Consider the following 57671-nt stretch of genomic DNA (forward strand, 5'->3'; position numbering starts at 1 on the left):
CGAGCCGCCGAAGCGCGCAGCCGGCGTGAAGGTGCCGGACGTGAAGACGCTGGTCGAGAAGCTGAAGACCGAAGCCAAGGTGCTGTAAGAGGGAGCGGAAAGAAATGACGATTCTGGTGATTGCAGAACACGACAACGCGTCGATCAAGGCCGCGACGCTGAACACGGTGGCGGCGGCGGCGAAGATCGGCGGCGACATCCACGTGCTGGTCGCGGGCCACAATGCGCAAGGCGCAGCCGATGCGGCAGCGAAGATCGCAGGTGTGTCGAAGGTACTTCTAGCCGACGCGCCGCAACTCGAAGCGGGCCTCGCGGAAAACGTCGAAGCGACCGCGCTGAACATCGCGAAGGACTACTCGCACATCCTCGCGCCGGCGACGGCCTACGGCAAGAACATCGCGCCGCGCATTGCCGCGAAGCTGGACGTCGCGCAGATCTCGGACATCACGGCGGTCGATTCGGCCGACACGTTCGAGCGCCCGATCTACGCAGGCAACGCGATTGCGACGGTGCAGTCGAGCGATCCGATCAAGGTCATCACCGTGCGTGCGACGGGTTTCGATCCGGTGGCAGAGGAAGGCGGCAGCGCATCGGTCGAGAAGATCGAAGCGGCGGCCGACGCAGGCAAGTCGCAGTTCGTGAGCCGTGAAGTGATGAAGCTGGACCGTCCGGAGCTCACCAGCGCGAAGATCATCGTGTCGGGCGGCCGCGGTCTGGGCAGCGGCGAAAACTACACGAAGGTGCTGGAGCCGCTGGCGGACAAGCTGAGCGCGGCACTGGGCGCATCGCGCGCGGCAGTCGACGCCGGCTACGTGCCGAACGACTACCAGGTCGGCCAGACCGGCAAGATCGTCGCGCCGCAGCTGTACATCGCGGTCGGTATCTCGGGTGCCATTCAGCATCTGGCCGGCATGAAGGATTCGAAGGTGATCGTTGCGATCAACAAGGATGAGGAAGCACCGATCTTCGGCGTGGCCGACTACGGTCTCGTCGGCGATCTGTTCACGCTCGTGCCGGAACTGAACGCCGCGTTGCTGGATGGCTGAGTTCCGCGCGTCAATGTCGACTGGAGGACGGAGCATGAGTCTTCTCGACGACTTGCAGAAGGTCAGGGCGGAGGCGGCGCGCGCCGCCAACGTCGAAGACGCCACGATCTGGCGATGGTTCTCGCCATTGCTGGAGGAACGTCGCATTCGCTGGTGTCTCGCCGGAGAGAATTGGCTCGTCAGCGTCGACAACCGCCACGTTGCGACCCATCGAAGTTTCGACTGTGCGATTCGAATGGCGAAGGAAAACACCGAGCAATTCGTGATGCGTCGGGAATTGCGGGCGGCGGAAAAGCACCGAGTCGCGTGACGGCCGTGTTGCCGGCCATCCCGCGACCCGACGATTCACCCGACGCGCGATGCGTCGCGACGATCAGTGTCCGGCGTCCCGCACCGACCGATAGCTTCCTCCCGTATCGCGAGCGACCTGCGTGAGCAGTAGTGCGAGGCCAATGGCCGACGCGATCGCACCGGTTGCACCGGTCGAAGCGATACCGACATGGTCGATTGTCACGCCGCCGAGCAGCGAGCCCAACGCAATGCCCGAATTGAAGCCAGCGATGTTCAGGCCCGCAGCTACGCCATGGGCATTCGGGATGTGTGCCTCGGCAACGCTGATCAGGCGCGCCTGTAGTGCCGGCACCGCCGCGAACGTGAACAGGCCGAGCAATGCGACGAGTACCGCCATGCTGACCGGCGACGAGACGAACAACCACATGCCAAGCACGGCAAGAGCGATGCCGGCGATCAACAATGTGCTCGCGCGATTGACTCCGAGCCTGTCGGTCATCTTACCGCCCATGACGTTGCCGACAGCCGCGAGCACACCGTAGATCATCATGAAAATGCTGACGGTATTTGCGCTGAGTTTGGTCACCTGGGTCAGCATCGGCGCGATGTAGGTATATGCAGCGAACGATCCCGCGTAGCCGAACACCGTGACGAGTGCGCCGGCCAGCAGCTTGCCGTTAAACAGCGCCTTGAGTGCGGTCATCGTCGATTGCTTCGTACCGTGGTCGGGGTTGATCGGGTCACGCATGCCGATCAGCAGGCCAACGAAGCCGAGCGCGCCAAATGCACCGATGGCGGCAAGTACCGGGCGCCACGAGATCGTCGCGCCGAGATAGGTACTGACCGGCACGCCGATCGCCATGGCGAGCGTGAAGCCCCCGAACACAACGGCAACAGCGCTGCCCGACTTCTTCGAACCGGCAAGCCGTGCGGCTGTGCTCGATGCAACGGCGAGGAACAGCCCATGCCCGATGCCCGCGACGAAGCGGGCAACGAGCAGCATGTGCAGATTGGTAGCGGTGGCAGCGAAGAGGCTTCCCGCGGCGAATACGAGCGTAGTCACGAGCATGACGCGCTTGCGAGACCAGTTCGCGGTCATTGCGGTCAGAATCGGGGCCGAGAAGGTAGCGCCGAGCGCGTATGCGGTAATGGCCGTGCCGGTTTGGGCGATATCGACGCCGAGCGTTCCGGCCATCGCGTCCGTCAACCCGATCGGGACGAATTCGGCCAATCCGAGCGCAAACGCACTCAGTGCAAAGATGTAAATGACGAATGGCATGACGGGACCTACACAAGTTGAGGGAGAAACCGAGCGGCACTCGGGATTACCCTAGTGTAGGGATGCATCAGCCATAAATGAAATAACGCTTTTTGGGCGCTGGGATAATTTCCCTTATGGCAGAGCGACTGAGATCACGATGCGTTGAACGTCTGCAACAGATAGTCCCGCGCGTGGACGATACGCGGGGTTCGCATTGCGCTCTGGCTCCAAACGAGATACAGGTTGTTGGTCGGTGCGGTCTCCAATGCGGTTAGCGCTACCAAGCGGCCAGACTCCAATGACTCGGCGCAGAGATAGTCCGGCAGGACTGTCCAGCCGTGCCCGCCGGCCACGAGGCGTTCGATGATCCGCAAGTCAGGAATCGTCAACGATGCTTGAATCGTCGGTGCCATCTGGAACAGGGAAGTCCAGACCGGGCGGATCAGCGCAAGGTCCTCGTCGTAGGCGATGATCGGCAGCGCGGACAGCATTTCTACCGTCGGATGTTTTCCGATCCGCTCCGCGAGTTCCGGAGCAAGAACGAGCAGAAAGCGCTCAGTCAGAAGACGCGCAAAGCCGTGCGACGCCGTATCCGGCATGGACGCCGTAATTGCGAGATCCGCCGTGCCATCATTGAGCAACTGGTAGATGCGATCACGGTTGCCGATATGAAATCGAATCAGGAAGCCTTGCTGCATCAGTGGGGCAAGCGTCGACGCCACATGCGCGCAGATGAAATCGGACGGGCCGACGAGATGTAACGTACCGCCGGGTGATGCGCTCGACCGGTAGGACGCGAGCTTCGTTTCGAGTCCGTCGAGATACGGCGCAACGGATCTTGCCAGCTCGTCGGCGGCTTCCGTCGGCAGCACGCCACGGGCGCGCCTGACGAACAGCGGCTTTCCGACCAGTGCCTCCAGCGCCTGGATATGCATCGACGCTGCTGGCTGGGTAATGCCTAACTGGTCGGCAGCCTTGGAGAACGATTTCAATCGGTATGCGTCGAGAAACGTTCTCAGATGGGTAAGGTGGCTCATGTCTGTTCGAATGATGTGCCCAACGTTGCACCGGGCATGCACCTGCGATACACGTATCGGCAAGCCGTGTCATGCGAAAACTCGCTGTACCCGGACCGACTAAGCAGACAACGATTCTACGGTTTTTGTGCGGAGCAAAGACGAAGGGGGCCGGAAAACGACCCCGCACCCTTCGCCAGTCTGCCTGCTTGGTCCAGCGAAGGGCCGGTGTGTGCGCCGACGACACTTTGTCGTCGATCCGCACAACCCTTGCTCGGTACCGAGCCTGCCAGCTCATCGCTCGCCGATCGCGATGAACGCATTTGCCGCGCCGTTTTCGCCGCACGATACATCCGCTCATTCCGGGAAGCGCATATCGCCACGTCGCTCGTCTGCGCGAGTCGAGATGATTCTTCTGCAGATTCCCGAAGCAAGCCATTCCTCTCATTCGTCATCGGTCGATCGCGCAGTTTGCGGCACGATCCGATTCCTTTCACCCGTCGAATCCACAAAGTGACGCGTGGTCACGCGGAAACCGAACACGCCGATATGTCGGCTGCAACGACAGGCGATCGACGGTGTGTCTTTTCCACGGCCACTGATCGGTGAAATGCGACATGAATGCAATCGCGCGACTTCCGCTCGAGCCGACCAGACCCACACCCAGCTCACGCTTGATGCGCAGTGAAACGGCCTTTGGCACGGATATCGCTTAGATCGATTTGCATGGCCCGCGACGGCATGCCCCGGCCTGCCGATTCAGCGCTGAGGCCACGTGAGAGAAAACGAAACTGGAGACGAGAATGGAAGTTGTGCGCGCTAGCCACACGAGACATGTGGCCATGGACGAGTCGATCGACGAGAAACGGAAGAGCGCCATCAAAGGCGCGGTGTTTTCCGAGTTCATCGACATGTTCGACATCTATCTACCGGTGATCATCCTCGCACCGATACAGTCGTATTTTCTGCCGAAGAATGTGTCCGGCGGTCACCAGGCAATTCTGGAGTCTCTGGTCTTCATCACGACGCTGCTGGGTCGCCCGCTCGGCGCGATCCTGTTCGGCCGGATCGCGGATCGTGTCGGTCGACGCACCGCGTCGATCCTGTCGGTGACCGGGTTCGGCGTCGCTACCTTGCTGATTGCCCTCATTCCCGGTTACGCGTCGATCGGCATTGCGTCGTACTGGCTGCTGGTCCTCCTGCGGTTTGTCGATGGCATATTCCTCGGCGGTGGATATACCGGTGCTCTACCGCTCGCGATCGAATATTCGCGGAAGGAACAGCGCGGCCTGGTTGGCGGCCTGATCCTGGCGGGATTCCCGGCAGCGTATGTCGCGATCAACGTCATGGCGATGGTCATGTTCGAATTGTTCCCGCTCGGGGGCCCCGATTCGCCGTACGCCATGTGGGGCTGGCGCATTCCATTCATCGTCGGCGCGGCGATGGCCGGGTTCCTGGCCGTGTACTACGTCCGCAAGGTATCGGAGTCCGAAGTGTGGGCCGGAAAATCGGCGCACAAGCCTCAGGCGACGTCCGCGGCTCGACTCGTCAGCGGCCAGCAGTGTCGAAACCTGATGCAGGTCCTGCTGATGATGACTGGCTTCTGGCTCACGCAAAACGTGGTGGGATTGTTCTTGCCGACAGGCATCCTGCTGAAGACTCTGCACCTCTCGGCCTTCGAGATGACGGCCACGCTGATGATCTCCTACGCCGTGCTCTGTCTTGCCTATGTCGGCGCCGGGATGTTGGGGCAATGGGTCGGTAGACGGACGATGCTGGCCGCGATCGGCACACTTTCGTCGACGGTCGGTGCCGTTCTGCTTTACGCACTGATCGAAGCGAAGGGCGCGAGCCTCGTTCACATAGGCTTGCTCGTCTGCGGCCTCGCCATCACGGTCAGTTCAGCGTGGGCGGTCATCGTCACCTATATTAACGAACGCTTCGCCACCGGTGTTCGTGCTACGGGGTTCGGCGTCGGCTACAGCCTGTCGGTGATCATTCCGTCTTTCTACGCGTTCTACATGAACTGGCTCGGTGCCCTGATTCCATCTCGATATGCACCGATCGCGCTGCTCGTGATCGGTGGGATCGTCGCTTGCGTCGGTGCGCTCATGGGGCCGGAGACGAAGAACGCGGATCTTTGAGTGTCCAGACGCTGACGAACATCGGGATACCCAGATCGAGTACCGTCGACGAGACAGGCATGGATCTTTACTACGACATGAGACAAACAAGGATCAATGCGGCACGCGCTGCCAACGACGAAGACGCAGCTGTCTGGCGCTGGTTCTCGTCGCTACTCGAGGAGCGGCGTATTCGCTGGTGCGTCTCCGGAGAAAGCTGGTTCGTCAGCGTCGATAACCGACATGTCGCAACGGAATACAGCTTCGACAGCGCAATCCGTGCCGCGAAGGACAACTCGGATCAGCCGAGTGTGCAAAGAAATGTGCGCCGGATGGCGTGACAACAACCCGTGCGTCACCAGTCGCGCTGGCGGTCGTCACGCGCCGCCTTCGTCAATGCACGTCGAGATACCCGTGAATCTGTGCGATCGCGGCCGCACCTTCTCCGACTGCCGCGGCGACGCGCTTGATCGAACCGGCGCGGACGTCGCCAATCGCGAACACGCCCGGCGCACTGGTCTGCAGTGGAAAGGCGCGATCGCGACTGCCTGGCACGTCGGTGCCGGTTAGGACGAATCCCTTGCTGTCGACCGTGACGCCGCAACCGCTCAACCATCCGGTATTCGGCTCTGCACCCGTGAACAGGAACAGATGATGGACCTCAAGTCGCATTTCGCTGCCGTCGTCACGCGAGCGATAACGCACTTCCTCGAGCCGATCCGCGCCGTCGAGGGCCGTGACGTCGACACGCGAATGAATTGTCACGTTCGGCAGCGACGTGACGCGCTCGATCAAATAGCGTGACATGCTCTGATCGAGATTCGGTGCCCGAATCAGCACATGAACGTGGGCAGCGTGAGACGCGAGGAACACGGCCGCCTGTCCGGCCGAGTTGCCTCCGCCAATGATGATCACCGGTTCGTTCCGACAGAGGCGGGCTTCGATGGGTGTGGCCCAGTAGTAGATTCCTCGACCCTCAAAGCGCTCACTGCCTTCGAATGCCGGTCTTCGATAGCGCGCGCCGCTTGCGATGACCACCGCACGTGCTCCGATGCGTCGGCCATCCTCCAGTTCGATCGAGAGCGGAGCCGCATCGCAATGCAGCGACTTGGCCGCACACGGTATGCCGATATGAACGCCGAATTTCTGTGCCTGATTGAAAGCCCGCCCGGCAAGCGCCTGCCCGGAAATGCCGGTCGGAAACCCGAGGTAATTTTCGATACGTGCGCTCGTGCCGGCCTGCCCGCCGGGGGCGCGGGCGTCGAATACGGCGACCGACAGGCCCTCGGATGCGGCATAGACGGATGCCGCCAGCCCCGCCGGTCCGGCGCCGACGATGATCACGTCGTAGACATGCGTCGGATCGAATTCGGGCATCAGCCCCAGACACGACGCCAGTTGGCCTTCGTCCGGGCAGCGGAGCATTTGGCCATTCGGGCAGATCACCAGCGGGAAGTCGTCCGGCTTCGGGCATAGATGCTCAAGAAATGCGACGGCGTCGGCATCGCGGTCGCTGTCCAGCGTCAGGTGGGGATGACTGTTGCGTCGCAGGAAATTCTCGAGCGCGACGAGCCGCGCGTTTCCGCATGTGCCGACGAGGACGGGACCATCCCGGCGCTCGATGGCGGCGACGCGCCTCAGAATGAGCGCACGCGTGATCTTCTCGCCGAGGTCCGCTTCGGCAATGATCAGCGCGCGCAGACGTTCGGTGGGCAGCAGCAGCGCCTCCACGTCATCGATCGCCCGCACGTCGACCAGTGCGGGCTTGCCGGACAGTTGACCGATATCCGAACTGAACTCGCCGGGTTGCATTCGCGCCCGCACCACATGTTCGCGGCCCAGGCCATCACGCCCCGTCACGCGGACACTACCTGACAGCAACACGAACATGCCCGGACTGACGCTTCCTGCGCGATAGAGCTCTTCGCCGGCACGGCGGCGCGACGGACTCGCAAAGCGCCGCATCCGGTCGACTTCGGCGCTGGTCAGTATCGGGTACTGCTGATAGTGGCGAGGATTGTGGCGTGCGCCGTCGTCATCTGCGTCCGCGCGCGTGCCGGTCCCATCCGACGCCTGATTCGTCGCCGTCCCCATCGGGTCAGTGATATCGCCGTTCATCCCAGTTCTCCTGATTGGCGTCATGCGTGAGCAGAAGCAAGCAGCGATGCAGCACCCGTTTCCAACCGCGATGATTCGGCCGGCCGGACGCCGAAATTGTACCGCCGGCACACGATGCCTCGATACGCAATTTCCTGCGCATGCGTTGCTCGGAAACTTCACCGCAAGCACCGTCTGCTGGGGGCTCGCCCGGCCAAGCGAAACGTTCGTTTCGCCTTTCCCGATCCGCCGAAACATGCGTTCTGATTGCGCCGTGCACGTCACGTCAAGTCGACAGCAAATGCCCTAATTGGCTGGCTATATTGCTTCACCATCCTGATCAATTCAATCGGATGGCTCGCGAACAAAGGTGGTCAACTCAACATCTGGGACGTCGATATGAAGAACTCCGCAACACGCAGTACGGCGTTGTTAGTGTCGTTCATGGTCTTGAATGTTTCATCGCTCGCCACCGCCGCCACGACGCAGGTGGTCAAGCTAGGTCTGGCGGGTCCGCTCACCGGTGTTGTCGCGCACGTCGGCAGGGACGTCCGGAATGGGGCAAAGCTCGCCGTCGACGAAGCCAATGCAAAGGGCTTGGTCATCGATGGCAAGAAGATCGACCTGCAGCTCGAAGTCGAAGACGACGCCGGGGATCCGCGACTTGCCACCCAAGTCGCGCAGAAGCTCGTCGACGACAAGGTCGTCGCCGTGATCGGTCACGTGCAGTCCGGCACGACGATTCCCGCGTCGCGGATCTATCGTGATGCCGGCATCACGGAGATCTCGCCGTCGGCCACGAATCCCCTCTATACGCAGCAGGGGTTCAAGACAACCTTCCGCGTGATGGCCACCGATGCGCAACAAGGCCCTGCGCTTGCGGCCTATGCGTCCAAGCAAATGAATGCGAAGACTGTCGCGATCGTGGACGACGCCACGGCTTACGGGCAAGGGCTAGCCGACGAATTTTCCCGAAGCGCAAAGGCGCTCGGGATCAAGATTCTGTCGCGTGATGCCAGCACCGACAAGACCGTCGATTTCAAGGGCATCCTGACGAAGATCAAGAACGAGAACCCCGATCTGATCATGTATGGCGGATCCGACGGAGCGGGGCCGCAGCTCGTGAAGCAGGCCTATCAGCTCGGCCTGCGCGCTCGGGTTCTCTCTGGCGACGGCATGTGCACGGAACGCTTCGCCACGATGGCCGGCGACGCCGCATCGAAACTGACGTGTTCAGAAGCCGGCCTTCCGATCGAGAAAATGCCCGGCGGTGTCGAGTTCAAGAAAAAATACATGAACGCCTTCAATCAAAAAATCGAAGGATTCGCGCCGTTCTCGTACGACGCGGTCAATGTCGTTATCGACGCGATGAAACGCGCGAACTCGACGGATCCGGCGAAGATCCTCGACGCGATGTCGACAACGCAATACGACGGCGTCATCGGCCCCATCTCGTTCGACGAAAAAGGCGATCTGAAACAGAAGGGGATTTCGATCTACGAATACCGCGGTGGAACGAAGACGCTGCTGAACGTGATGAAGCTGTAACCGCGCGACAGATACCGCCTACCCGAGTACGGACAATTTGCCTGGAGCATCAACATGACTGAGCCTGTCGTACGCTATTCGAAAAGAATGCGGTTGGTCAAACCTTCCGCGATCCGGGAACTGCACCTGCTTGAACACGATCCCGAAATCATCTCGTTCTGCGGCGGATATCCGGATGCTTCGTTGTTCCCGGTCAGCCATCTCCGCGAAGCCTACGGCGCCGTCATCGAGCGGGACCCGCTGGCATTCCAGTACACGCATTCCCAGGGCGACCTGTCGCTTCGGCAAAAGATCGTCGCAAAAATGCGCCGGGACGGCGTGTCGTGTGACGAGGACGACGTCCTGGTGCTTCATGGCGCACAGCAGGGGCTCGATCTCCTCGGCAAGCTGTTCATCGACGAAGGCGACACCATTCTCGTCGAGGCCCCAACATTTCTCGGCGCACTGATCTCGTTCAACGCCTACGCGCCGCGGTACGTCGGGATTCCAATGGACGAGCGCGGCATCGATACCGATCGTCTGGACGAGATTCTCTGGCGCACCACCGGCGTGAAGTTCATGTATGTCATACCGGACTTCCAGAACCCAGCCGGCGTCACGCTGAGCCTCGAACGCCGCAAGCGACTCGTCGAACTGGCCGAGCAGCACGACTTCTACATCGTCGAGGATTCACCGTACCGGGACATCCGTTTTTCCGGGCAATCCGTGCCGCCGATCAAGCATTTCGACGTCAGTGGACGCGTGATCTTCGTCGGCAGCTTCTCGAAGAGCCTTGTTCCCGGCATGCGACTCGGGTGGGTGGTCGGCAACCCTGACCTTGTCCGCAACCTTGCGCAGTTGAAGCAAGCCGCCGATACGCAATGCAGCACGGTCAACATGAAAGTGGCGAACGCCTATCTCGAGTCGTTCGATCACGACACCCACGTGGAGCGGCTGATCGGCGGCTATAGGAAGAAGAAGCAGCTGATGCTCGACGTCATCCGTGCGTCCTTTCCGGATTGTGTCGCTTACACGAATCCGGAGGGCGGGATGTTCACGTGGCTGACCTTCCCCGAGACTTTCGACGCGGACGCATTCCTGAAGAACGTCCTGCTACCGAAATCGAAAGTCGCGTACGTGCCGGGCATGCATTTCTTTGCGGGCGAGGGTCCAGTGCCCGTCAATCACGCGAGGCTGAGCTACTCGGCAACGGCCGAGTCCGCGATCATCGACGGCATCGCAAGAATGGGCAAGCAACTCCACGTGCATTTGCGTTGAGGCCCGTGGCTCCATCCGTTGACCACGTCGCACATGGAAAACTTTTCCCAAGAATATGCAATCCGTCAGCAAGGACGGGCAAGACGGCCACACCAGCGCAACGATAAAGTGATTTCCACCGTTCCGGTTGCTGCACCCATGCGAGGTTTTTCCTGTGATGACCCAGCTGTACGCTCAACAGTCCGACTGTGTTGCTTCAAGCCCGCGCTTTGCCTCCCGGCTGGCGACGACGAACGATCTGACGAGCCGTTTTGTCGCTGCCGCGAATGCGCCTGACCTGATCAACCTCGCCGGCGGGTTGCCGGCCGCCGAGGCGGACGGCGGCATGTTCGTGTGGGCAACGGCACGTCACGCATCGATCGACACCGATCGCCTCGTTCCGGTTGCGATGAACACAGGCGTCATGGTGGGGCCGAGCAGCGTATTCGACCCGTGGGGGCAAAACCGCCACGCGCTGCGGCTCAACTTCACGCTCAACGCGCCGGAGCGCCTGGTCGACGGCGTCCGTCGACTGGCACAGGCGGTACGCATCCTGCAGCGCCAACGGTGATCGCGCCGCTTCGGCCAGCGCGGAAATACGGCCGCATGCGCCGGCACCGTCACGGCTGGCCGGATGCATCCTCCCATTCGACAGACACGCTTTTGAAGAGTTGAACTCGCGATGATCAAACTATCCGAATCCATCGAGATTGCCGCGCCGGTCACCGACGTCTGGCCGATTCTGGCCGATCCCGCACAGGTGGTCGGCTGCGTACCGGGCATGACTTTGACGTCCGACAAGGGCAACGGCGTCTACGACGGAACGATATCGGTCAAGTTCGGGCCGACGGTCGCGAACTTCCGCGGGCAGTCGCGGCTCGTGTATGACCACGTGGCCAAATCCTGCGATATCGAGGCCGGTGGGGTCGACCAGAAGGGATCGACGCGCGCGATGGCCTCCGCGCATATCGTCGCGTCGGGCACGAACGTCACCACCGTGGTCATCGATGGCGGCTTCAACGTGACCGGGCCTCTGGCGCAATTCGCGCGCTCGGGCGGGGTGTTCGTCGCCAGGGCGCTGCTCGAGGAGTTCGTTGCCAACCTGACCCAGCGCCTCGAACTCAATCACGCGCCGGCTGGCATGCCGATTCCCGATGCCGTCCACGCGCCGCAGGCAACCGCGACCGCCCCGTCACAAATCAGTGGTTTCCGTCTTCTGCGGGCAGCCCTGCGCGGCTGGCTGAAGAATCTTTTCCGTCGAAAATAAAGCAAGGATACCGTCATGCTTTCGCAACCCGAAGAACTCAACTACCAGCTTCTGGCCAAGGCTTTCGCAGCAGAGGGCGTCGACACCGCCTTCCATCTGATGGGCGACGGCAACATGTACTGGGCGACATCGCTGACGCGCGATTGCGGGGTGCGGGCGATTCACGCTCGCCACGAGAATTGCGCCGTTGCGATGGCGGACGCGTACAGCCGCGCGACGGGGAAACTCGGCATCGCTTCCGTGACGTGCGGACCGGGCTTCACGCCGACGGTCACCTCGCTGACGGTCGCCGCGCGCGGCAACGTGCCGCTGATCCTGTTCGCGGGCGATACCCCGATCACCGACCTGTTCCACAACCAGGCATTCGATCTCGGGCCCGTCGTCGAAAAGACGGGGGCACGCTACATTCCTTTGCGGCATCCGGATCGCATGCTGAACGACGTGCGAGAAGCCTTCTACATCGCACGCTATGAGCGAACGCCCGTCGTGCTGGGTGTCCCGCTCGACCTGCAGATGTCCGCGGCCGCATGGGGCGTCGAATACATCCCATCCGCCGACCTGATGCCACGCCCGCAACGCATCCAGCCCGATCCGGAACTGGTCGGCGAAGCCGCGGCCATGCTGGCCCAGGCCGAACGTCCGATCGTGGTCGCCGGCTATGGCGCCTACCGCTCGGGGGCCATTCCGGAGCTCACCGCGCTGGCGCAGCATGCCGGCGCGCTCGTGGCGACTTCGCTGCGTGCGAAAGGCGCCTTTCACGACAATCCGTTCAATCTCGATGTGGCGGGGTCGTTCGCCAGTCCGTACGCACATGAACTCTTTGCGGACGCCGACATGATCCTGTCCGCCGGTGCGGGCCTCGGAAGCTTCACGACGGAGGCAGGCTATCTCTTTCCGAACGCAAAGGTCGTGCAGATCGACACGCGCCCGCGCGGCCTCTGGCAAGGCAGTCGGACCGCGGATCTCCACATCGCCGCGGACGCGAAGGCCGGCGTGCAGGCTATCACGACCGAGTTTCGTCAACTGACGCCGGCACGCACCGGCTATCGGCGGCCCGACATCGCCGAGCGCCTCGCCAGTGACGTACAGGACGACAAGCCGTTCGATCTGGAGCCCAATACGCTCGATCCGCGCGAAGCCGTCAACGAGCTCGACCGAGTGATTCCGAAGGACTGGGACATCGTGATGGGATGCGCGCATTTCTTCACGATCGCCGGTCCCACGCTCAAGGGGCGGGCTGCCGATCGTTACCACTTCTTCACCGAGTTCGGCGCGATCGGGCAGGCTCTTCCTGCGGCCGTCGCCGTGGCCGCGGCCCGCGGCAACGGCAAGGTTTGCCTGATCGAAGGCGAGGGCAGCCTGCTCATGCAGATCCAGGAACTCGAAACGCTCGCTCGCCACGGGATCAAGCTCCTGATCCTGACGTTCAACGACGGTGCGTATGGCGCCGAGATCCACAAGCTCGTACCAAAGGGCATTACGCCGGAGGAAGCAACGTTCGGCCGGCCGAATCTGGCTGCTGTCGCTCAGGCGTTTGGCCTGCGGGGAGCCACTGTCGACCAGCCCGGCAAGCTCTCCCAATTGTTCACCGACCACGAGCGCGGCAGCACGGCGAGCCTGCTGGACCTCCACATTTCCAGGACGGTTCCGTCGATCTCTTATCGTCGCGTCTATTTTGGCGAAGTCTGACATCAGTCACCCAGCGAGATCGAGCGACACATTTTTGGAGGAAGTTGCATGGCACACGTTGTCCGCTTTCACACCCACGGTGGTCCCGACGTTCTTTCATTCGAGGAAGCCGAGGTCGACGAACCTCTGCCTCACGAATTGCGCGTGACTCAGACCCGATGCGGCGTGAACTTTATCGATACCTATGTTCGCTCCGGCCTGTATCCGGTCGAACTGCCGTACATCCCCGGTCAGGAAGGCGTCGGGACGGTCACGGCCATCGGGTCGGATGTCACCGGCTTTGCTGTAGGTGATCGCGTCACCTATTCAACGATGGGCGGCGGCGGTTACGCCTCCGAACGGCTCATCGAAGCCGATCTGGCCTTTAAGGTGCCTGCGTGGATTAGCGATGAAGTCGCTGCCGCGCTCACCATGAAAGGCATGACGGTTCAAATGCTGATCCGACAAACGTATCCGGTGGAAGCCGGCAAGGTGATGCTCGTGCATGCAGCGGCGGGCGGCGTCGGCACATTGCTTTGCCAGTGGGCATCACGCCTCGGCGCAACGATCATCGGCACCGTCGGATCAGACGACAAAGTGGACATCGCTCGGAAGAATGGGTGCCACGACGTCATCGTCTACACGCGCGAGAACTTTGCCGAACGCGTCAAGGCAATCACAAAGGGCGACTTGTGCGACGTCGTGTATGACGGCGTGGGAAAGACGACTGCGATGGGTTCGCTCGATTGCCTGAAACCGTTGGGCATGTTTGTCAGCTACGGGAACGCGTCGGGGCCCGTCGACGGCTTCAGCTTGCTGGAACTGGCCAAGCGCGGCTCGCTGTTCGTCACTCGTCCGATGCTGCCTGACTATGCATCGACGCGGGCAAAGCGCGTTGCGATGGCCGACGAGTTTTTCGAGACGTTGAAAGACGGCACCGTGACAGGACCTTCGATCAAGCCATTCGAGTTGAGCAAAGCCGCCGCCGCGCACCGTGAGCTGGAAAGCCGCCACACCGCCGGCAGTCTCGTTCTCGTCCCGTAGTCGGGGGGAGCGCAGCCTGGCATCCGACCCGATGCCAGGCGTGTTTCGCGATTCGTCGAGAGGTGAGGAATGGCCAAGGGATACTGGATTGCGCTCGTCGATGTTGACGATCCTGAAGCGTACCGGGCCTATGTCAGCGCGAATGCTGCTGCATTCGAGAAGTATGGCGGACGCTTCATCGTACGCGGCGGCACGGCCAGCAACGTCGAAGGCACGGTGAGATCCCGTGCGGTGGTGATCGAGTTCGCCAGCTACAGGCGTGCGCTCGATTGCTACGAGTCGGTGGAATATGCCCCGGCGAAAGTCCTACGCGAACAGGCGTCGACGGCCGACATTGTGATCGTTGAAGGTTACGAGGAGCCTTGACCTCGGCAGAACGGAAACACCGCGCAGCGAATTGTGCGTTCGAGCCATACAGCCGGGCGTGGTTGCGCGTGATGCGTCTGCGCCCGCTGCGTTGGCCGACCTGGATCTATACCGACCCGGTGACCTGCACTGAGACGACTTGCATCGACCCTTCGATAACACGAGCCCGGTCGATAATTCCTTCGCATCCGGACTGGTACGCACGCGACCGATCGTTTGCGTGCTCGTGTCTGGAGGAACTATGCGATATCCGCGGAAACGGTTGTATTGGCGACCGTCATCGTTAGCTTATCCGAGTCGGCATGCCAGGATTTCTCAAATTGCAGGTCAAAACGGACCTGTGACGAAAAAGTTCAGTTGATAGTAGTGGAGTGGCGAAATGGATCGTTCAATACCTGTTCTGGACCGGCTGGATCAGCAGATTCTTGCCGCGTTGCAACGCGATGCGCGACTCTCGAGCGCCGAGTTGTCCGAGAAGGTCAACCTAAGTGCGTCGCCATGCTGGCGTCGCGTCAAGCGCCTCGAGTCCGCAGGGGTAATCACCGGCTATCACGCGCGCGTGGATTTCATCAAGCTCGGCTTCGAAGTGACGGCGCTTGTCCAGGTGGCACTCGCTCCGAAATCTGTCGAGCATATGCGCGCGTTCGAGGCAGCGATTCGGCCGCTGCCGGAGGTGCTGAGCTGCCACAACATTTCAGGGCAATACGACTATCACCTCGTCGTGATGGCGAAGACCCCGTCGCTCTTCGGGGATTTCGTTCGCGAGCACATCAATGGATGTCCGAGCATCAAGGAAGTGTGTACGTCATTCATCATCAGCGAGGTAAAGGCGCCAGTTACGCCGCCGCTTTGACTGCGCAACACGTCATTCAGGCTCGACCCGCAGTCGCACAACCGTATTCATTCAACACGCTTCAGACCAGGACCCACGCGCAGGCGTTTCGCCCGTGTCGTTCCATTGTTCGAACGGAGGATTTTCTCTTGTCTCAACCCGCTCTCTTTACCCCGTTGCGCATACGCAACCTCGACCTAGCCAATCGCATCGTAATCGAACCGATGTGTCAATATTCTGCGACCGATGGATGCATGACCGACTGGCACCTCATCCACCTTGGGCAACTCGCGCTTTCCGGCGCCGGGTTGCTGACCATCGAAGCGACTGCCGTCGTGCCGGAAGGGCGAATCAGTTACGCTGACGTCGGCCTTTATGACGATGCGACCGAAGCTGCCATCGCGACCGTACTGGACAGCGTGCGACGCTGGTCGGACATACCGATCGCCATCCAGCTCGCGCACGCAGGGCGCAAGGCTTCAACTGATATCCCGTGGCTGGGACGCAATCAACTTTTGCCGAATCAGGAGCACGGCTGGCAAACCGAGGCGCCTTCTGCCATTGCGCCGGACGCGGCTTCGTTGCCGCCGACCGAACTCGACAGGAACGGCCTCAAGCGGATCCGCGATGCGTTCGCTGCCGCGGCCAGGCGTGCAGCCCGGCTCGGCATCGACGCAATTCAGATTCACGCCGCGCACGGCTATCTTCTCCATACGTTCCTGTCGCCGCTTTCGAACCAGCGCACCGACGAATATGGAGGTTCGCTGGAAAACCGCGCACGCTTTCCGCTGGACGTGCTGAATGCGGTACGAGACGCGTTTCCTTCCGATCGCGCTGTCACGGTCCGGATCTCGGCAACCGACTGGATCGAAGGCGGCTTCGCGATCGACGAGGCGGTCGCATTCTCACGCATGCTCGAGGCGCACGGAGCTGATGCGATTGACGTTTCGACGGGCGGCCTGCATCCGGCCCAGGACATCCCGGTTTCACCCGGCTATCAGGTGCCTCACGCGCGTGCGGTCAAAGCTGCCGTGAGCGTGCCCGTCGCAACGGTCGGCCTCATCACCGAACCGACCCATGCCGATGCGATCGTTGCCACCGGCGATGCCGATCTGATCGGCATCGCGCGCACTGTGATCTACGATCCGCGCTGGCCGTGGCATGCGGCCGCGGCACTCGGTGGCCAGACGGTCGCTGTTCCACAGTATTTGCGATGCGTTCCGCGCCTGCATCGCAACGCGTTTCGCGCGCCGCATCAGCATGCTTTCCTCAATTGAGCAAAAGCACGTGCGAACCCGATGCACGGTGGACCGATCCGATGCGTTTCGAACGAATCGGAATGGGTGTCCATCCGTGCATCGCCGACCGGGGCCGGTTGCGCGAGCTTGCTCAACGTAGCGAAGTCTCGCACCGCGATGACACGCGCCATCCCGAACGGGACAGCTCGCCTAAACGCGCCGCCATGCCCCTGGCGTCGTTCCCGTTTCGGTTTTGAAGGCCTTCGTAAAATGACTCTGCGATGCGTATCCGCAGGCAAGCGCTATTTCGACCAGTTCCATCGAGGTCTCGCGCAGAAGATGCTTCGCGCGCTCGACACGTCGCTTCGCGACATAGCGGTGAGGTGGCAAGCCGACACCGACTCGAAACATCTTGGCGAAATGGAACGTGCTGAGCCCTGCATGCCGGGCCAGATCGTCGAGGTTCAATGCCTCACCCAGATTCGCCTCGATGAACTCGGTCAAGTTCCGTTGAACGGACGGAGCAAGGCCGCCTTTAGTCTGAATCACCGTTGCGCGCGCATTGTGACGACGAAGCAGGTGATGGATCAACAAATGACACGCTGAATCGAGCGCCATCCGATCGCATCCGCCAGTCCAGTCGAGCGGCAGTAGGCCGCCGCGCACGATCATCGCGATCGCTGGATCGTCGACAAAGGTGAGATCCATCAGGTCGACCTCGCGGTGCCCGGCACTGAATGTCGTCTGAGCCTGGTAGGCCAGCGCGTCGGGATCGATATAAAGATGAAACATTCGAATCGCACCGCCGACCTTCCATTCGCTCGAATGGCCGGCAGGCAACACGCATAGCTTGTCCGGGGCGCCGCCGGCGAGCCGCCGGTCGGTCCGAATGATATCGTTTCCACCTTCCAGGTAGAGGCTAATCGTATGATGCCCGGGGCGATCATAGCGGGTCCAGCTGTCGCGGTTGTACCACTCGGCAAGCGCGAGGCCGCAGCCAACCGATGCTTCACGCAGGAGGTGAGCCCCGTTCCCGGCGAGAACTTCGCTTACGCGAGGAATAGACGTAGTCATTGTCAGCCTGTCCTGAAACCCGAATCGCAGTTCATGAATGCACCACGACGAGAAATTTAAGCGATCGCACACACAAAGTGTGCGCCTTCCGGACAATTTCTCCGGCACGGACAGTCACAGTGTCGCCGGCGAAGACACTCTCGCACGCCGTTCTCGGCTTCGATGGGGTGTCTTCACCTGTTATTGGCGGCCCGAAACATTAACCGGGCCATGCTCGTGAACCGTCAACGGCAATAGAGCAATTTGAATGCCAGTGTATGAAGATTCGTCGACGAATGCGACATGAGCTCGCGAGGCCTGTGTGCTATCGGCGGCTGATGCCGAGTAGCGTCAAGACCTGCAGGAAGCTGGTCGCTGAGGGCTCGCTGGTGTTCAGCGCACATTCGACGATGGCATCGCCCTCCAGCGCACTGACAAGCAGACAGGCGGCCTGTCCCGCCGACACGGTCGGGGCGACATCCTTCGCCGCGTGATGTTCCTGCACCGTCTGTCGAAGCCAGTTCAGTTGCAGGCGATACAGCTTCTCGATCTCTGCGCCAACTTCGTGCGGGACGCTTGCGCGCGCAGCACTCAAGACGTTCGGAAGGGAAGGTACGCCTTGCTCGAACTGCTCGGAAGCTAAGCACGCGTAGGCGATCAGGCGACTTTCCGCATCACGGTACTCGAAGGCTATCTCGCGCAGTTCATGCTCGAGATAGCCGGAGTGCGCGTGGATCAACTCGATAAATAGCGCCTCTTTTGTCCCAAAGCATTCGGTTACGACCGCTTCGGTCAACGATGCGGATTCCGCCAGACGTGTGAAGGTAAAGGACGACATGCCGTGCCGGCGAATCAGTCGCTCGGCATGTGACAGAAGGCGATTTCGCGTGCTGCGCACCATGGTTCCGGCCGGCGCCCTCGCGCAATACGATTTCGAACGGGCTGACTGCGACATTGATGGAGGCCGGTAGATCATTGCTATGGTCGGGTTCGTTGATGGGCGGCACGGCCACGATTCGGCACGCGACGGCGCCGTTTTGGCAGGTGCCTTCGACTGCGAATGGAATGGCACGTTGCCGATCGTGCATGGGCCAATCTGGCGCGCGTTCCGACGCAGACGTGCACCAGCTCCGTGGGTGTTCAGCTTTCGGTGATCGCAGCTTCCTCGGGCTGGAGGCCGACGTAACCCTCGACGACCACGACGTCGGTAATCGCCGCCGACTTTCGAAACGCCGCGGCGCGCGTGTACTCCGGCGATCGGTAGCAGGCCTGTGCGGTTTCGTAATCCTTGAACTCGATCACGACCAAGCGCGACCGATACTGGCCTTCCACCACGTCCGCCTCGCCACCCCGGATCAGGTATCGACCACCGTACTTCCGGTACGCGATCTGGTTCAGCTTCGAATACTCGGCGAACGTCTCCGGATCGGTCACGTCCGTTTGTCCGATCCAATACCCTTTTGCCATCTTCCGCTCTCCAAAGGTAAAACTGTTGAACATTCAGTGCTACGGCGACGATTCGTATACGTCATGCGATCCGGTGGCGAGGTCGCATGCATCGTGACGCTCGTGCAAGTTCCAGGGTCTCCCGCGCGCTTGATCAATGCAGGTTGAATGGCTAAAACATCGCTCAATGACAATAACTGCCATTCACCGTACGCCGTGTACGAACCACGGATACGAACAACGATGTTAGTCGAACTGGAATCGCGATTCATTGCGATTCCGCGTCTTTAAATCCGTAAAACGAAATGAAAATACCGAAAACGATCATATGTCGAAACGGACATTTCAATTTTCTCGCGACAGGATCGCCGCACGTATCCTGTCGATATAATCGTCTCGGTTGAGTGTGTTCACGGCCCGTACAGTCATCGACCAAGCTGAGTATCGTGCGCGTACTTTCTTTCCACGAACTTAGCATTCCTATTCGGCTTCAACTCGGAAATCGACGGCGCATCCGCGTGTCGGTCACGGACGCGGGCACCCATCCGATCATCATCTTCCATCCCGTGAACGGGATGCGTTCGCGTCATTGCCGGCGCGGGCCACGAAGCTCGAGTCAGGACCCAATAGTGGATCTGCGAAAACTACCCAATCTGGGCACCCTGAAGGCTTTCGAGGCTGCGGCCCGTCTCGAGAGCTTTTCCCGAGCCGCGGACGAACTGCACGTCACGAATAGTGCAGTTAGCCATCAGATTCGCTCACTAGAGGCCGATTTGGGCATGGCGCTGTTCAGGCGCGATGGCAAACGCGTCAGCTTGAGCGACAACGGTCGACGTTACGCTGCGCAGATCCGGGCCGCGCTGTTCGACATTGCGGCAGCGACCGAGTCGATGCGGGCAGGGGATCGCGAGCGGCGGCTGGTCATCAGCCTGCTACCGTCGTTCGCGTCGCGGTGGATGACCCCACGGATCGGGCGGTTCATCGAGCAGCACCCGGAAATCGACGTCGAATTGCTGTCGACCAATGCGATGACCCACTTCAACCGGGACGATGTCGACGTCGTGTTGCGGTTCGGTGACGGCGACTACCCGGGGCTGTTCACCGAGTTGCTCCTCGACGAAGTGTTCTTTCCAGCATGTTCACCAAGCTTCAACGGCGGAAATCTGCCGCGGACACCCGCCGAACTAGTCGACGCGCCGCTGTTGCGCAACGACTTTGAAATGTGGACGTCTTGGTTCGACGCCGCAGGCCTGCACGGCGCGGCCGAGCCTCGCCGCGGCGTGCTATTCCAAGATTCGTCGATCCTGATGCAGGCCGTGATGGACGGCTGCGGCATCGGACTCGTGCGGCGATCGCTCGCGATGCAGGAGGTTGCCGGCGGAAACCTCGTCCGCCTGTTCGACGTCGATGGCCCGAGTCCGTGGGCATATTGGTTCGTGTGTCCGCCTCAGATGTTGAACCTGCCGCGGGTACAGGCGCTACGCAAATGGCTGCGTGAAGAAGCCAAGCAATTCCGGGCGCTTTATGAGACGATCCCGAGCGCGATCGAGCAGGCTCGCGCGGTGACCTGACTCATTTCGCCGCTGTTTGATGACGCGCGCCAGAGACCATGCGCCCGGCTACAACGGCGAGCGCGCCGGCAAGGATCGCCATGGCAACAGACAGGCCGATGAGCGATACCTCCAACCCTATCCGTTCAGCAGCCAGACCGAGCCCGAGCACGGGAACAATGCCGCCGAGGTAGGCGACCGTGAAGAATGACGAGATCATGCCGGCCCGGTACTCGGGAGTTGCGATCGTATTGACGACGAACAGCGCGGACATGAACGTGAGCCCCTGGCCGAACCCGCCGAGCAAATCGCTCGCCACGAACAGCCAGCCGGACGATAGTTTGACCGACGCGGCCAGCATCGCCAGCGCCGCGGTGACGATCGAGGATCCTATCACGAGTCCCGATCTCGGATTCACTCCTCGGAATGAGATCTGCGCCGCGGCAGAGCCGGCGAACAGGAGCGCAACGCCGATGCCCCCGATAGCAGGACCTCGCCATGGCAGGAATGCGTTGAAGAACGACGGAGCCAGGGATGCGAAGAGGCTGAACAGCGTATAGCCGATGAACGTGATGACTGCGACCGTGGTGAACTGCTTGAGCTGGCGTGCGGCAGGCAAGTGAAAGCGCAGACGTGGAACGAAACGCGTTACGACACTCGGCTGAATTCGTGCCTCGTTGCGCATCAAAGCCAGAAGGGCAAGCAAAAGCGCGCCAGCGAATATTCCGTAGGGGAGTTGTAACGGTAACGGCAGGATCTGAGCAATCAGGCCCCCCGCAAGCGGGCCGAGCCCAAGGCCGACGATTGTCATCAATGATCCGATCGACGACGCGTGCGTCATCCTATCCGGTGGAGACACCGAGACGAGACCGGACGTGGCCGATGTGGATGCAATGCCGGCTGCTACACCGATCGTAAAACGACCGATCGAGAGGACAAGAAGATCGGGCGCGAAACCGGAAATGGCCAAGCCCGCAAGGGCTAGTATCGTGGCCATACGTAGTGTCCGAATATGGCCGATGTGGTCGCTAAGATGCCCGAGAAAGAGCAACGCCAGCAACGTGCCCGCCATGTATGTCGTATAGGCTATTGTGACTCCGCTGGGCCCGATATGAAACGTTTTCTCATAAAGCGGATACAGGGGACTGGCGAGGGTCGCGCCCGCCATGATCATGCAAAGCGTGTAGGCCATCGTGATGAACTGCGCATTGGCAGTACGGGCCCGGGGTACTGAACTCCCTTGAATTTTCATTGCGTCGCACCTTGGCATCCAATCGATGACCAAGCATAGAGCGGCGCTTCCGAGGCGAGAATACCATCGGAGGGCAACGCTACGTTGCGCAAGGAACAAAGCGCGGCGGCCCGGTACGTCGCAGTCGCTAGGCGATGCTCGCGGATCGGGCGTTCAGGTCGGGCTGCTCACGAGCGACGAAACCAGGTCGATGAATGCGTTGACGCGCTTCGACCCACGCTGGCTGGGCAGATAAAGCGCACTGACGACCGAGCGCGCCTCGTTTGGCGTCACGTCGTAGCGCTCGAACAGCTTCAGGAGCTTCCCCGACTGGATATCGGGTTCGACCAGCCAGTCGGGCAGCAATGCAATGCCGGCCCCATCCAGCACGGCGTCGCACAACACCTCTGAATTGTTGGATTTCATGCGTCCCGTCACGACGACTTTGGTCGTGGTCTCGCCGCCGACGAAGGTCCAGAACTGCTGGTCGCCGCGATAGGAAAAGCGCAGGCAATGGTGGTTCGCCAGATCGGTCGGCTCGATGGGTGTCCCGTGCGTCTCGAGATAGTCGTGGCTGGCGACGACATACCGGCGAAAACTGCCGAGCTGCCGCGCGACCACATCCGCCGTGGGTGCCGCTTCGCCGAGCCGGATCGCGACATCGATGCGCTCGGCGACGAGATCGACTATGTCATCGCTCAGCCGCATGTCGAAATCCAGCTTCGGGTACCGGGCTAGGAACCCGGCGATGTGCGGCCCGATGCAACGGGATCCATAGACAACCGGGACAGATACTCGCAGGGGCCCCGACGGTTCGCTCCCCTCTCTATCGGCAACCAGAGAATCAGCGTCTGCCAGATCTTCGAGCAGTTTCTTCGCCCGCACGTAATAAACGTTGCCCGCATCTGACAGCGTCACCTGCCGAGTTGTTCTATTCAGCAAGGCAGTGCCCAGAGATTCCTCCAACGCGTCGACCGAGCGAACGACCGACGATGCGGCTAATTTGAGTCGCCGAGCTGCGCTGGAGAATCCACCCGCTTCAGCGACTTCCACGAATACCCGGAGTGCGGAAAATTTGTCCATGTCTTTGCCTTAAGCGCAATGATGCGTTGCTCTGCGCCTGCATTCTACAGACACCGCTTAACCCCTATCTTGTCCCCATGGGTTTACTGGAGGTTGTCATGAAGAAGCAAGCCATCACACTGACTTACGATTTCATCTGCCCGTGGTGCTGGATCGCGGAACGCCGGCTCGCTCGCGTCGTCGACGACCTGGGGCTGGCCGATGAGGTCGCCGTACGATTCCTTCCGTTCGAACTGAATCCAGAGATGCCGGTCGAGGGGATGGATCGCAAGGCATACCGAACCGCCAAGTTCGGCAGTTGGGCGCGGTCGCAGGCGATGGATGCCCACGTCACCGAAGCCGGGCGAGCCGAGGGGCTGCAATTCCACTACGCGATCGTCGATCGGACGCCGAACACGCTACTGGCACACCGCCTGGTGTGGTTTGCAGAGCGCAGCGGCCATGCAGTCGGCCTCGTCGATGCGCTGTTCGGCGCCTATTTCAGGGACGGTCGAGATATCGGCGACGCCGCGGTCCTGACCGATATCGCAGCCGACGCCGGCTTGGATGCTGATGCAGTGACGGCCTTCCTCACCTCCGATGCAGGCACGCCAGAGATCCGTGCGCTTGAGGCAGAGGCCATTCGGCGGGGGATCGGCTCGGTTCCGTCGATGCAGATCGGCCAGACCGTGATCACCGGCGCTCAACCCGACGCTGTATTCCGCGATGCGCTTGCCGACGCTGTTGGCGCGCACACCATCATCGAATAAGGAGGCCGCCATGCCGGTCAATACGAAGAAACCTCGCGCGCTCGTCATCGGCGGTTCGCTGGCGGGCCTTTTCGCCGCAAACAGTTTGCTGAAGTCCGGGTGGGACGTGGACGTGTTCGAACGCTCGCCAAACGCACTCGACAGCCGTGGCGGCGGCATCGTGCTACAACCGCAGGTCGTCGAGGCGATCAACGGCGCAGGACTGGGCTCCGGCTCGCCGCTTGGCGTTCTGTCGCGTGACCGCGTGTATCTCGACCGCAGCGGCAAGGTGCTACACCGCACGTTCATGCCGCAAACGCAAACGTCCTGGAACACGCTCTATCGCAATCTCATCAAGGGTATTCCGGCCGAGCACTACCATCGCGGACAGCGCCTCGTGTCGTTTAGTCAGGACAACGGGCATGTGACCGCCCGTTTCCTGAACGGCAGGGTCGAGGAGGGTGATCTCCTGATTGGTGCCGATGGCGCGGATTCCACGGTTCGTTCAATTCTTCTGCCCGATGTCGAACTTGCCTACTCCGGCTACGTCGTGTGGCGGGGCCTCGTTCCGGAAAACGCCGTATCGCCGGAAACGGCAGCCGCATTGACAGAGAAGTTCGTGTTCCAGCAAGACCCGGAATCGCTGATGCTGCAGTATCTGGTGCCCGGCGAGGACGGTTCCGCGAAACCGGGCGAGCGGCGCTTTAACTGGCTTTGGTATCTGAAAGCGGAACAAGGAACGGTACTCGACGAGACCCTGACCGACCGCGACGGCAAGCGACGTGCACATTCGGTTCCGCCGGGTTTGCTTGCTCCGGCCAAAGAACGCTACATCCGCGAATACGCTGAAGCGCATGCCAATCCGGCATTCAAGGAACTGGTGCGGCAAACCGACGAAATCTTCGTTCAGTCGATCGTCGATCTCGCGGTACCTCGCATGGTGTTCGGCAGAGTGATCCTGCTTGGCGATGCAGCATTTGTCCCACGGCCACACACCGCAGGAAGCACTGCGAAAGCGGCGGAGAATTCGCTGACGCTGGAGGCTGCGTTGCACGCTTTCCCGGACGATATCGACGCCGCGTTGCGATCCTGGGAAGCAGATCAACTGAACTCAGGCCAACGGATGATCGATTGGGGCGTGCACATGGGCAACCGCCTGATGAGCGTCAACGATTGACCGTGATGCGCCGCTTGTATCCCGATAACCGGAGGTAGAGATGTCTGAAGCAACCTTGCACTATCTGTACGACCCATACTGCGGCTGGTGCTTCGGCGCGTCGCCGATGCTCACAGCCGCCCAGCAAATCGACGGACTCCATGTCGAGCCGCATAGCGTCGGAATGTTGGTCGGTCCGCGCCGCCAGATGATGTCGCCGGAATGGCGCGACTTCGTTCGGCCGCATGAAAAGCGAATCACCGCGCTCAGTCACGTCGAGTTTGGCGCGCGGTACGTCGAACACGTCCAGGAAGATCCTTCCGTCGTGCTCGACTCCGGTATGCCGACCGCGGCCATGCTGGCGGCCGAGAGCTTGTCCAGTCGCGGCCTGGACATGCTCAAGCGCCTGCAGCGCGCGTACTACGTCGAAGGAATGCCGATCGCAGAGCGGGACGTCATCCTGGGCCTGGCCGCGGAGCTCGGATTCGAAAAGGACAGTTTCGCCCAGGCGTTCGACGACGCAGTCAATCACGCGCTGGACGCGCACATTGATGCAAGCAACAACCTTCTTGCGTCGCTCGACGCACGCGGCTTTCCGGCATTCTCGCTCCAGATCGGGGACAAGAGCGAGAAGTTACCGCTCGGCCGCTACTATGGGAAGCCGGAGCGATTCACAGAGGATATCCGGGCCAAGATCGCTGCTGCTCAATCTGACAAAGCATGAGGCACACCGAGCCGGGGCAACCGGCCCGGCATTCGGACGCGTAGCGTCCTGACGCGGTGCCAAAGAAGTGACTCAACGAGGCTCGGTTCCGTAATACACGGCACCCAGCCTCGCGTTTTTTTGTATTCGTCGTTCCTCCCTGCTTGGCGACACACGGACACGTTGGTTCGAGGTGGCCCGGTGGCCCGTCGCCATATCGTCAGTCAGAGCATGACGACCGATTCCATGTCCGTGCCGCGCGCCGTGTGACGACTTCGACGTGCGCCCCGCATCGCTGATGCGTGCCCTGTCGGCTGACAGGTTTAACTCTTCGGTACGATGAAAACTCGCGCGAGCACATCTCAGCACGTGTGTGCAGATGCTTTGATGCAGGGACGTTCCGAGACACCCATACCCTCACGCATACAGGGATTCATGGGCCGGTCGCGTTAGGTATCGGAAAGCGGGGTGGGGAAGAGCTTGTGGGCCGAGTTGATGCCAACCCGATGGTGATTCTGCGACGGCCAGATCCGTCGGAGGTAGTTCTCCCGACCCACTGGCATCGAGGCATGCGCACTTTAGCATGCTCGATCGCGGGCCGGGATGTTGCTCGATCGCGGCTTACTCGTGCGGAGGATAGTCCGTATAGCCCGTCTCGTCCCCACCGTACCAACCATACGACTCCGGCTTGGTCAAAGGAGTACTGTTGCCGATTCGGCTAACGAGATCGGGGTTGGAAATGTACAGGCGTCCGAACGCGACAAGATTGACGAGCCCGTCCTCGACCAACTGTGCAGCTTGATCGACACCGATTCCGCCGTTGGCAATCACGGTTCCCGAGAAGCGTGGACGGACGATGTCGAGAATCTTGGGCAAGTCCGGCGCACCTGCCCATCCGTTCGTGTCGGCGATGTGAGTGTACGCGACCTTGAAACGCTCGAGCATGTCTGCGACGTGTGCATATGTCGCGGCCGGATCCGGATCGCGAACGTTGTTGTAATCGGCGAAGGGGGAGATTCGGACGCCGACGCGACCGATCGGCATGACTTCGGATACGTTCTCGAGGATTTCCTTCAGGAATCGCGCGCGATTGTCGACGCTGCCGCCATATTCGTCGTCCCGCTGGTTGATCGTAGGCGACAGGAACTGGTGGGGCAGGTAGCCATTGGCGGCGTGGATCTCGACCCCGTCGAAGCCGACCGCCCACGCGTGTTCCGCTCCGCGCCGGAACTCCTGAATCACTTGCTGCACTTCCGCGTGTGTCATTGCGCGGGACGGCGTGGCATGGATCTTCGTATACGCGCCGTTGGCCAGTTGCGCCCAAACCTGGAGCCTCTCCAGATCGTCGTTCACGCCGGACGGGGAAAGCGGCTGATCGCCGTTCAATAGCGCAAACGAGCTGACGCGCCCCGAATGCCAGAGCTGGAGGAATATTTTGCCTCCTGCCTCATGGATCCGGTCGACGACTTGCTTCCAGCCCTGGACCTGGGCATCGGTGTAAATGCCCGGCGCCCGCTCGAACGCATTGGACCACCGGCTCACGTTCGTCGCTTCCGAAATGATCAAGCCTGAACTGGCGCGCTGGACGTAGTACTGGCCGTTGAGCTCCGTTGGAACGTCGCACGCACCGGCACGGCTGCGCGTCATGGGTGCCATCACGACACGGTTGGCAAGCTCCAGATCACCGATCTGGATTCGGTCAAGAAGCGTGGGCATAGGGCCTCCTCGAGAAGAAATTTGACCGTATCAGGGGAAATCTGCATCGATCTGCATTGCTGGAAAGTATAAATTATCGAAAGATAAATTAAAGGGCAAAGACGCTGACTGAAAGATGCAGGACGGTTGTGGAACTGGCGAGAAGCCCGCCAGCAAACGCTCGGCGGCAGATGGCCAACGCCAAGCAAAGAAGCTTTGCGGTCGGTGCAACGCCGTTGACGTCCCGGTGATCGTTGATCGCCACGGCAGATGCTGTAGTCACGACAATCTTTTATGATTGAACGTCGCACCGATACTGGCGGTCGGCGAAGCAAGTCACACAGGACGCCACCGAATGGATGACCGCAGTCCGAAGAGGCGAACCGCTATGAATACTGAAACGCATTCCCACCGAACAGAGCACTGCGCACGCATCCGGACCGCGCTGCTCAATCTGCACCGAACGCTGGTCGAGCTCGAGCGGCGCGAGTACGAAAAGGTCCATGGGCACCAGTCCGCCGGCGACTTTCTTCAAGTGATGGCCTTCGACGATTCGATGAAGTGGCTGGAACCCCTCAGCCGGCTCATCGTCATGCTCGACGAAGCGCTGGATCAGCAGGGGGAACTGGAACTGACACCGACCGTGGTCGTGGCAAGAGCGCGGGAATTGCTCAAGCTGGACCGCGAATCCACGGATGCATTCGTGACGAGATATCTGTACCACTTCGACCGCTCGGCTGACCTCGCGGTCGACCATACTGCATTGTTGAAACTGATCGGCACGGTTGCGTAGCGGAGGTTAGGTCAAGCTAAGACGATTGGTACGCCCCCGGCGTTGGCAGATTCGAGCAAGGTATCCAGGATCCGTTGCGTCTTCATTGCCACGTCGGGCCAGAATCGATCTCGCTTGCCCGTGAGCACCAGATCGGCGAAAGTCCGGAACAGGCCCGTCTCCTGTGCGGAAGGGTGGTTGTTGCTGTACTCCTGAAGCGCAATCGTCCGCTCGTGTCGCTCCAGATTGAAATAGCACCCGCTTCCTCCGAAGCTGTCGTTCCCGACCGTGAACGACACCTCATTTCCATAGTGCGGCAGAACGAAGTCCTTCAGGTGGAGGTAACCCTTCGAGCCGCTGATGTACGCCCATTGCTGACGGCTGGTGTCGAAGGCGTTGTACAGCGTGGCTGTCACACCACCGGCAAATTGCAGCGTGCCCTCGAACTCTATCGGCGTTACGCCCGAGCCATCGGACCTTTGTACACCGTTCAGAATGCGACCACGCACTTCGACCGGCATTGCATAGTTCAATGCGAACAGAATGAGACGGATGTTGTACCAGCCGATATCGCCGAGGCAACCGGCCGGTTCCACGAGACTGTTGCGTTGAATCCATGCATCGTCCGCGACGAAGCTGAAGTGACTAGCAATGCGACGGATGTCGCCGACGCTTGTGTCGTCGTCGAGTATCGAGCGCATGCTCTGCAGTCGCGAAGAATGCTGGAACATGACACCGTCCATGACCTGCACCCCCGACGCATCCGCAGCGTCGACAATGCGCTGGAGATCGGTTGCATCGATGCCGCAGGGTTTCTCGATGACGATGTGTTTGCCCGCCGCCGCGGCCGTGACGGCCCATTCGGTCCGGACGGTGGTCGGCAGCGGAATGTAAAGGGCGTCGATGTCCTTGCGAGCGATCAGCGCCTCATACCCCGAGACCGCCTCGACAGGGTAAGCGGTCGGTACCGACGCCTGGCATTCGTCGATGAACCGCTGCGCGTTCTCGCCCGATCGGCTGCCAACCGCAACGATACGGCTGTTCCCGGCGTTGATGATCGAATGCCAGTTCTTTTTGGCGATGCTTGCCGTGCCCAGAATGCCCCACCGGCACGATTCCTCAGCAGTTTCCATCGTTCACGCTTCTCCGTTCAGGTAGTCGATTCACGCCGACGAGGATCGCTTCCGGCGCAATGAGTGAGTAAATTTCTCCGATAATCCTCGCGAAAGCTGGTACCGAGGTCGGACTTGATCTGCAATGAATTCAAGCATCGTAGCCGTCACCCCGGAGCATGCCAAATGATTTCTATTTGCCTCGTTGTTAGTAGAATTTGTTGATTTAGTTTTTCTATCGGCAAATACGCGGGACGTTCGAAAATGTCGACCACTCGGTGATCATTGGTCGAGATACTTCGATCTACTTCGGATCACGTCGGACCGCACGCTGAACTCGACGCCACGGCAACCGACATGAAGCCGCGGGCCTGCTGCAATCATTGCGAACCCCCGCGGAAATCGTCAAATATTCATTTGAGGCCAGGCTCACCGCAACGCTATACTGGCCAGCCGCGGCTCGTGGCAGCGCGGAATCATTGCCAGGCACCCCATGGATCATTGGATGCCGCAGCATGTCGAATGATGACCTCGCGCGCACGAGACATCTGCCTATCCCAAGCCAATCCAAATCTGTCTGTTCACTGATCGTGTGCCGCGAATATTTCGCGAAATTCCTGTCCCCGCCAAATTGGAGTGCATCATGGAAGACAATGGCAAGAAGAAGGGTGAGTCCGCCCAATGCCCGGTAACCCGTCTCACCACGGATTTTGGTGCGCCTGTCGTAGACAACCAGAACAGCATGACCGCAGGCCCGCGCGGCCCGTTGCTTGCGCAAGACCTGTGGCTGAACGAGAAGCTCGCCAACTTCGTGCGCGAAGTCATTCCAGAGCGCCGCATGCACGCCAAGGGCTCTGGCGCCTTCGGGACCTTCACCGTGACGCACGACATCACGCGCTACACTCGGGCCAGCATTTTCAGCGAAATCGGCAAGAAGACCGACATGTTTGCCCGCTTCACGAGTGTGGCGGCCGAACGGGGCGGTGCAGACGCCGAACGTGACATTCGCGGCTTCGCGCTGAAGTTTTATACGGACGAAGGCAACTGGGATATGGTCGGAAACAATACCCCGGTGTTCTTCCTGCGCGACCCAAAGAAATTCGAAGACCTCAATCGGGCGGTGAAGCGCGACCCGCGCACCAATATGCGCAGCGCCACCAACAATTGGGATTTCTGGACGCTCCTTCCAGAAGCATTCCATCAGATCACAATCGTGATGTCCGATCGCGGCATTCCGGCCAGCTATCGCCACATGCACGGGTTCGGAAGCCACACTTACAGCTTCGTCAATCGAAGCAACGAGCGATTCTGGGTCAAATTCCATTTCGTGACCCAGCAAGGGATCAAGAACCTGACCGACGCCGAATCGGAAGCCCTGATCGGGAAGGATCGCGAAAGCCACCAGCGCGATCTGTTCGAATCAATCGAGCGAGGCGAATTCCCGAAGTGGACGATGCATGTGCAAGTCATGCCGGAGGCCGACGCGGAAAAGGTTGCATATCATCCGTTCGACCTGACGAAAATCTGGCCGCACGCTGACTACCCGTTGATCCCCGTCGGGGAGTTCGAGCTCAATCGCAACCCGGAGAACTTCTACGCGGACGTCGAGCAGGCTGCCTTCTCGCCAAGCAACCTGGTGCCGGGGATCAGCGTGTCTCCCGACAAAATGCTGCAAGCTCGCTTGTTCAACTATCCGGATGCACAACGATACCGCCTCGGCGTGAACTACCAACAGATTCCCGTCAACGCCGCGCGATGCCCCGTGCGCAGCGGGCATCGCGATGGCGCTATCCGGGTCGACGGCAATTATGGCGGGCTCAAGCATTACGAACCCAACAGCTTCGGCCAGTGGCAGCAACAACCAGAATACAAAGAGCCGCCGCTTGCAATCAGAGGTGATGCTGATTTCTGGGACTTCCACAACGACGATGCCGATTACTTTGGTCAACCGCGTGCGCTATTCAAACTGATGACGGCGGCCCAGCAGCAGGTGCTTTTCGACAACACGGCTCGAGCCATGGGCGACGCACTCGAGTTCATCAAGTTTCGACATATCCGCAACTGCAATGCCTGCGATCCCGACTACGGTGCCGGTGTGGCCAAGGCGCTCGGACTCGATCTGAGCAAGGCGCTTGAATCCAGGAAGGACGATCCCGCTCTCGGCACTACGGCCGCACTCCCGGTCTGAGCACCAGGCATAGATACCGTCGCCACGAACGTTTGACTCGTGGCGACGCACGCGTCGCCACGGATCCAAACATTGTCCGATGCGACGCGCGACACACCGACGACATATCGTTCGAACAGATATTCATCGCAAAAATAACCATTTGGTACACGCTTCGGCAGGCATTACAGTCTCGCATCCTGCCGGCTGCGACGCCGGTCATTCCGACGTTATTTCAGAAGTCTGCCAAATGAATCGTTCGATGCGTTTCCGGTTGTGCCGTACTGCAACTGCGCTGATCGTGCTCGGCCTCGTGCCTGCCGCCCACGCGGCCCAACCAACGTTGCGGGTCGGCATCGACGCCGAGTCCTATCCTCCGTTCTTCTCGAAGGATGCAACCGGCAAGTGGAAAGGGTGGGAGGTCGACCTGCTCGACGCCGCGTGCGGCAAGCTGAACGTGCGCTGTGAACTCACCGACATCGCATGGGACGGGCTGATCCCGGCGCTGCAAAACCGCAAGATCGACGTGATCTGGTCGTCGATGACGATCACCGGTGAACGGCAGAAGGCGATCGACTTCAGTCGCGCCTATTATGAATCGCCGACGGTATTCGTCGGCGCGAAAAGCGATCGACGTCGTATCGATTGCGCGGTGCCCGCAACCTTCAAGGATCGCGTGATCGGCGTGGAGGCCGGCACGAATTTCTCGGCATTCCTCGATGCACGCTTCAAGCGTGACGCGCAAATCAAGGCATTCGACAAATTCGACAACGCGCTCGCGGATCTCGTCTCGGGCCGGATCGATTACGTCCAGGAAGCGAAGGGCTTGTTTACGGCCTTCCTGTCGTCACGGGACGGGAAGGATTTCGAGGTCAAGGCCACTTGTGCGGACAACCCCGTGCTGGGTCTCGGCATCGGCGCGGGCGTGCGTCAAGGCGATGCATTGCGCGGCCGGTTGTCGACCGTGATTGCGCAACTGCAGCAGGATGGCACGTGGGATGCGATCACCGCACGCTATCCGAACCTGAAGGGTACGATCGAGAAGGGTCGTTAAGCCGATGGCCGCGGACGATTCGCTGCTGGCATTGCTTGCCTTCGGCGACGGCGGCTACGGCCGCATCTTCGCCGGCGCGTTCGCATTGACGCTCGGCGTCGCGTCTGCGTCGTTCTGCGCCGGGACGCTGCTCGGCATCGCCGGCGCGCTCGGCAAGCTGTCGCGGCACGCGCCGCTCGCGTGGCTGGCACGGCTTTACACGACACTCGTGCGCGCGCTGCCCGAACTGTTGTGCCTGCTGCTCGCTTTCTATGCGGTCGCACCCGCGCTCGAGGCCGTTCTGCATCGTAGCGGTCTGGTATCCGACGGCTTTGTATTCGATCCATTCGTCGTGGCCGCATTGTCGCTCGGCTTTATCCAGGGCGCCTATCTGACCGACATATTCCGCGCGGCGCTCGTCAACGTACCGGTGGGGCAGATCGAGGCCGCGTACGCGTACGGCATGAGCCCGTGGCAAACCTTGACACGCGTCCGGCTTCCGATTGCGGCGCGGCTCGCGCTGCCGGGCGTCGGTAACGTATGGTTGAACGCGACCAAGGATGCGTCGTTCATCAGCGTGCTCGGGTCTTTCACGGATCTGCTGAAGGCGAGCCAACTCGCCGCCGGTGCGACTCGCCATTACGTTTTCTTTTACCTGGTCACGGCCGCGCTGTTCCTGTTGTTGAGCGTCGCATCGACGGGCCTTTTCGCCATGCTCGAACGGTACGTGAATCGTGGCACCAGGAGCGCCTCTGCATGAGCTTTTCGCTGACGTTCCTGCTCGACACGGTGATGCCGAAGCTGCTCGCTGCGGTGCCAACGACCCTCGCGTTGTTGCTGTTGTCCGCTATCGCCAGCGTGGTGATCGGCATTCCGCTCGCGCTTGCGGCGGGTTCGCGTCACGCACCTTACCGCTGGCCCGCGCGCGGCTGGATCATGCTGATTCGCGGTACACCGCTGCTGGTGCAGCTTTATCTGCTGTATTACGGTTTCGGCCAGATCGTCCCGCGCGAATGGATGCGCGACAGCTGGGCGTCGCCGCTGTTGCGGGACGCGTTCTGGTATGCCGTCGTCGCGTTGAGCGTGAACGAGGGCGCCTATGTCGCGACGATCCTGCGCGGTGCGATTGCCGGGGTGCCGGCCGGCGAAATCGAGGCCGGCTATGCATACGGAATGACGCGGGCGGGTGTACTGCGCCGGATCGTCGGTCCGCGTGCGTGGCGACTCGCGCTGCCGGCGCTCACCGGCGAAGCGATCCTGCTGCTGAAATCGACCGTCCTCGCGTCGACCGTCACGGTGTTCGACGTGATGGGGACGGCCAATACGCTTCGTTTCGAAACCTTGCGAGTTTATGAGCCGCTGGCCGGCGCGGCGATCGTCTATGTCGTGCTGGTCGCGCTGCTGACGATTCCCGCCGCCCGTCTCGAGAAGCACCTCAACCGCTACCTGACGCGCGAGCCCGACGATCGCACGCCCGCACGGCGCCGCGGCGCATCGTCCGGCGCGTGGGCGGCACCCAACTGATTCCTGCTTTTGCACTGAACACGACGATGTCCGATCCTCGCCCCTTGCTGTTTTCCCTTTATGAACAGGCCAGCGTCGGCTGCGGCGGTGCGCCGAGCCTCTGGACCCATCCCGCCGACGAACGGCTGCGCGCGAATACGCTCGCGTACTGGTCGGATCTCGCGCGCAAGGCCGAGCAGGCCGATCTGGACATGCTGTTCTTCGCGGACGTGCTCGGTCTGTATGACGTCTATGGCGGGTCGGCCGATGCGGCACTGCAATGGGCGGTGGAGTCGCCCGCGAACGATCCGATGATGCTGATCCCCGCGCTCGTCGCCCAGACCGAGCGGCTCGCATTCGGCGTGACCGCGAGCACGACGTATGAACATCCATTCGCGCTCGCGCGGCGCTTCAGCACGCTCGACCATCTGAGCAACGGCCGGATCGGCTGGAACATCGTGACGTCCTACCTGACGAGCGCGGCGCGCAATTTCGGGCTCGACCGGATGATCGGCCACGACGAACGCTACGCACGTGCGGAGGAGTTTCTCGACGTCGTGTACAAGCTGTGGGAAGGGAGCTGGGCGGACGACGCTGTGGTCGCCGACAAGCTCGAGCCGCGCTACGCGCGCGGTGACCGTGTTCGGCCGATCGAGCACGTAGGCATGCATTATCGCGTGCACGGTCCACACGTCTGTGCGCCGTCGCCTCAGCGCTCACCGGTGCTGATCCAGGCCGGCTGGTCCGGGCGTGGGCGCGAATTCGCGGCAAAGCACGCCGAAGTGGTGTTCGTCGCGAAGTCGAATCCACACGAGATCCGCACCGGCCTCGATGAGATCCGGCGGCTCGCGGTCGAAAATGGCCGTTCAGAGGAGGATGTGAAGGCACTCACGGTGCTGCGCATCGTGACTGCGCGTTCGTCGGCCGACGCGAAGGAGAAGTACCACGCGCTGCAGCAGCACTATCACCTGCATGCCCAACTCGTCAGCTATGCGGGCGACACGGGGATCGACATTGACCGCTATGCGGATGACGAGCCGCTGACGACGCAAACCGAAGGGCTCACGTCCTACGTGGTGCGGCCGGACGGTAGCGGCAAGCAGCTGACCGCAGGTGACGTGCGGCGCAAGTTCGCGAATGTCACGCGCGGCACCGACCTGATACTCGTCGGCTCGCCAGACGAAGTCGTCGACCAACTCGCCGAGCATGCGCGGCAGTCGACGACGAGTGGCTACATGCTCAATCCGCTGATCAGCCCAGGCACGCTGGACGATTTCGCGGAACTGATCGTGCCGGAATTGAAGAAGCGCGGCCTGTACCGGACAACGGCTCCGGCCGGCACCTTCCGCTCGCGCCTGGGAAGAGGCAATCGACTGCCCGATAGCGCCTACGGCGCGTCATTCCGGCAGGATGGGGCGGCCGAACGCTGACGATGGCGACGTGTCAACGAACAACCGGCAGTTGGCCGATACTTCATTCAACCGATGACGTGCCGCAGCAACCCCGCAGTGGCAACCCCGATGACGACTGTCGGCAACATCGGCAGACGCGTCGCGGTGAGCAGCGTCACGGCCAGCGCGATCAGGTCGGCCGGTTTGCCGGAAACGAAGTGCGGAGCAATCACGGAGATCATCACGCAACCCGGCGCGGCCTCCATCACCGTGACGGCCCGCGGACTTAATTTGCGATTGCGAAAGACCATGTAGCCGGCCACGCGCGTTGCGTATGTCGAGGCGGCCATCAGCACGATAGTCAGAAGGGTCATCGGATCGATCATGATTGCTCTCCGAGAAACCATGCGGCAACCAACCCGGAGATGGCGCCCGCGAGGACGTACCATGCCCCGGGCAGCATCAGGTATGTCGTGGCCGCAACGGCGAGCGATACCATCCACGGCCGTGCGGCGTGCAAGCCCTTCCACATCCCTCGCAACAGCACGAGAAATACCGCGGGGAAGGCCATCTGGAAACCCCAGACCTCAACATCGCCGATCGTCGGGCCAAGGGCAGCCCCGACTGCGGTCGACACCACCCATGTCACGTAGAGGCCCAGAGATACGCCGAGGTAGTAGCGCAGGCAGAACGCGTCCGCCAGACCGGCTTTCGCGCGCTGACGCGCATCGGCCAACCCCATCGCCCAACTCTCGTCGCACATGAAGAACAGCGCTGGTAATACTTCGCGTCTGGGGAGACGCCGGAGAAACGGCGCCAGGACCGCCCCCATGAGTAGATGCCTGCTGTTGACGAGCAACGTAACGGCCACGATCAGCAGCACGTGCGGCGGAGTCGTCCACAGTGAAACGGCAGCGAACTCCGAGCCGCCACCGAAGTTGAGGCCCGTCATCAGCGGCACTTCGAATGGAAGAAAGCCCTTTTGCGCGGCTTGCGCGCCCAAAACCAGTGCAAAGGCCGCGAATCCGGCCATGACCGGCATGGCGTCTTTCAAGCCGCGCACGAGGTCGTCGGTGTCATGTGTCGATGTACCGGCCGATCGGCACGAGGAAAAGCTGTCCATCAGTGATAATACCAATTGCGTGAACGATTTGGTATTTTCGGCCAAAATCGCCGGCATGGGGTTGCGTTTGTGCCCATATTTTTAGAAATTTTGGCATCCGCACTTGAATGTTGCGATATTTTCAGCCTTGGATGCCAATTTGTTTTGGCGGTATGCGCCGAAAACCTGCCCCCGATATACCGCCCCCAGTTCATCGATGTCCCGGCATGTCGAGCATCCATTCAGCAACGAGCATCCGCATCAACACGTTGTTCAGAATCTTCCCGGCCGGTTCGTTCGGCAACGCTTCAGGGATCGTCATACGGAAGTAATGGATGCCGTCCAGCAGCGCGATCGAGGCAAGCGCATGGCCTGCATAAGACCGTGAAAACTGCATGCCAAGACGCCCACAGCACCGTTCGATGAAGCGCGCGATGAGTTCGCGCCTTTCGACGTAGAGAACGTTCAAGTGTTGCCGGAAGCTCGCGTCGCGCATCGCGAGCAGACGCGCCTCGGCCCAGATGATGTAGTTGCCGTCGTCGTGGTAATACCGCTCGACCAGTAACGCGAGCGGCATGTGTAAGTCTTTGCCTGGCGGCGCGGAACAGAGCAACGCTTGGACAGCTTCCCTTAAGTCCTGGTGATCCGCCCGCAGCAGTTCGACGAACAGGTCGTGTTTGTTGCTGAAGTTCGAGTAGAACGCGCCGCGGGTATATCCGGCCTGCGCAACAATATCCTCCACACTTGTCGCAGCAAACCCTTTCTCCACGATACGCAGCGCTGCCGCATCAAGCAAGCGCCGCCGCGTTCGCGCGCGATTTTCTGCTCGCGTCAATCGTTTTGGTAAAGACGACAAAGCACTCACCCCGGCAAACGGCAATGGTTCGAAGCGGTATTCGGTTATAGTCGCCAGGCACCGACGCTAGTTATTTGCTCGCTACCGCCTCGAGTTCACCAGGCTGCCAACCGCCACCTAGCGCCTTGAACGCGGCGACAGCCGCGCGTGCCGATTCTGTTTGTGCCTGCACCCGCTCATCGGACGCACGCAGTAGGCGCTCGTCGGCCTGCAACACTTCGACCAGGCTGATGACCCCTTTCTGATAGGCGGCAAACGACGCGGTACGCGCCCGCCCGAGCGAGTTCACACCGGACGCAAGCACGGTCGCCTGCTCCTCACGCTTCACGAGCGCAGAGAACGCATTTTCCACGTCCTCAGTCGCACGAAGCACGGCAAGTCGATACGCGGCCAGGTTTTCTGCTGTCTGGCCCTTGGCCTGTTGGATCTGTGCGTTGATGCGACCGAAATCAAACAGACGCCAGCGCAACCCGACAACGCCAGAGGCCTGATTCGCACCGCTCGAGAATAGGTTGCCGCTGGCCACGGAGGTGGCGCTGCCGATTAATCCGCTGAGCGACAGTTTCGGGTAGTACTCGGCGATGGCGACCCCAATGCGCGCGTTGGATGCCGCAAGATGGCGCTCGGCCACGATCAGGTCGGGCCTGCGTGTCAGCAACTCGCCCGGAGACCCGGTAGCCGTGATCCGCGGGGTGGCCGGGATGCCGCCAGTGTCGGCTAGTTCGGCACGATGCGTACCGGGCTGCGCTCCCAACATGACATCCAGCGCGTTCATCGCCGCCTCTAGGCCGGTCTCCAGAACCGGGACGGAGGCCTGAACCTGGGCGAGGGCGCCTTCGGCCTGGTTCACTTGAAGTTCGGCTGCCAGTCCCTTGCCATACAGAAGTCTGACGGTGGAGAGCAGATCCTGTTGTGTCCGAACCTGATCGTGCGCCACCCGCAGACGCGCCTGCAACCCGCGAATGCTGATGTAGATATCGGCCGTTTGCGCGGCCACGGCCAGTCGCGTCGCCACTGCCCCCGCTTCCGACGCCCGATAGTCGGCCAGCGCCGCTTCTCGTCCTCGACGCAGTCCCCCAAACACGTCCAGTTCCCAGCTTGCGTTGAAGTTGGCCTCGTAGTCATTGCCGTAGCGATCGAAGCCGGGTGTCGAATTCAACACGCGCCCCAATGGCGTTTCAACCGATTGATAGGCGCGCGCCGCCTGGCCACTGACGTCGCCCGACGGCAACAGCGCAGCGTTGGCCGCCCCGAGTCCTGCACGTGCCTGCGTAACTCGGGCCATAGCCTGAGCAAGATCGAGGTTCTGTTCCAGCGCCAGCGTCACGAACCGAGTCAGTTGCGGATCCTCAAAGCCGGCCCACCAGATGGCGAGGTCCGAGGAGGCGCTAGCATGTCGCTGCTCGACTTCGGCCTGGCCTTGAAATCGATCAGGCATTGCGACCTTGGGCTGAACATAATCGGGACCGACCGCGCATCCTGTCAGGACGCTCGCTGCAGTCAGCACTGCGAGGAAATTTTTACGGGGCATGGGTGCTCACGGGCATAACCAAAGAGTGACCATAATATCAAATGGTCACCAATTGTCCATGAGAGAAACTGGCGGTAACCTTAAGCCCATGAAAAATGCTGACATTTCCCCCATCCCGGCGCGCGGCCCGGCCGACCACGACGTACGCGATCAGATCGTTGCCGCCGCCACCGAGCACTTCAGCCAATACGGCTACGAAAAGACGACAGTCTCCGACCTGGCCCGTGCTATTGGTTTTTCGAAGGCCTATATCTACAAGTTCTTCGAGTCGAAACAAGCCATCGGCGAAATGATCTGCGCCAACTGCCTGAGCCAGATCGAAGCTCAGGTGCGGTCGGCAGTCGGGGAGGCCGATTTGCCCTCGGAGAAGTTGCGACGGGTCTTCAAGGTCACCACCGAAGCGAGCCTTCGCCTGTTTTTTCAGGACCGCAAGCTGTACGAGATCGCCGCATCCGCAGCCACGGAAAACTGGCAATCGGTCATTGCCTACGAAGCGCGCGTCCGGGCGCTGCTGCAGGAGATCCTCCTGGAGGGAAGGCAGCGCGGCGACTTCGAGCGCAAGACTCCGCTCGACGAAACCACGATGTCGATCTATCTGGTGATGCGTCCCTACCTCAACCCGCTGCTGCTGCAGCACAATTTCGATTACACCGCCGTCGCGCCGGCACAATTGGCCAGCCTCGTGCTCCGCAGTCTGTCACCATGATGTGATTGAATATGTGACCATTGACTAATTTGGTCACTAGAATCAAAATGAAAGTCCCAATCACTTCATCAATGGGACTTTCATGCTTCGGCGTCGCCTCGCTCTCTCCGCAGTCGCCTCCACACTGCCATTCGCGCTAGTCGCCTGCAGTGGGAAGGCGCCTTCCGACCCGCGCACCGAGGCTCCCCTCGTGCGTACTGCCGTCGTACAGGCAGCCGCCCCGGCCTCCCGCTCGTTTACAGGGACCGTCGCCGCACGCGTACAGAGCGATCTCGGGTTTCGCGTCTCCGGCAAGGTGCTTGAACGACTCGTAGACACCGGACAAACGGTCAAGCGCGGTCAGCCGCTGATGCGCATCGATCCAGTCGATCTGAAACTGGCGGCGCGAGCACGCCAGGACGCAGTTACCGCGGCGCGCGCTCGGGCCCTGCAGACTGCACAGGACGAGAACCGCTACCGCGAACTGCGTGGCACCGGTGCGATATCGGCATCTGCCTACGACCAGATCAAGGCAGCGGCAGATGCCGCTCTAGCCCAACTCAGCGCCGCCGAGGCTGACGCCAATGTCGCGCGTAATGCGACCAGCTATGCCGAACTCGTTGCCGATGGGGACGGCGTCGTCATGGAAACGCTGGCGGAACCGGGACAGGTCGTCAGCGCGGGCCAACCTGTGGTGCGGCTTGCGCATGCCGGCAGCCGAGAAGTCGTCATCCAGTTACCGGAAACTCTGCGCCCAGCCGTCGGCTCGATCGCGCAGGCTGCGCTATTTGGCAAGCAAGGCGTGATCGTTCCCGCGACGCTGCGCCAGCTCTCCGATACTGCCGATTCCCGTACACGTACTTTCGAGGCACGCTATGTCTTGCAGGGCGCGTTGACTGCCGCGCCACTGGGATCGACCGCCACGATCGAGATACCGGATTCGCGCCCGGCACTGCAAGGCGGCTTGCAAGTACCGATCGGAGCATTACTGGATGCCGGCAAGGGACCCGGCGTGTGGATCATCAACGGCGAGCCGGCCAAGGTTACGTGGCGATCGGTTACTGTCGAGCATCTGGATGACGAGAACGCCCGCGTATCCGGCGCACTCAAGCAAGGTGACCGCGTCGTCGCGCTTGGCGCCCAGTTGCTGCGTGAAGGGGAACAGGTGCGCGTATCCAGCCAGGCCATCGCGATGGCAAGCGAGGGGGCCCGTCCGTGAGCGAAGGTCGATTCAATCTGTCGGCGCTCGCCGTACGCGAGCGCGCCATCACCCTGTTCCTGATCTGCCTGATCTCTTTGGCCGGGCTCGTATCCTTCTTCAAGCTGGGCCGCGCTGAAGACCCGTCGTTCACGGTCAAGGTGATGACCATCATCACCGCATGGCCCGGCGCCACCGCGCAGGAGATGCACGATCAAGTCGCCGAGAAAATCGAAAAGCGCATGCAGGAGCTGCGCTGGTATGACCGGTCCGAGACCTATACGCGACCCGGCCTGGCCTTTACGACTCTGACCTTGCTCGACAGTACTCCTCCGTCGGAAGTACAGGAGGAGTTCTATCAAGCGCGAAAAAAGATCGGCGACGAAGCGAACAATCTTCCTTCGGGCGTCATCGGACCGATAGTCAATGACGAGTATGCTGACGTGACGTTCGCACTCTTCGCTCTTAAGGCCAAGGGCGAGCCGCAGCGCCTGCTTGTACGCGACGCGGAGACGCTGCGTCAACGGCTGCTGCATGTGCCGGGGGTCAAAAAGGTCAACATCATCGGCGAGCAGGCCGAACGCATCTATGTCCAACTGTCGCACGACCGGCTCGCGACGCTCGGCGTCAGCCCTCAGGACGTGTTCGCCGCGCTCAATGGTCAGAACGCGCTGACGCCGGCCGGCTCTGTCGAGACTCGCGGGCCGGAAATCTTCATTCGCCTGGACGGCGCGTTCGACAAACTGCAGAAGATTCGCGATACGCCGATCGTCGCGCAGGGACGCACGCTGAAGCTGTCCGACATCGCTACCGTCGAGCGTGGCTATGAGGATCCGGCCACGTTCATGATCCGCAACAACGGCGAACCGGCGCTGCTGCTGGGCATCGTAATGCGCGACGGCTGGAACGGGCTCGATCTCGGCAAGGCGCTGGACAGCGAAGTCGGCACAATCAATGCCGGACTGCCGTTAGGCATGAGCCTGACCAAGGTCACGGATCAGGCTGTGAACATCAGTTCGGCGGTCAACGAGTTCATGATCAAGTTCTTCGCCGCGCTGCTGGTGGTCATGTTTGTATGCTTTGTCAGCATGGGCTGGCGCGTGGGCCTCGTCGTTGCCGCTGCTGTACCGTTGACGTTGGCGATTGTCTTCGTCGTGATGGCAGCAACGGGCAAAAACTTCGATCGCATCACCCTCGGATCGCTGATCCTCGCGCTCGGGCTACTCGTCGACGACGCGATCATCGCAATCGAAATGATGGTGGTGAAGATGGAGGAGGGCTACAGCCGCCTAGCCGCATCTGCCTATGCGTGGAGCCATACCGCGGCGCCGATGCTGTCGGGCACCTTGGTAACTGCGGTCGGCTTCATGCCCAACGGGTTCGCGCATTCCTCAGCCGGCGAATACACGAGCAACATGTTCTGGATCGTCGGTATCGCACTAATCGCATCGTGGGTCGTCGCGGTAGTCTTCACGCCTTATCTCGGCGTGAAAATGCTGCCCGCCTTTGAGAAGGTCGAAGGCGGCCACGACGCGCTGTACGATACCCCGCGCTACAACCGCTTTCGCAAGTTGCTCGCGCGCGTGATCGCACACAAATGGCTGGTCGCCGGAACGGTCGTCGGTCTCTTTACGCTCGCCATCCTCGGTATGGCGGTCGTCAAGAAACAGTTCTTCCCGATCTCCGATCGGCCCGAAGTGCTGATTGAGGTACAGATGCCTTACGGAGCGTCGATCTCGCAAACCAGTGCCGCCACGGCAAAGGTTGAGGCTTGGCTTGCCAAACAAAAGGAAGCCAGGATCGTCACAGCCTACGTCGGGCAAGGTGCACCACGCTTTTATCTGGCGATGGGACCGGAACTGCCCGATCCGTCGTTCGCGAAGATCGTGGTACGCACGGACAGCCAGGACGAACGCGAGGCGTTGAAGGAACGCTTGCGGCGAACCATCGCCGACGGCCTTGCGCCCGAAGCGCGTGTGCGCGTGACACAACTCGTATTCGGTCCGTATTCGCCTTTCCCGGTGGCATACCGGATCACCGGCCCCGATCCTGACAAGTTGCGCAGTATCTCGGCAGAGGTTGAGCACGTGATGGTCGGCAGCCCGATGATGCGCACAGTCAATGCCGATTGGGGTACACGTTCGCCGACACTGCACTTTACGTTGCAACAGGACCGCCTCCAGGCGGTGGGCTTGACGTCCAGTGCTGTCGCGCAACAACTGCAGTTCCTACTCACCGGCGTACCCGTCACTGCCGTACGCGAGGATATTCGAACCGTACAGGTCATGGCGCGATCGGCTGGCGACGTGCGCCTCGACCCGGCCCGACTCAGCGACTTCACGCTGGCCGGCGCCAACGGGCAACGCATCCCGCTGTCGCAGGTTGGCACGGTCGACGTGCGAATGGAAGAGCCGATTATGCGCTGGCGTGATCGCGTGCCGACGATCACGGTGCGCGGCGACATCGCCGACGGCCTGCAACCGCCGGATGTCTCGACCGCTATCACCAAGCAGCTTCAGCCGATCATGGACAAGTTGCCCAGCGGATATCGTATCGAGCAAGCCGGCTCCATCGAGGAGTCGGGCAAGGCGACAACGGCCATGGCGCCGCTGTTTCCGATCATGCTGGCAGTAACGCTGGTCATCATCATCTTCCAGGTCCGCTCGATCTCCGCAATGGTGATGGTATTCATGACCAGTCCGCTCGGCCTAACCGGCGTGGTACCGACGTTGATTTTGTTTGGGCAGCCATTCGGCATCAATGCGCTAGTCGGCCTAATCGCGCTGTCGGGCATCCTGATGCGCAACACACTGATTCTGATCGGACAGATCCACCAGAACGAACATGCGGGACTAGATCCATTCCATGCGGTTGTCGAAGCCACCGTGCAACGTGCACGTCCGGTGATCCTGACGGCCATGGCCGCGGTTCTCGCATTCATTCCTCTGACCCATTCGGTGTTCTGGGGAACCCTGGCCTACACGCTGATCGGCGGAACATTCGCCGGGACAATTCTGACTCTGGTGTTCCTGCCGGCCATGTACTCGATCTGGTTCAAGATCCGTCCCGACGATACCGCTGACTCGCGTAAAGGTCGGCATGAGCCGACATCGCCTGCCGAACCGACCCTGAAGGACACTCTTGAAGTGTCCAATTGAAGACTTCATCTATTCACCACGATATCTCTTATGTCGAATTCCACAGTCGTAGTCGTCACCGGCGTTTCGTCGGGCATCGGGCGAGCAACCGCGGAAAAGTTCGTTAAACATGGGTGCCGTGTATTTGGCACCGTGCGCAACATCGCCAAGACGTTCCCCGTGGCCGGCGTTGAACTGGTCGAGATCGATATCCGCATCGATGCTTCGGTTCAATCCGGCATCCAGACCATCATTGATCGTGCCGGGCGCATCGACGTGCTTGTCAATAATGCCGGGGCAAGCATCTCTGGAAGTGTAGAAGAAACATCTGTCGACGAAGCTTCCGCGCTATTCGACACCAACGTATTCGGCATCCTGCGTACGATACAGGCGGTGCTCCCTCACATGCGAGCACAACGCGGCGGGCGTATCGTCAATGTCAGTTCGGTGCTCGGCTTTCTGCCGGCGCCGTATATGAGCGTCTATTCGGCGTCCAAGCACGCCGTCGAGGGGCTATCCGAAACGTTGGATCATGAAGTGCGTCAGTTCGGTGTCCGCGTGACGCTAGTCGAGCCATCTTTTACCCGAACCAATCTAGATATCAATGCGCCCGAGACCCGTGGGAGGATCGCGGACTATGGCCGCGACCGTGCGCTTGCGGCACGCGCGGTCGCCGACAACGTCAACGCAGCACCTCAGCCCGATAGCGTCGCAAACACGATCGTTGAGGGTGCCCTTGGCGCTTGGCGCATGCGTCGCACGCCGCCCGGTCAAGCCTCTCTCTTGAGCAAATTGCGGCGCTTCATGCCGGCAGGCCCCGTCGATGCGAGCTTGAGAAAGACATTCGGGCTGAGCTAAAACACTCATCTGAACCTCACATCGCACAGAGTTCGATGCTCGGGTTGATTTGATTGCGTCCCTTTCCCTGCCTTCACAATATGCCTCGTTGATGGTCGAAACCGAGGCGAGGAGGGCAGGGCAAGGGCGCTTGCCTCAACGTTTACTTGGATCGACTGCTGGTTTTTCAGCGACATCTCTGCAGAACCGATGAACTTCCCTCTAGGTCTAGTCAGGTAACGGTGTACGGCCAGTCCGCTCTGATCCGCCGATTTGCCCCAATTTGACGTCCGCAATGCGGGATACGTTGCACACGAACCATCAGCAAAGGCAGTCTCCGCGACTCACTGCTCATATCTTGAGGCAGGTTACAGTCAGGATAGCGTTGCTATCTTGTAACACTACAAAACTAAGCGTGATTGCATTTTTCCTAGCATCATCCCGAATTGGTTGATTGTAGATTGGCCGACGCTCGTTCATTCGAGGTCGGCCCTATTTGCATAACAAGGACAAATCTACTCAATCATAAAACAAATTCAAATTTATAGAATTTGCCATGACCTGATATCCAGCATCATTTGGATGCAAATGATCGCCGCTGTCATATGCTGGAAACAAGGCCGATGGATTTGAAGGGTCCTGCAATGCCTTTTCAAAATCTATTATCCCGTCCACTTCAGGTTGTGAACGAATAAATGCATTGACAGCCTGGCGCTTCGCCTCCCCATCTGAGTTGTAATATGCGGCGCCCTCATATGGGAGCAGTGTTGCTAAAAACACCTTCATTTTTTGAGCCTTCGCTTGGGAGACTGCCTCGGTTATTGCAGCGATTATTTGAGAAGCCGTAACCGCCTGGTCCGGCGCGAGTAAACCGAAGCCAATATCATTGATACCGAGAAGTATTACAACATGGGTCGCGCCAGACACACCAATGACGTCTCGTGAAAATCTGGCTTGACCGGCCGGCCCTATTACTTGGTGCAACCAACGGTTCCCGGAAATCCCCGCGTTGACTATACTTATCGGGGCAGTGCCTCCAGGGGCTGCCTGCAAGCGATCATCAAGAAAATTCGGCCATCGATGATTCGCGCCAACCGTCGAGTTATAGCCATCGGTAATAGAATCTCCAAATGTGACGACAACTTTTACATTTTCTGCAGACAAAACGTCAACTTCATTTAACCAACCGTACGAAGTGGTCACGGAAGCCGCATTCAGGGCTACCGCACTAACTTGATTGCCGGATGCAATATAATTGTTCTGCCGAGCAAGTGTGTGGCCTGTAGCCCACTGTGCTACTCCCGCAACAAATGCGCTTACTGCGAGATCGGAGTGGGTCGGAATTGCCAAACCTATCGCATCGCTCCACTGTTCCGTGCCAGGCGCAACAGTGATTTGATTGACACCGCCGAACGTCACAACACGATCCGTCGTTACATCGATTGTGCTGCTACCATTACTTCGTGCAATGTGTACAGCCGAAAACGTAACAGGGCTGCTACCGAAGAGATTCGACAGTTTTACACGTATCTGCCCGCCGCCATACGACGTATGCACAATTTGTCGAATGGTCTGATTTGATATGACGATGGGCTGAGGCGCCGCGGTGCCCGGAATAGCTTCGTTATAGTCCTGCTGCGCGGCATACCAGGTCGCTACCCAGGTACTCGGGGGACCGTCGACCCCTCCGCAGGCAGACACCAGCATTGCCATTGCAGCTCCGACAACCGCAGAACGGAGCGGCCGAAGGCGTCCAAGGATTGGTTGAAATAATTCTGTCAGCATTTCGTCTCCTAAGCTTATTTTCAATTCATGCACCTCGAATCGGATGCAATGATAAGGATTGCTTAGTAAACTGACGCGATCCTGACACGGATCGCCACTGGCAGCTCCAATCCAGTTGGACCAAAGGAATTCGGTAAATCTCACCTCTCAGTGTCGAAGCAAGAGCGATAACGGTGTCTCACATCCTCGTCGGTGCAGACAGTTCACAATGAATTCTCTGGCTCGGCAACAATTACTCTGCTACGACGGACGTCGAATTGTTCATATGTTGGCTGCTCGACAAGCTTCCGCCTGAAGACATTCATAAATCGAGGAGACAACATTCGATTCACATGCGATATCCACCGATACGTCAACGTGGCGCCGATGCAGCATAGTGAGCACGTGTGCCTGAGTAGACGTTCCGTAAGTCAACGATGATCCGTCGCGATGCAAGCCCATCCAAGCTCTCTAACGCGTTTGCCCGCGCTCGTTTCGACAGACTGCCGCCAGGGTGGAGCCGACGGGTGGCCGCGTACGAAGTCGCCGCAAATCGGATGCGAGCATTTTGCAATGCTTATGTAAACGGTGTGACGGGATCCGTGGATCTTAGAGATACGCCGGTACCCGGTGTGCACCCAAATGGTATCCGAGCGATGCATTTGATGTCGTCGAAACTCGCAAGGGCGTGCATGATTGTTAGCTCGGAGGGGTCGCGCCTCGCCTTACATAGTCAGCGATCGCCTCGAGCATGCCAATATCCAGATCTCGCATGCTGTCCGCACCAAAAAAGGTCAGCCACTTACGCGAAAGTTCTGCCGCCTGTCCGGTTGCCGCAAGTACAGACAGGTCTTCCAATGCTGAATGCTCGTCCATGCTCGCTTCCTAGTGATTGATGCCTGCGAAGTTGCCCTGTGAACTCCTGGGTACACGGTAGGGCATGCGCAACAGACCCCAAAGTTCACACCCACAAATCGCTACGCGACAAGTGTCTTATCCAGCGCATAGTATGTTATATATCATACTATGACGGTAGTGGTCGCGCCATCGGGCGCCGGGAGGTTATGTGAAACTGCTAGGAGTTGCTCTTACATTCGATGACGTGCTTCTCGTCCCGGGGTTCTCCGAAATCTTGCCCCGTGACGCCGATCTTTCGGCGTCACTTACTCGAAACATACGGCTCAGTGTGCCGCTTGTATCTGCCGCAATGGATACCGTAACGGAGGGACGACTGGCAATCGCGATGGCGCAGCATGGCGGGATAGGAATCGTTCACAAGAATTTTACTCCCGAGCGCCAAGCGGAACAGGTCGCAAAGGTCAAGCGGTTTGAGTCGGGCATGGTCCGGGATCCATTGACGGTCGCTCCGGAGATGACCGTAGGAGAGGTGCGCGCACTTGCTGCATCGCGAGGCGTTTCAGGATTCCCCGTCGTGGCTAGTGGCCGGCTTGTCGGAATCGTCACGAATCGTGATTTGCGATTCGAATCGGATCCTGGGCAGCCTGTCAGTGCGGTCATGACTCAACGCGCACGGGTTGTGACAGTCGCACCTGGAACCACACTCGCGGATGCGCGTTCTGTCATGCATCGAAACCGAATTGAACGAGTCATAGTCGTGAACGACAACGATGAGCTTCTCGGCCTAATGACAGTGAAGGATATCGTGCACCAAACTGACCATCCTGCAGCGACTAAAGATGCGCTGGGAAGGCTCCGCGTTGGGGCTGCTGTCGGCGTGAGTCACGATGTCGAAGAGCGAGTTGAGGCACTCGTCCAAGTTGGCGTGGACGTAATTGTGGTCGATACCGCTCATGGGCACAGTAAAGGAGTACTGGACCGAGTTGCCTGGATCAGGAAGAATTACTCGCAAATCGATATTATTGCGGGCAACGTCGCGACCGCGGAAGGAGCAAGGGCCCTTGTGGAGCATGGCGCCGACGGCGTCAAAGCGGGAATCGGTCCAGGGTCGATCTGCACGACTCGTGTCGTGGCTGGTGTTGGTGTGCCGCAAGTCACCGCGATCGAGCAGGTAGCACGCGGTCTCGAAGGCACGGGCGTTCCATTTATTTCCGACGGCGGAATTCGCTTCTCCGGAGACGCAGTCAAGGCGCTTGCTGCCGGAGCGCATGCAGTGATGATGGGAAGCTTGTTTGCCGGAACGGACGAAGCGCCGGGGGATGCTTTTCTATATCAAGGAAGACAATTCAAGGCGTATCGAGGAATGGGCTCTTTGGGCGCAATGAAGGATGGCGCTGCCGATCGGTATTTTCAGGACAATTCTGCGAACATCGATAAATTGGTACCCGAAGGCATTGAAGGACGGGTTGCTTGCAAGGGTCCCATTGCATCAATCATCTTCCAGATGCTGGGCGGCATCCGCTCAGGCATGGGTTATTGCGGCTGCAGGTCACTAGATGAACTGCGTCGCACTGCTCAGTATGTGCAAATCACATCGGCTGGAATGCGGGAGTCGCATGTTCATGATGTTCAAATAACACGAGAGGCACCAAATTATCGTGCAGAGTAAGCCCGCTTTTTGGTCCCGGTCGGCAGCAGGCTGGTCGTATGTCGTTTCTGCGTGCCCGACGTACTTGCACCAACACCGCCCTTGGACTGCAATCCCAAGCGCTGCATGATTCGCTGTTTCGATGCAGCGAGTATTGCGGTCGCTTCCTTCCGACTGGTCGAAGCGCGCGCAATTACAAGTGCGCCGAACATCTCCGAGAGGATCGAACTGGCGAGTCCTGCTGGATCTTTCTCACCTAGCTGCACGAGCAACTCCGCGATGCTTGCATTCAAGCGCGAAACTCCTTCATGAAAACGGGTGCGCGCCATTGTGCAAAGACGCGAAGTTTCACTTGCCAATGCCGGCACTGGACAGCCCCTCTTGGGGTCGTCCCGGTGACGGATCGACAGATAAGTATCGATAAAATTTGTAAGTTTTTCGGCAGGGTCAGAGTCACTCACATCGGAAATTAAATAGGCGTAGCGTGAATCAAAGGTGTGTCGTATGACTTCGGCAATAAGATCGTCTTTCGATTTGAAGTGGGCATAAAAACCCCCGTGCGTCAACCCGGCTTCCGCCATCACGTTGGCAATGCTGATACCGGCTGCGCCGTGTACAAGCATCTCCGCTGAGGCAACCTCAAGAATTTTGGCCCGCGTCTGGACTTTGTGTTCGTTGCTGTATCTCATGGCGCTCGTAAAAATTTCTGGAATTTTTGATCATATCGATCAAGTCGGGAACATCTACATGATAGCTCAGAGCGATCGCGACGGTCGAACCTCTGCTTGGTTAGGGTTACAGGCCAGCGCCCAGGCGAGAACCATGTCGCAAACGGCAGTGATGGCTTGAGCAAATCTCGATGGAATTTTCGATACAAATAATTTACGGCTTTTGGAAGCCAAAATTTAATTGTAGTTAAAGATTGTGGAGATTTTTATATTTTAAATACGGTCGTCACACATCAAAACAAAAATAATGAAACATATATTTTACCAAACCATACGAGGCGGGTAACATCGACGAGGCGCATGACGACTTGCGCATCGGCGAATACATTATTTTGGTGCGGGTATGGCTAATGCAAGACTTCCGAAGAAACTGAGGAGTCTACCGTCGCTAGATTTCCTGAGAGGTTTCGAATGCGCAGCGCGCCATCTGAGCTTTACGCGTGCGGGGCAGGAACTGAACGTGACGCAGTCGGCAGTAAGCCGTCAAGTCAAGGCACTCGAAGAGCAACTTCAGATCGAGCTCTTTCATCGGTACATTCGTTCGCTGGCACTGACCGAGCAGGGACGCGAACTATACGAAGCAACCTCAATCGTGTTGTCCGAGTTGGAGTCGGTGATCACAAAGTTGTCATCGAGCGTCGACCAGCACTCGGTGTCACTTTCGACTACCGTGTCATTCGCGGCGCTCTGGCTAATTCCTCGCCTCGGTTTGTTCCGCACAAGCCATCCGAACATCGACGTGCGAGTGTCCGCAACGAGTGAAGTTGAGGACCTTAAACGCAAGCGCTTACATGTGGCCGTGCGATATACAGGTCCGCATGCATCGCTCGACAATACACAGGTATTGCTTAGTGAGCGTGTCGTAGCCGTATGTAGTCCGGATCTTATTAGAAAATATCGAGAATATCCGGCAATAGAGCCATCGGATCTGGAGAAGCACGTGCTGTTGCACCTCGACGATCCGCGGGGGGAATGGCCCTGGTACGCATGGGACCCCTCTGCTAAGGATGCTCGGCGTACCAGGCCTCCGCCCCGCAGGCGCACTTCGCTTCAGCCAGTATGACCATCTCGTGCAGGCAGTCGTCGACGGACATGGAATCGGAATCGGACGGCGACCACTAGTCGACTTACTTCTGGAACAAGGGCGACTTGTTGAATTGTTCTCGCAATGTGCGGTCGCATCAGGCAACTACGTGATCGTCAGGAATCCGGATGCCAGTACCGAACCAGATATTGCGATACTGACCAACTGGCTGCTTGAACAGGCTTCTCACCACCCATTTGAATCAACCCCAGTTAGCACTGGCGGCAACGCTCCGTCGCTTTACAGTTCCGGTTAACGGCAGTACCGCCACCTCATCTTGCAATCCTCCATTCCCGCTCCGATGCATTCACCAACTTGGCAATAACCGGTGATGCGTCAAGCGGCACTTCCAGCGCCTAACCCTGTACACCACCTTGCTCCTCCCCTGGCTCGATTCGCACGTCAACCGCACGGTGCTGGCGCCGCCAAACAGACGGTGCGACGCCGAAGCGTTCGCGAAATGCCGTCGCGAAATTTCCGGGTGTGGAAAAACCGATTTCGTCTGCGATATCGTCGATCCCCATCGACGTATCCGAAAGAAAGTGCATTGCGGCACGCAGACGCATGTCGCGCAAATATTCAAACACGGTCTGACCTAGATTTTCTCGAAACACTCGCGAGAGGCGCTTCTCGTGCGTACCTACCTGCTTGGCGAGATCGTCCAGTGCAGGCGGATAGCGCAGGTCGCGTAACAGCAAATTTGTCGCCGCACGCACAAGGGCCACGTCGGGGTTGTCGGGCAATTCTGGTAAGTGTGCAAACGGCCGACTGCGTCGTGCACGCCTTAGATGGTTGCGAATTCGCGCAACAACTTCTGCAGGCTCGAAAGGCTTGACGATGTAATCGATCGCACCGGTTTCGAGCCCTGTGATGCGGTCCTGGAGATCGGCCGCAGCAGTCAGGATAATCACAGGAATAGACTGCGTGGACTGCGTCGACGCTAGCAACCGGCATGCAGCGAAACCATCCATGCGCGGCAACCGAACATCCATCAGAATTAGATCAGGGGAAATCGCTTCCGCTCGACGATAAGCCTGCAATCCGTCGAATGCGACGCTGATCCTGCACCGCGCAGCACGCAGGATCTCAGTTAGAAGCCGCAAATCACTCGGTCGATCGTCGACGATAAGAATATGTGCGTCATCGAGATCCGATGTAGAGCGCAACGCCGGGCTAGACGAATGGGATGGCATGGTTGCGAACGCGTTCCAAGATATTACTATCCGACAGAAAGCATCGCTGTACGAAACGATTCCTAGAAAATTATAGATCGAGACTAGAGATGAATGTGACGATTCTGAGGGGATTTCTGTCGAGCCTCCCCGACGTTGACCGACGGGGCGTCGCCTATACGCGTACGAAATCTCCGATACCAGCCAGGACACCGTGTAACTGCACAGCGCTTATCGACGACGATCCCGCGCGAGAGTGAGCAGCGACGTACAATCACCGCCAGCATGACGATTGCGTCAAGTTCCCGCTCCAGATGTAACGCGATGACGTTGAGACGTAACGTGCAGAAATTCGTCAAGCCAAATGGTACGACAGTCACACCCAAATGACGAGACTCACTCTTGATTAGGCATTGAAATCACACGCTATTCTTGTCGATATGCTTCCCGGTACTTGCTTGATGGGTGCTGTACTTTTCCGCATAAGCGGCCACCAAGTCCATGAGTGCGAAGAGGAGACCGGATCCTACGAACGTGACGTGCAAAATTACGAGCCAACGGATACGCGCCTCATCCAAGACAACTCCAGGCTCGGTCATCTTCATGAATGCGCGCAAGAGCGAGATCGCGGAAATTGCGACGATCGAGCCGATAAGCTTCATCTTAAGACCCGAGAAGTCCAGCGTCCCCATCCACGTCGGGCGGTCCTCGCTCGTACCCGTGTCGATCTTCGACACAAAGTTTTCGTACCCCGAAAACATGACTATTACAACGAGATTGCCAGCCAACGAGAGGTCAATGAGAGTAAGTACCGCAAGGATAATCTCCTCAGGGCTTGCAGATAGGATATTGGGTAAGAAATGAACGAGATCACCAACGAATGCCACTAAGAGCATGATAAGTGACAGGACAAGGCCAATGTAAAACGGCGCGAGCAGCCAACGCGAGTTGAACAGAAACCTTTCCAGCTTTACTTCCAGTAATTTTCGTTGTTGCATAGGGAGCTTATTTTCAATGCGTTGGATTGTGCCGGCAACGTAAGTACGCCCCAGCACAGTGCATCCTACTTCCATCGGAGGCTGATGCATCGTCTCAGTGCGCTCCCGTTCTGGCGGCCGTTTCGACGGATAATTCTAACCGAGATGGTGGCATCTATACGCACGACAAGAATGGAAAACTTCGCGATACGCCACATGGAATGGCGAGCCCCTTCTTCACGACCAAGCCCCCCCCGACCAAGTAGTTTCGATCACCCCAGTCAGGCCATGCTTTGGGTTGCTTTGCACGGTTTTCATCTCAATCAAAACCGACCACTAACGATGCACGGGATCGCTGAAGTCGGCATCCGTACGACGCACCGGCATCACTCGAGGTGAGGATGTCGACGAGAGTCTTCATCGGGGATTCATTCCAAATCGAGGCGCTGTTGGGTGACAGGTGCTATGACGCAGCACATCCGACGTGTCGGATGTGCTGCGAATGTTAGCCCTTCGATTCCGGCATCGCGGAGGAGTGGTGATTGATGATTTTCCATTCGCCGTTCAGCCTCTCGTACACATACGTATAGCGGGCCTGCGCCTGTCGATGCTTGCCGTCCCTGGTCAAATTAAACGTGTAGACGCCCGTGTCGAGCGCTACGTTGTCGTCCAGGATCCGAATCTGCCTGTAGTTGATGACAGCTTGCGGTTTTTGCTTCAAGAAGCCCGTGAAATATTTTCGGATTTCCTCTGGAGTTGTGCGTACTTGGTTCGACAAGGTCGGCTCGAGCACCGCGTTGCTCGCGTACAGCGACGTAACCTCGTCAGGGCTCCCAGTCGCGAGCGCCGCGTTCCAGCGATCAAACAACTGCGCGATTTCTGCTTGCCGGGCATCGGCAGGAGCGGCGGCGGTACCTGAGTAAACAACAGGCGTTTCGGCCTCCTTGGCGAACGTGACGGAATGAACAACAAGAGTCAGTGCAGAGGCCAGAACAATGTGCTTCAACATATGTGATTTCCTTAGGACGGGATGACTGAACGCCTTACTTGAGCGTTGGAGCCAGTTTGCTTGCCGCGTTCGCGTTCCGCATCTGCCGATAGGCAGACCGACCGTATGCCGCTCGGCATATAATCGGCACAACTTTGCTCTGCTATCTGTGAGATGGACGCTCCATCCGAGTCGCCGGCCTCCGCGCGTACAACGCGGAAAAATTATCGCCAGATCGAGGGTGGCAATGCCCGTTTGCGCGCACTAACCGGTGTCGCTGCCGCGTTAGGATCTGGCGGAGCTTGCGGGAATCCTCTACACGACGCGCTGCGATTCTCCCTCGATCTGCTGTCGTTCGATGAAGGACTTGTAATTGGCTTGGACGGGCACGCGCCGATCGTGCGCTACAGCCTCGGCGAAGTATTGCCCGAGGGAGCAGCGCCGGTAGACAACGGCGTAATGCGTGTTATCTCGCACAATGGCGGGCAACCACTCGTGCGCGACCGAGCCGCAAGCCGGCTAGGCCTTGGGAAAGCCGCACTCGAGGGTACGGAAATACTTGTCCCGTTGCGCTTCGGTGGCACAAACGGTGGCTTGCTTGTACTTGTCAGCAAGCGCCAAGTGGCTACTCCAAGTCAGGAAGACCTTGATGCGCTTCGAGTGATCGGAGTGATGCTCGGCGCTGCTTTGCTCGCGCTATCCGGTGGAGGGTTACAACCTGTCGTCGATGACAAACTCAACTTGCTAACGCCCCGCGAGCTACAAGTGTTTGCGCTGTTGCCTCGAGGGCTGACGAATGCGGCCATGGCCGATGAGCTCGGCATCGCGGCCGGCACGGTTAAAACTCACGTTGAACGTATCCTCCATAAGCTCGGCCTCGAGGATCGCACTCAAGCGGCCGTGCGAGCAGCAGATTACGGCTATGGTGAATGATGGGACTGATTCCCGGGCAGGGCTGGACGCTCGTTCGTAAAGGCGTAGTCGTAATCGGCATATCTGTGCTGATGCTCGTAGGTTCGCTTGTCACCGGATACCAACAGGCCCGAATCAGAGCTGGTCGATGGACTTCGTTTCTGACGGGCTGGCCTATGGTCGGCGGTTTCGATGCCTGAACGTGGTCGACGACTACACGCGCGAGTGCCTGGCCATCGAGGTTGATACTTCGCTGCCGGGCTTACGAGTGCAGCAAGTGCTTGAGCGGCTCAAGGAGATGCGAGGCTTACCCGCATCCATCACGGTCGACAACGGGCCGGAGTTCGCTGGTAAGGTGCTGGATGCATGGGCCTACGAAGCCGGTGTCACGCTGTCGTTCATTCGGCCTGGCAAGCCGGTGGAAAATGCCTATATCGAGAGCTTCAACGGGCGGTTCCGAGATGAATGCCTGAACGAGCACTGGTTCGTCTCAATGCGCCACGCCAGGCGGCTGATTGAGGAATGGCGTATCGAGTACAACACCGAGCGGCCTCATAGTTCGCTCGCTTATCTGACACCCGTGCAGTTCGCCCGGGCGCACGATGCAAAGCAGCAGTTTTTAACCTTGGACTCTAACTGCGGTCCGGACTAAAACCGGGGGCGGGTCAGTTGCGCACCATGAAGGTGCAAAGTGACATCCAAACACTGCTGACGTTAATTGAAGACGGTGCGACAGGAGTTCGAGGTTACGTGCTGACAGGGCGGAATGATTTCCTGATCCCATACCGAAACGCACGTCAGCAGCTTCCTACAACACTTGACGCACTTCGTGCCAATGTTCGTGACCCGGAGCAGGTCTCGCGCTCACAACGCGTCATTCCGCTTATAGAACTCAAGCTTTCCAGCCTTGATGAGTTGAGCGAGTTGCGAGGCACGACTTCTGAAGACCTGCGTGAACATTTGCTCGCGAGCAAGGAGGTTCTGGATCAACTCCGCGGCGAGATACGCGCAATGAACGAGCGCGAGGCCGCACTGGTTGAGGCGCGCACCGTTGAGGTGAAAGAAGCCATCCGTCGAAATGCTCTGATGAATGCTGCGACCGCGCTTGTTGGACTCGCCGGCAGCGCGGCGATACTAATCTTCACAATACGTATGGTTCGGCGAGTTCGGCGTGCTACCGATAACGCTGAACGATTGGCAAGTGAGTTACCACTGCTTCCTGGCGATCCCGCAACCGATGAGCTCGGACAGCTTTCCGATCGCCTAGAGCGCGCGAGTGCGGTATTGGCCACCCGGGCAGCGGCAGCGCAAGCGGCAAATCGGGCGAAAACGGACTTTCTTTCACGAACGAGCCATGAATTGCGCACACCGTTGAATGCGATTCTCGGATTTGCCCAATTGCTTGAGAGGGATTTGGGCGACCCCCAGCAACAGCAGCAAGCCTCACATATCGTTCGTGCGGGTCGCCACCTGTTAACGCTGATTGACGACGTACTCGACATCGCTCGAATCGAGTCTGGAGGACTGCCGGTTGAGTCAGAGTCAATCGACGTCGATGGATTACTGTCTGAAGCAATCGCCTTAGTGACGCCACTCGCTGACAAGCGTCAGATAAGAGTGCAAGGACCATCGGTCGATGAGTCGTTGGCGATACTCGCCGATCGACAGCGCGCGTCTCAAGTAGTACTCAATCTTCTGTCGAACGCCATCAAGTACAACCAGCATGGTGGCTGGGTTCGAATCGATGTATCGTCCGACGAGCAGGGCGTGGTTATCGATGTAGTCGATGGTGGGCCAGGTATCCCAGTAGATCTGAAGCCGCGTCTGTTTACACCGTTCGACCGGCTTGGCGCTGAACGCCACAATCGAGATGGAATTGGTCTCGGCCTTGCGCTATCGAAAAGCCTAATGCAGCAGATGAGTGGTCAAATCGATGTCGACTCGCAGCCTGGAAGCGGAAGCACCTTCAAACTGACTTTTCCTCGTGCCGCAATCTCCAGTTCGACGCAAATGGACGCCGCAGCATCCTCGTCCGACATGGTGCCCAATGTAACGCCGGATGAGCGAACCGTGCTTTGTGTCGAAGACGATGACTCGAACTTGGTCCTTGTCGAGACTCTGCTGATGCGGCGCCCGCACCTGAAGCTTATCACCGCGCGAGACGGCAATGAGGCACTCAAGCTTGTACATGATTCACCTCCCGACCTGATCTTGTTGGACCTCAATCTTCCAGGCCAGAGCGGAGAAGCAATTCTCCGCGTGATTCGTACGTCACCAGGGTTGTCGGCCATCCCGGTTGTCATCCTGAGTGCAGATGCGCTGCAAGACAGCATTGAAAGGCTGCGTACGGCCGGCGCGACCGCTTACCTCACGAAGCCTCTGGATTTGAAAGCCTTCTACACCATACTGGATGAAACCTTGACATGACAGAAGAAGAACTTTTGGCTTCGCGTGTGTTGCTTATTGATGATCAGCCGGCGAATCTCAGGCTCTTGGAAGATGTGCTCGGGAGAGAAGGGTTGTCGCATGTAATTGGAA

General features: G+C 59.5%; 53 protein-coding genes and 2 pseudogenes (1 of these 55 running past the window's edge). 35 read left to right on the forward strand and 20 right to left on the reverse strand.

The window, feature by feature from the left end:
* The 3 genes and pseudogenes from G3O06_RS17690 to G3O06_RS17700 form a co-directional block, all read left to right on the forward strand.
* Window positions 1-88 (forward strand): annotated as a pseudogene (locus G3O06_RS17690) (electron transfer flavoprotein subunit beta/FixA family protein); the annotation flags it as partial.
* A gap of 16 nt (window positions 89-104) precedes the next feature.
* Window positions 105-1046 (forward strand): electron transfer flavoprotein subunit alpha/FixB family protein, encoded by a 942-nt coding sequence (locus tag G3O06_RS17695; RefSeq protein ID WP_205816931.1) that lies wholly within the window; start codon window positions 105-107, stop codon window positions 1044-1046.
* A gap of 34 nt (window positions 1047-1080) precedes the next feature.
* Window positions 1081-1356, forward strand: coding sequence for a hypothetical protein (locus G3O06_RS17700; protein WP_205816932.1), 276 nt, complete (start codon window positions 1081-1083; stop codon window positions 1354-1356).
* A gap of 63 nt (window positions 1357-1419) precedes the next feature.
* Here G3O06_RS17700 and G3O06_RS17705 read toward each other — a convergent pair whose 3' ends face one another.
* Window positions 1420-2616, reverse strand: a complete 1197-nt coding sequence (locus G3O06_RS17705) for an MFS transporter (RefSeq protein ID WP_043187576.1) — start codon at window positions 2614-2616, stop codon at window positions 1420-1422.
* 134 nt (window positions 2617-2750) lie between these two features.
* Window positions 2751-3635: a LysR family transcriptional regulator gene (locus G3O06_RS17710; protein ID WP_043187578.1), complete on the reverse strand. Its 885-nt coding sequence runs from the start codon at window positions 3633-3635 to the stop codon at window positions 2751-2753.
* 821 nt (window positions 3636-4456) lie between these two features.
* On the opposite strand from G3O06_RS17710, the gene G3O06_RS17715 reads away from it, so the two are divergent.
* Together G3O06_RS17715 and G3O06_RS17720 are read left to right on the forward strand one after the other, a co-directional pair.
* On the forward strand, window positions 4457-5758 hold the full coding sequence (locus tag G3O06_RS17715; RefSeq protein WP_241020097.1) for an MFS transporter: 1302 nt from the start codon (window positions 4457-4459) through the stop codon (window positions 5756-5758).
* A 59-nt stretch (window positions 5759-5817) separates the two neighbouring features.
* Window positions 5818-6078 carry a hypothetical protein gene (locus tag G3O06_RS17720; RefSeq protein ID WP_205816934.1) on the forward strand — a complete coding sequence of 87 codons (261 nt, stop codon included), beginning with the start codon at window positions 5818-5820 and terminating at the stop codon, window positions 6076-6078.
* A gap of 52 nt (window positions 6079-6130) precedes the next feature.
* Here the strand turns inward: G3O06_RS17720 and G3O06_RS17725 are convergent, their stop codons facing one another.
* Window positions 6131-7855, reverse strand: coding sequence for an FAD-dependent oxidoreductase (locus G3O06_RS17725; protein WP_205816935.1), 1725 nt, complete (start codon window positions 7853-7855; stop codon window positions 6131-6133).
* A 423-nt stretch (window positions 7856-8278) separates the two neighbouring features.
* Between G3O06_RS17725 and G3O06_RS17730 the strand changes: the two genes are divergently transcribed.
* The 9 genes from G3O06_RS17730 to G3O06_RS17770 all read left to right on the forward strand — a co-directional run bounded on the left by G3O06_RS17730 (window position 8279) and on the right by G3O06_RS17770 (window position 17072).
* Entirely contained in the window at window positions 8279-9382 is a 1104-nt protein-coding gene (locus G3O06_RS17730) for a branched-chain amino acid ABC transporter substrate-binding protein (protein WP_205816981.1), read from the forward strand.
* Window positions 9383-9436: 54 nt separating this feature from the next.
* Window positions 9437-10639 (forward strand): PLP-dependent aminotransferase family protein, encoded by a 1203-nt coding sequence (locus G3O06_RS17735; RefSeq protein WP_205816936.1) that lies wholly within the window; start codon window positions 9437-9439, stop codon window positions 10637-10639.
* A gap of 157 nt (window positions 10640-10796) precedes the next feature.
* The gene (locus G3O06_RS17740; RefSeq protein WP_205816937.1) at window positions 10797-11189 is read left to right on the forward strand and encodes a hypothetical protein; all 393 of its coding nucleotides are present in this window, start codon (window positions 10797-10799) and stop codon (window positions 11187-11189) included.
* Window positions 11190-11300: 111 nt separating this feature from the next.
* Window positions 11301-11885, forward strand: a complete 585-nt coding sequence (locus tag G3O06_RS17745; RefSeq protein WP_205816938.1) for an SRPBCC family protein — start codon at window positions 11301-11303, stop codon at window positions 11883-11885.
* Between the two features lie 15 nt (window positions 11886-11900).
* Window positions 11901-13574, forward strand: a complete 1674-nt coding sequence (locus G3O06_RS17750) for a thiamine pyrophosphate-binding protein (protein WP_205816939.1) — start codon at window positions 11901-11903, stop codon at window positions 13572-13574.
* 48 nt (window positions 13575-13622) lie between these two features.
* On the forward strand, window positions 13623-14597 hold the full coding sequence (locus G3O06_RS17755) for a quinone oxidoreductase (protein ID WP_205816940.1): 975 nt from the start codon (window positions 13623-13625) through the stop codon (window positions 14595-14597).
* A 69-nt stretch (window positions 14598-14666) separates the two neighbouring features.
* On the forward strand, window positions 14667-14963 hold the full coding sequence (locus G3O06_RS17760; RefSeq protein WP_205816941.1) for a DUF1330 domain-containing protein: 297 nt from the start codon (window positions 14667-14669) through the stop codon (window positions 14961-14963).
* Between the two features lie 379 nt (window positions 14964-15342).
* Window positions 15343-15816, forward strand: coding sequence for an Lrp/AsnC family transcriptional regulator (locus G3O06_RS17765; RefSeq protein WP_051890188.1), 474 nt, complete (start codon window positions 15343-15345; stop codon window positions 15814-15816).
* Window positions 15817-15944: 128 nt separating this feature from the next.
* A complete protein-coding gene (locus tag G3O06_RS17770; protein WP_241020098.1) occupies window positions 15945-17072 on the forward strand; it encodes an NADH:flavin oxidoreductase/NADH oxidase in 1128 nt (375 codons plus the stop codon).
* Window positions 17073-17243: 171 nt separating this feature from the next.
* Here the strand turns inward: G3O06_RS17770 and G3O06_RS17775 are convergent, their stop codons facing one another.
* The 3 genes from G3O06_RS17775 to G3O06_RS17785 form a co-directional block, all read right to left on the reverse strand.
* Window positions 17244-18107, reverse strand: coding sequence for an AraC family transcriptional regulator (locus tag G3O06_RS17775; protein WP_205816943.1), 864 nt, complete (start codon window positions 18105-18107; stop codon window positions 17244-17246).
* A gap of 304 nt (window positions 18108-18411) precedes the next feature.
* Window positions 18412-18987 (reverse strand): TetR/AcrR family transcriptional regulator, encoded by a 576-nt coding sequence (locus tag G3O06_RS17780; protein WP_205816944.1) that lies wholly within the window; start codon window positions 18985-18987, stop codon window positions 18412-18414.
* Window positions 18988-19226: 239 nt separating this feature from the next.
* The gene (locus G3O06_RS17785) at window positions 19227-19553 is read right to left on the reverse strand and encodes a DUF1330 domain-containing protein (protein WP_205816945.1); all 327 of its coding nucleotides are present in this window, start codon (window positions 19551-19553) and stop codon (window positions 19227-19229) included.
* A gap of 608 nt (window positions 19554-20161) precedes the next feature.
* On the opposite strand from G3O06_RS17785, the gene G3O06_RS17790 reads away from it, so the two are divergent.
* Window positions 20162-21103, forward strand: coding sequence for a transcriptional regulator GcvA (locus G3O06_RS17790; RefSeq protein WP_205816946.1), 942 nt, complete (start codon window positions 20162-20164; stop codon window positions 21101-21103).
* Window position 21104: 1 nt separating this feature from the next.
* Here the strand turns inward: G3O06_RS17790 and G3O06_RS17795 are convergent, their stop codons facing one another.
* Both G3O06_RS17795 and G3O06_RS17800 read right to left on the reverse strand, forming a co-directional pair.
* The gene (locus G3O06_RS17795) at window positions 21105-22334 is read right to left on the reverse strand and encodes an MFS transporter (protein WP_205816947.1); all 1230 of its coding nucleotides are present in this window, start codon (window positions 22332-22334) and stop codon (window positions 21105-21107) included.
* A gap of 153 nt (window positions 22335-22487) precedes the next feature.
* Window positions 22488-23396 carry a LysR family transcriptional regulator gene (locus tag G3O06_RS17800; protein ID WP_205816948.1) on the reverse strand — a complete coding sequence of 303 codons (909 nt, stop codon included), beginning with the start codon at window positions 23394-23396 and terminating at the stop codon, window positions 22488-22490.
* A gap of 98 nt (window positions 23397-23494) precedes the next feature.
* Between G3O06_RS17800 and G3O06_RS17805 the strand changes: the two genes are divergently transcribed.
* The 3 genes from G3O06_RS17805 to G3O06_RS17815 are packed head-to-tail and all read left to right on the forward strand — an operon-like array spanning window position 23495 to window position 26004.
* Window positions 23495-24145 (forward strand): DsbA family oxidoreductase, encoded by a 651-nt coding sequence (locus tag G3O06_RS17805; RefSeq protein WP_205816949.1) that lies wholly within the window; start codon window positions 23495-23497, stop codon window positions 24143-24145.
* A gap of 10 nt (window positions 24146-24155) precedes the next feature.
* Complete coding sequence (locus G3O06_RS17810; protein ID WP_043187621.1) at window positions 24156-25301, forward strand: FAD binding domain-containing protein; 1146 nt, start codon at window positions 24156-24158, stop codon at window positions 25299-25301.
* 40 nt (window positions 25302-25341) lie between these two features.
* Complete coding sequence (locus tag G3O06_RS17815; RefSeq protein ID WP_205816950.1) at window positions 25342-26004, forward strand: DsbA family protein; 663 nt, start codon at window positions 25342-25344, stop codon at window positions 26002-26004.
* A 600-nt stretch (window positions 26005-26604) separates the two neighbouring features.
* Here G3O06_RS17815 and G3O06_RS17820 read toward each other — a convergent pair.
* A complete protein-coding gene (locus tag G3O06_RS17820) occupies window positions 26605-27699 on the reverse strand; it encodes an alkene reductase (RefSeq protein ID WP_043187625.1) in 1095 nt (364 codons plus the stop codon).
* A gap of 367 nt (window positions 27700-28066) precedes the next feature.
* Here G3O06_RS17820 and G3O06_RS17825 point away from each other — a divergent pair, with 367 nt between their 5' ends.
* Window positions 28067-28471 (forward strand): hypothetical protein, encoded by a 405-nt coding sequence (locus G3O06_RS17825; RefSeq protein ID WP_241020099.1) that lies wholly within the window; start codon window positions 28067-28069, stop codon window positions 28469-28471.
* 11 nt (window positions 28472-28482) lie between these two features.
* Here G3O06_RS17825 and G3O06_RS17830 read toward each other — a convergent pair whose 3' ends face one another.
* Window positions 28483-29583, reverse strand: a complete 1101-nt coding sequence (locus tag G3O06_RS17830; protein WP_205816951.1) for a Gfo/Idh/MocA family oxidoreductase — start codon at window positions 29581-29583, stop codon at window positions 28483-28485.
* A 622-nt stretch (window positions 29584-30205) separates the two neighbouring features.
* Between G3O06_RS17830 and G3O06_RS17835 the strand changes: the two genes are divergently transcribed.
* From G3O06_RS17835 to G3O06_RS17855, 5 genes are all read left to right on the forward strand, one after another.
* A complete protein-coding gene (locus G3O06_RS17835) occupies window positions 30206-31750 on the forward strand; it encodes a catalase (RefSeq protein ID WP_205816952.1) in 1545 nt (514 codons plus the stop codon).
* Between the two features lie 229 nt (window positions 31751-31979).
* Window positions 31980-32783 (forward strand): transporter substrate-binding domain-containing protein, encoded by an 804-nt coding sequence (locus G3O06_RS17840; RefSeq protein ID WP_205816953.1) that lies wholly within the window; start codon window positions 31980-31982, stop codon window positions 32781-32783.
* 4 nt (window positions 32784-32787) lie between these two features.
* On the forward strand, window positions 32788-33522 hold the full coding sequence (locus G3O06_RS17845) for an ABC transporter permease subunit (RefSeq protein WP_205816954.1): 735 nt from the start codon (window positions 32788-32790) through the stop codon (window positions 33520-33522).
* Window positions 33519-34286: an ABC transporter permease subunit gene (locus G3O06_RS17850; protein WP_205816955.1), complete on the forward strand. Its 768-nt coding sequence runs from the start codon at window positions 33519-33521 to the stop codon at window positions 34284-34286. The genes G3O06_RS17845 and G3O06_RS17850 overlap by 4 nt, the downstream gene beginning before the upstream one ends.
* Before the next feature lie 26 nt (window positions 34287-34312).
* A complete protein-coding gene (locus G3O06_RS17855) occupies window positions 34313-35695 on the forward strand; it encodes an LLM class flavin-dependent oxidoreductase (protein WP_205816956.1) in 1383 nt (460 codons plus the stop codon).
* A 47-nt stretch (window positions 35696-35742) separates the two neighbouring features.
* On the opposite strand, the gene G3O06_RS17860 is transcribed toward G3O06_RS17855, so the two are convergent.
* The 4 genes from G3O06_RS17860 to G3O06_RS17875 all read right to left on the reverse strand — a co-directional run bounded on the left by G3O06_RS17860 (window position 35743) and on the right by G3O06_RS17875 (window position 39145).
* Window positions 35743-36042, reverse strand: coding sequence for an AzlD family protein (locus G3O06_RS17860; protein ID WP_205816957.1), 300 nt, complete (start codon window positions 36040-36042; stop codon window positions 35743-35745).
* Complete coding sequence (locus G3O06_RS17865; RefSeq protein WP_241020103.1) at window positions 36039-36698, reverse strand: AzlC family ABC transporter permease; 660 nt, start codon at window positions 36696-36698, stop codon at window positions 36039-36041. Before G3O06_RS17865 ends, G3O06_RS17860 begins: the two co-directional genes overlap by 4 nt.
* Before the next feature lie 271 nt (window positions 36699-36969).
* Window positions 36970-37554 carry a TetR/AcrR family transcriptional regulator gene (locus G3O06_RS17870; protein ID WP_241020100.1) on the reverse strand — a complete coding sequence of 195 codons (585 nt, stop codon included), beginning with the start codon at window positions 37552-37554 and terminating at the stop codon, window positions 36970-36972.
* Between the two features lie 130 nt (window positions 37555-37684).
* A complete protein-coding gene (locus tag G3O06_RS17875) occupies window positions 37685-39145 on the reverse strand; it encodes a TolC family protein (protein ID WP_205816959.1) in 1461 nt (486 codons plus the stop codon).
* An 88-nt stretch (window positions 39146-39233) separates the two neighbouring features.
* Between G3O06_RS17875 and G3O06_RS17880 the strand changes: the two genes are divergently transcribed.
* The 4 genes from G3O06_RS17880 to G3O06_RS17895 all read left to right on the forward strand — a co-directional run bounded on the left by G3O06_RS17880 (window position 39234) and on the right by G3O06_RS17895 (window position 45023).
* Window positions 39234-39851 (forward strand): TetR/AcrR family transcriptional regulator, encoded by a 618-nt coding sequence (locus G3O06_RS17880; protein ID WP_205816960.1) that lies wholly within the window; start codon window positions 39234-39236, stop codon window positions 39849-39851.
* Window positions 39852-39933: 82 nt separating this feature from the next.
* Window positions 39934-41049 carry an efflux RND transporter periplasmic adaptor subunit gene (locus tag G3O06_RS17885; protein ID WP_205816961.1) on the forward strand — a complete coding sequence of 372 codons (1116 nt, stop codon included), beginning with the start codon at window positions 39934-39936 and terminating at the stop codon, window positions 41047-41049.
* A complete protein-coding gene (locus G3O06_RS17890; protein WP_205816962.1) occupies window positions 41046-44186 on the forward strand; it encodes an efflux RND transporter permease subunit in 3141 nt (1046 codons plus the stop codon). Before G3O06_RS17885 ends, G3O06_RS17890 begins: the two co-directional genes overlap by 4 nt.
* Window positions 44187-44216: 30 nt before the next feature.
* The gene (locus G3O06_RS17895; RefSeq protein ID WP_205816963.1) at window positions 44217-45023 is read left to right on the forward strand and encodes an oxidoreductase; all 807 of its coding nucleotides are present in this window, start codon (window positions 44217-44219) and stop codon (window positions 45021-45023) included.
* A 498-nt stretch (window positions 45024-45521) separates the two neighbouring features.
* On the opposite strand, the gene G3O06_RS17900 is transcribed toward G3O06_RS17895, so the two are convergent.
* Complete coding sequence (locus G3O06_RS17900; RefSeq protein WP_205816964.1) at window positions 45522-46715, reverse strand: SGNH/GDSL hydrolase family protein; 1194 nt, start codon at window positions 46713-46715, stop codon at window positions 45522-45524.
* Window positions 46716-47465: 750 nt separating this feature from the next.
* Complete coding sequence (locus G3O06_RS17905) at window positions 47466-47642, reverse strand: hypothetical protein (RefSeq protein ID WP_205816965.1); 177 nt, start codon at window positions 47640-47642, stop codon at window positions 47466-47468.
* A gap of 190 nt (window positions 47643-47832) precedes the next feature.
* Between G3O06_RS17905 and guaB the strand changes: the two genes are divergently transcribed.
* Window positions 47833-49293, forward strand: a complete 1461-nt coding sequence (gene guaB / locus G3O06_RS17910) for an IMP dehydrogenase (RefSeq protein WP_205816966.1) — start codon at window positions 47833-47835, stop codon at window positions 49291-49293.
* On the opposite strand, the gene G3O06_RS17915 is transcribed toward guaB, so the two are convergent.
* Window positions 49278-49961, reverse strand: a complete 684-nt coding sequence (locus G3O06_RS17915) for a TetR/AcrR family transcriptional regulator (protein WP_205816967.1) — start codon at window positions 49959-49961, stop codon at window positions 49278-49280. The two genes, guaB and G3O06_RS17915, sit on opposite strands and share 16 nt — an antisense overlap.
* Window positions 49962-50343: 382 nt before the next feature.
* On the opposite strand from G3O06_RS17915, the gene G3O06_RS49735 reads away from it, so the two are divergent.
* Together G3O06_RS49735 and G3O06_RS49740 are read left to right on the forward strand one after the other, a co-directional pair.
* Window positions 50344-51063 carry a LysR family transcriptional regulator gene (locus G3O06_RS49735; RefSeq protein ID WP_205816968.1) on the forward strand — a complete coding sequence of 240 codons (720 nt, stop codon included), beginning with the start codon at window positions 50344-50346 and terminating at the stop codon, window positions 51061-51063.
* Window positions 51008-51340 carry a LysR substrate-binding domain-containing protein gene (locus tag G3O06_RS49740; protein ID WP_205816969.1) on the forward strand — a complete coding sequence of 111 codons (333 nt, stop codon included), beginning with the start codon at window positions 51008-51010 and terminating at the stop codon, window positions 51338-51340. Before G3O06_RS49735 ends, G3O06_RS49740 begins: the two co-directional genes overlap by 56 nt.
* 100 nt (window positions 51341-51440) lie before the next feature.
* Here the strand turns inward: G3O06_RS49740 and G3O06_RS17930 are convergent, their stop codons facing one another.
* The 3 genes from G3O06_RS17930 to G3O06_RS17940 form a co-directional block, all read right to left on the reverse strand.
* A complete protein-coding gene (locus G3O06_RS17930) occupies window positions 51441-52277 on the reverse strand; it encodes a DNA-binding response regulator (RefSeq protein WP_205816970.1) in 837 nt (278 codons plus the stop codon).
* A gap of 398 nt (window positions 52278-52675) precedes the next feature.
* Window positions 52676-53344: a TIGR00645 family protein gene (locus G3O06_RS17935; RefSeq protein ID WP_241020101.1), complete on the reverse strand. Its 669-nt coding sequence runs from the start codon at window positions 53342-53344 to the stop codon at window positions 52676-52678.
* A gap of 394 nt (window positions 53345-53738) precedes the next feature.
* Window positions 53739-54242: an SgcJ/EcaC family oxidoreductase gene (locus G3O06_RS17940; RefSeq protein WP_205816971.1), complete on the reverse strand. Its 504-nt coding sequence runs from the start codon at window positions 54240-54242 to the stop codon at window positions 53739-53741.
* Between the two features lie 378 nt (window positions 54243-54620).
* Here G3O06_RS17940 and G3O06_RS49990 point away from each other — a divergent pair, with 378 nt between their 5' ends.
* The 4 genes and pseudogenes from G3O06_RS49990 to G3O06_RS17960 form a co-directional block, all read left to right on the forward strand.
* Window positions 54621-55154, forward strand: coding sequence for a helix-turn-helix transcriptional regulator (locus G3O06_RS49990; RefSeq protein ID WP_205816972.1), 534 nt, complete (start codon window positions 54621-54623; stop codon window positions 55152-55154).
* A 103-nt stretch (window positions 55155-55257) separates the two neighbouring features.
* Window positions 55258-55785 (forward strand): annotated as a pseudogene (locus tag G3O06_RS17950) (IS3 family transposase); the annotation flags it as partial.
* Window positions 55786-55811: 26 nt separating this feature from the next.
* On the forward strand, window positions 55812-57560 hold the full coding sequence (locus G3O06_RS17955; protein ID WP_241020107.1) for an ATP-binding protein: 1749 nt from the start codon (window positions 55812-55814) through the stop codon (window positions 57558-57560).
* A protein-coding gene (locus tag G3O06_RS17960) for a response regulator (protein ID WP_205816975.1) crosses the window boundary here: on the forward strand, window positions 57557-57671 show its 5' portion. Its footprint extends 353 nt past the window's final position; 115 of the gene's 468 nt are visible here — the first part of the coding sequence; the start codon lies at window positions 57557-57559; its stop codon lies beyond the right edge, outside the window. The genes G3O06_RS17955 and G3O06_RS17960 overlap by 4 nt, the downstream gene beginning before the upstream one ends.

Source organism: Burkholderia sp. Ac-20345, assembly GCF_017104825.1.
Classification (GTDB): domain Bacteria; phylum Pseudomonadota; class Gammaproteobacteria; order Burkholderiales; family Burkholderiaceae; genus Burkholderia; species Burkholderia lata_B.

Bases quoted from the DNA above. Each gene is read 5' to 3' on its own strand.
- G3O06_RS17940 (WP_205816971.1), bottom strand. From the start codon at position 54,242: ATGTTGAAGCACATTGTTCTGGCCTCTGCACTGACTCTTGTTGTTCAT.
- G3O06_RS17775 (WP_205816943.1), bottom strand. From the start codon at position 18,107: ATGACTACGTCTATTCCTCGCGTAAGCGAAGTTCTCGCCGGGAACGGG.
- G3O06_RS17810 (WP_043187621.1), top strand. From the start codon at position 24,156: ATGCCGGTCAATACGAAGAAACCTCGCGCGCTCGTCATCGGCGGTTCG.
- G3O06_RS17730 (WP_205816981.1), top strand. From the start codon at position 8,279: ATGGTCTTGAATGTTTCATCGCTCGCCACCGCCGCCACGACGCAGGTG.
- G3O06_RS17785 (WP_205816945.1), bottom strand. From the start codon at position 19,553: ATGGCAAAAGGGTATTGGATCGGACAAACGGACGTGACCGATCCGGAG.
- G3O06_RS17845 (WP_205816954.1), top strand. From the start codon at position 32,788: ATGGCCGCGGACGATTCGCTGCTGGCATTGCTTGCCTTCGGCGACGGC.
- G3O06_RS17865 (WP_241020103.1), bottom strand. From the start codon at position 36,698: ATGCCGGTCATGGCCGGATTCGCGGCCTTTGCACTGGTTTTGGGCGCG.
- G3O06_RS17725 (WP_205816935.1), bottom strand. From the start codon at position 7,855: ATGAACGGCGATATCACTGACCCGATGGGGACGGCGACGAATCAGGCG.
- G3O06_RS17715 (WP_241020097.1), top strand. From the start codon at position 4,457: ATGGACGAGTCGATCGACGAGAAACGGAAGAGCGCCATCAAAGGCGCG.
- G3O06_RS17755 (WP_205816940.1), top strand. From the start codon at position 13,623: ATGGCACACGTTGTCCGCTTTCACACCCACGGTGGTCCCGACGTTCTT.
- G3O06_RS17740 (WP_205816937.1), top strand. From the start codon at position 10,797: ATGACCCAGCTGTACGCTCAACAGTCCGACTGTGTTGCTTCAAGCCCG.
- G3O06_RS17835 (WP_205816952.1), top strand. From the start codon at position 30,206: ATGGAAGACAATGGCAAGAAGAAGGGTGAGTCCGCCCAATGCCCGGTA.
- G3O06_RS17780 (WP_205816944.1), bottom strand. From the start codon at position 18,987: ATGGTGCGCAGCACGCGAAATCGCCTTCTGTCACATGCCGAGCGACTG.
- G3O06_RS17710 (WP_043187578.1), bottom strand. From the start codon at position 3,635: ATGAGCCACCTTACCCATCTGAGAACGTTTCTCGACGCATACCGATTG.
- G3O06_RS17955 (WP_241020107.1), top strand. From the start codon at position 55,812: ATGAAGGTGCAAAGTGACATCCAAACACTGCTGACGTTAATTGAAGAC.
- G3O06_RS17895 (WP_205816963.1), top strand. From the start codon at position 44,217: ATGTCGAATTCCACAGTCGTAGTCGTCACCGGCGTTTCGTCGGGCATC.
- G3O06_RS17815 (WP_205816950.1), top strand. From the start codon at position 25,342: ATGTCTGAAGCAACCTTGCACTATCTGTACGACCCATACTGCGGCTGG.
- G3O06_RS17695 (WP_205816931.1), top strand. From the start codon at position 105: ATGACGATTCTGGTGATTGCAGAACACGACAACGCGTCGATCAAGGCC.
- G3O06_RS17900 (WP_205816964.1), bottom strand. From the start codon at position 46,715: ATGGCAATGCTGGTGTCTGCCTGCGGAGGGGTCGACGGTCCCCCGAGT.
- G3O06_RS17805 (WP_205816949.1), top strand. From the start codon at position 23,495: ATGAAGAAGCAAGCCATCACACTGACTTACGATTTCATCTGCCCGTGG.
- G3O06_RS17905 (WP_205816965.1), bottom strand. From the start codon at position 47,642: ATGGACGAGCATTCAGCATTGGAAGACCTGTCTGTACTTGCGGCAACC.
- G3O06_RS17930 (WP_205816970.1), bottom strand. From the start codon at position 52,277: ATGCCATCCCATTCGTCTAGCCCGGCGTTGCGCTCTACATCGGATCTC.
- G3O06_RS17705 (WP_043187576.1), bottom strand. From the start codon at position 2,616: ATGCCATTCGTCATTTACATCTTTGCACTGAGTGCGTTTGCGCTCGGA.
- G3O06_RS17860 (WP_205816957.1), bottom strand. From the start codon at position 36,042: ATGATCGATCCGATGACCCTTCTGACTATCGTGCTGATGGCCGCCTCG.
- G3O06_RS17855 (WP_205816956.1), top strand. From the start codon at position 34,313: ATGTCCGATCCTCGCCCCTTGCTGTTTTCCCTTTATGAACAGGCCAGC.
- G3O06_RS17935 (WP_241020101.1), bottom strand. From the start codon at position 53,344: ATGCATCAGCCTCCGATGGAAGTAGGATGCACTGTGCTGGGGCGTACT.
- G3O06_RS17830 (WP_205816951.1), bottom strand. From the start codon at position 29,583: ATGGAAACTGCTGAGGAATCGTGCCGGTGGGGCATTCTGGGCACGGCA.
- G3O06_RS17880 (WP_205816960.1), top strand. From the start codon at position 39,234: ATGAAAAATGCTGACATTTCCCCCATCCCGGCGCGCGGCCCGGCCGAC.
- G3O06_RS17750 (WP_205816939.1), top strand. From the start codon at position 11,901: ATGCTTTCGCAACCCGAAGAACTCAACTACCAGCTTCTGGCCAAGGCT.
- G3O06_RS17720 (WP_205816934.1), top strand. From the start codon at position 5,818: ATGGATCTTTACTACGACATGAGACAAACAAGGATCAATGCGGCACGC.
- G3O06_RS17735 (WP_205816936.1), top strand. From the start codon at position 9,437: ATGACTGAGCCTGTCGTACGCTATTCGAAAAGAATGCGGTTGGTCAAA.
- G3O06_RS17765 (WP_051890188.1), top strand. From the start codon at position 15,343: ATGGATCGTTCAATACCTGTTCTGGACCGGCTGGATCAGCAGATTCTT.
- G3O06_RS17885 (WP_205816961.1), top strand. From the start codon at position 39,934: ATGCTTCGGCGTCGCCTCGCTCTCTCCGCAGTCGCCTCCACACTGCCA.
- G3O06_RS17820 (WP_043187625.1), bottom strand. From the start codon at position 27,699: ATGCCCACGCTTCTTGACCGAATCCAGATCGGTGATCTGGAGCTTGCC.
- G3O06_RS49735 (WP_205816968.1), top strand. From the start codon at position 50,344: ATGGCTAATGCAAGACTTCCGAAGAAACTGAGGAGTCTACCGTCGCTA.
- G3O06_RS17800 (WP_205816948.1), bottom strand. From the start codon at position 23,396: ATGGACAAATTTTCCGCACTCCGGGTATTCGTGGAAGTCGCTGAAGCG.
- G3O06_RS17760 (WP_205816941.1), top strand. From the start codon at position 14,667: ATGGCCAAGGGATACTGGATTGCGCTCGTCGATGTTGACGATCCTGAA.
- G3O06_RS49740 (WP_205816969.1), top strand. From the start codon at position 51,008: ATGCTCGGCGTACCAGGCCTCCGCCCCGCAGGCGCACTTCGCTTCAGC.
- G3O06_RS17700 (WP_205816932.1), top strand. From the start codon at position 1,081: ATGAGTCTTCTCGACGACTTGCAGAAGGTCAGGGCGGAGGCGGCGCGC.
- G3O06_RS17840 (WP_205816953.1), top strand. From the start codon at position 31,980: ATGAATCGTTCGATGCGTTTCCGGTTGTGCCGTACTGCAACTGCGCTG.
- G3O06_RS17915 (WP_205816967.1), bottom strand. From the start codon at position 49,961: ATGAGATACAGCAACGAACACAAAGTCCAGACGCGGGCCAAAATTCTT.
- G3O06_RS17745 (WP_205816938.1), top strand. From the start codon at position 11,301: ATGATCAAACTATCCGAATCCATCGAGATTGCCGCGCCGGTCACCGAC.
- G3O06_RS17875 (WP_205816959.1), bottom strand. From the start codon at position 39,145: ATGCCCCGTAAAAATTTCCTCGCAGTGCTGACTGCAGCGAGCGTCCTG.
- G3O06_RS17795 (WP_205816947.1), bottom strand. From the start codon at position 22,334: ATGAAAATTCAAGGGAGTTCAGTACCCCGGGCCCGTACTGCCAATGCG.
- G3O06_RS17825 (WP_241020099.1), top strand. From the start codon at position 28,067: ATGAATACTGAAACGCATTCCCACCGAACAGAGCACTGCGCACGCATC.
- G3O06_RS17850 (WP_205816955.1), top strand. From the start codon at position 33,519: ATGAGCTTTTCGCTGACGTTCCTGCTCGACACGGTGATGCCGAAGCTG.